The 57,336-nt window shown below is 64.1% G+C and carries 52 protein-coding genes (2 of these 52 only partly in view); 34 read left to right on the top strand and 18 right to left on the bottom strand.

Features of this window, described 5'->3' with window-relative positions; genetic code table 11:
• The 6 genes from FJ867_RS17095 to FJ867_RS17070 all read left to right on the top strand — a co-directional run.
• Positions 1–308: the 3' end of a sugar phosphate isomerase/epimerase family protein gene (locus FJ867_RS17095; RefSeq protein ID WP_140499312.1), read on the top strand. The gene continues 520 nt to the left of window position 1, outside the view; the window shows 308 of its 828 coding nt (coding positions 521–828); its start codon lies off the left edge, out of view; its stop codon occupies positions 306–308.
• A 40-nt stretch (positions 309–348) separates the two neighbouring features.
• Positions 349–1,470, top strand: coding sequence for a substrate-binding domain-containing protein (locus FJ867_RS17090; protein ID WP_140499310.1), 1,122 nt, complete (start codon positions 349–351; stop codon positions 1,468–1,470).
• Between the two features lie 64 nt (positions 1,471–1,534).
• Positions 1,535–2,704 (top strand): Gfo/Idh/MocA family oxidoreductase, encoded by a 1,170-nt coding sequence (locus tag FJ867_RS17085; RefSeq protein ID WP_140499308.1) that lies wholly within the window; start codon positions 1,535–1,537, stop codon positions 2,702–2,704.
• Positions 2,701–4,287 carry a sugar ABC transporter ATP-binding protein gene (locus FJ867_RS17080; protein WP_246675070.1) on the top strand — a complete coding sequence of 529 codons (1,587 nt, stop codon included), beginning with the start codon at positions 2,701–2,703 and terminating at the stop codon, positions 4,285–4,287. Before FJ867_RS17085 ends, FJ867_RS17080 begins: the two co-directional genes overlap by 4 nt.
• The gene (locus tag FJ867_RS17075; RefSeq protein WP_140499306.1) at positions 4,277–5,251 is read left to right on the top strand and encodes an ABC transporter permease; all 975 of its coding nucleotides are present in this window, start codon (positions 4,277–4,279) and stop codon (positions 5,249–5,251) included. The genes FJ867_RS17080 and FJ867_RS17075 overlap by 11 nt, the downstream gene beginning before the upstream one ends.
• Position 5,252: 1 nt before the next feature.
• Positions 5,253–5,621 (top strand): putative quinol monooxygenase, encoded by a 369-nt coding sequence (locus tag FJ867_RS17070; RefSeq protein ID WP_140499304.1) that lies wholly within the window; start codon positions 5,253–5,255, stop codon positions 5,619–5,621.
• A gap of 59 nt (positions 5,622–5,680) precedes the next feature.
• Here FJ867_RS17070 and FJ867_RS17065 read toward each other — a convergent pair whose 3' ends face one another.
• From FJ867_RS17065 to FJ867_RS17055, 3 genes are read right to left on the bottom strand one after another with little or no spacing between them, the layout of a single operon-like run.
• Positions 5,681–6,496, bottom strand: coding sequence for an alpha/beta hydrolase (locus tag FJ867_RS17065; protein ID WP_140499302.1), 816 nt, complete (start codon positions 6,494–6,496; stop codon positions 5,681–5,683).
• Between the two features lie 11 nt (positions 6,497–6,507).
• On the bottom strand, positions 6,508–7,995 hold the full coding sequence (locus tag FJ867_RS17060) for an NAD-dependent succinate-semialdehyde dehydrogenase (RefSeq protein WP_140817994.1): 1,488 nt from the start codon (positions 7,993–7,995) through the stop codon (positions 6,508–6,510).
• Between the two features lie 14 nt (positions 7,996–8,009).
• A complete protein-coding gene (locus FJ867_RS17055; RefSeq protein ID WP_140499298.1) occupies positions 8,010–9,233 on the bottom strand; it encodes an iron-containing alcohol dehydrogenase in 1,224 nt (407 codons plus the stop codon).
• A 209-nt stretch (positions 9,234–9,442) separates the two neighbouring features.
• Here FJ867_RS17055 and FJ867_RS17050 point away from each other — a divergent pair, with 209 nt between their 5' ends.
• From FJ867_RS17050 to FJ867_RS17030, 5 genes are all read left to right on the top strand, one after another.
• On the top strand, positions 9,443–10,141 hold the full coding sequence (locus FJ867_RS17050) for a GntR family transcriptional regulator (protein ID WP_140499296.1): 699 nt from the start codon (positions 9,443–9,445) through the stop codon (positions 10,139–10,141).
• A 6-nt stretch (positions 10,142–10,147) separates the two neighbouring features.
• Positions 10,148–11,725, top strand: coding sequence for a sugar ABC transporter ATP-binding protein (locus FJ867_RS17045; RefSeq protein WP_140817993.1), 1,578 nt, complete (start codon positions 10,148–10,150; stop codon positions 11,723–11,725).
• A gap of 17 nt (positions 11,726–11,742) precedes the next feature.
• The gene (locus tag FJ867_RS17040) at positions 11,743–12,714 is read left to right on the top strand and encodes an ABC transporter permease (RefSeq protein WP_140818023.1); all 972 of its coding nucleotides are present in this window, start codon (positions 11,743–11,745) and stop codon (positions 12,712–12,714) included.
• Between the two features lie 57 nt (positions 12,715–12,771).
• Complete coding sequence (locus FJ867_RS17035) at positions 12,772–13,722, top strand: substrate-binding domain-containing protein (protein ID WP_140499292.1); 951 nt, start codon at positions 12,772–12,774, stop codon at positions 13,720–13,722.
• A gap of 67 nt (positions 13,723–13,789) precedes the next feature.
• Positions 13,790–14,383 (top strand): DJ-1/PfpI family protein, encoded by a 594-nt coding sequence (locus tag FJ867_RS17030; RefSeq protein ID WP_140499290.1) that lies wholly within the window; start codon positions 13,790–13,792, stop codon positions 14,381–14,383.
• Positions 14,384–14,600: 217 nt separating this feature from the next.
• On the opposite strand, the gene FJ867_RS17025 is transcribed toward FJ867_RS17030, so the two are convergent.
• The 5 genes from FJ867_RS17025 to FJ867_RS17005 are packed head-to-tail and all read right to left on the bottom strand — an operon-like array spanning position 14,601 to position 20,738.
• The gene (locus FJ867_RS17025; protein ID WP_246675069.1) at positions 14,601–15,107 is read right to left on the bottom strand and encodes a sarcosine oxidase subunit gamma family protein; all 507 of its coding nucleotides are present in this window, start codon (positions 15,105–15,107) and stop codon (positions 14,601–14,603) included.
• Entirely contained in the window at positions 15,100–18,048 is a 2,949-nt protein-coding gene (locus FJ867_RS17020; protein ID WP_348641392.1) for a sarcosine oxidase subunit alpha family protein, read from the bottom strand. Before FJ867_RS17020 ends, FJ867_RS17025 begins: the two co-directional genes overlap by 8 nt.
• Positions 18,045–18,311, bottom strand: coding sequence for a sarcosine oxidase subunit delta (locus tag FJ867_RS17015; RefSeq protein ID WP_140565575.1), 267 nt, complete (start codon positions 18,309–18,311; stop codon positions 18,045–18,047). The genes FJ867_RS17020 and FJ867_RS17015 overlap by 4 nt, the downstream gene beginning before the upstream one ends.
• Positions 18,312–18,323: 12 nt before the next feature.
• Positions 18,324–19,580, bottom strand: a complete 1,257-nt coding sequence (locus FJ867_RS17010; protein WP_140565572.1) for a sarcosine oxidase subunit beta family protein — start codon at positions 19,578–19,580, stop codon at positions 18,324–18,326.
• A gap of 9 nt (positions 19,581–19,589) precedes the next feature.
• Positions 19,590–20,738: a Xaa-Pro peptidase family protein gene (locus FJ867_RS17005; RefSeq protein ID WP_140565569.1), complete on the bottom strand. Its 1,149-nt coding sequence runs from the start codon at positions 20,736–20,738 to the stop codon at positions 19,590–19,592.
• 454 nt (positions 20,739–21,192) lie between these two features.
• Between FJ867_RS17005 and ehuB (FJ867_RS17000) the strand changes: the two genes are divergently transcribed.
• Genes ehuB (FJ867_RS17000) through FJ867_RS16980 form a run of 5 tightly spaced genes read left to right on the top strand, consistent with a single transcriptional unit; the run spans position 21,193 to position 25,002 of the window.
• On the top strand, positions 21,193–22,062 hold the full coding sequence (gene ehuB, locus FJ867_RS17000; protein ID WP_140499283.1) for an ectoine/hydroxyectoine ABC transporter substrate-binding protein EhuB: 870 nt from the start codon (positions 21,193–21,195) through the stop codon (positions 22,060–22,062).
• Between the two features lie 57 nt (positions 22,063–22,119).
• Positions 22,120–22,848, top strand: coding sequence for an ectoine/hydroxyectoine ABC transporter permease subunit EhuC (ehuC, locus tag FJ867_RS16995; protein ID WP_140499282.1), 729 nt, complete (start codon positions 22,120–22,122; stop codon positions 22,846–22,848).
• Complete coding sequence (gene ehuD / locus FJ867_RS16990; RefSeq protein WP_140817992.1) at positions 22,845–23,504, top strand: ectoine/hydroxyectoine ABC transporter permease subunit EhuD; 660 nt, start codon at positions 22,845–22,847, stop codon at positions 23,502–23,504. Before ehuC (FJ867_RS16995) ends, ehuD (FJ867_RS16990) begins: the two co-directional genes overlap by 4 nt.
• Positions 23,501–24,280: an ectoine/hydroxyectoine ABC transporter ATP-binding protein EhuA gene (gene ehuA, locus FJ867_RS16985; protein WP_140499280.1), complete on the top strand. Its 780-nt coding sequence runs from the start codon at positions 23,501–23,503 to the stop codon at positions 24,278–24,280. Before ehuD (FJ867_RS16990) ends, ehuA (FJ867_RS16985) begins: the two co-directional genes overlap by 4 nt.
• On the top strand, positions 24,277–25,002 hold the full coding sequence (locus tag FJ867_RS16980) for a GntR family transcriptional regulator (protein ID WP_140499279.1): 726 nt from the start codon (positions 24,277–24,279) through the stop codon (positions 25,000–25,002). Before ehuA (FJ867_RS16985) ends, FJ867_RS16980 begins: the two co-directional genes overlap by 4 nt.
• Positions 25,003–25,064: 62 nt before the next feature.
• On the opposite strand, the gene FJ867_RS16975 is transcribed toward FJ867_RS16980, so the two are convergent.
• From FJ867_RS16975 to FJ867_RS16960, 4 genes are all read right to left on the bottom strand, one after another.
• Positions 25,065–26,171 carry an alcohol dehydrogenase family protein gene (locus FJ867_RS16975; RefSeq protein ID WP_246675068.1) on the bottom strand — a complete coding sequence of 369 codons (1,107 nt, stop codon included), beginning with the start codon at positions 26,169–26,171 and terminating at the stop codon, positions 25,065–25,067.
• A gap of 113 nt (positions 26,172–26,284) precedes the next feature.
• Positions 26,285–27,664 carry an aspartate aminotransferase family protein gene (locus tag FJ867_RS16970; protein ID WP_140817990.1) on the bottom strand — a complete coding sequence of 460 codons (1,380 nt, stop codon included), beginning with the start codon at positions 27,662–27,664 and terminating at the stop codon, positions 26,285–26,287.
• 32 nt (positions 27,665–27,696) lie between these two features.
• Positions 27,697–29,190, bottom strand: a complete 1,494-nt coding sequence (locus FJ867_RS16965) for an NAD-dependent succinate-semialdehyde dehydrogenase (RefSeq protein ID WP_140521583.1) — start codon at positions 29,188–29,190, stop codon at positions 27,697–27,699.
• Positions 29,191–29,389: 199 nt separating this feature from the next.
• On the bottom strand, positions 29,390–29,881 hold the full coding sequence (locus FJ867_RS16960; RefSeq protein ID WP_140517347.1) for an Lrp/AsnC family transcriptional regulator: 492 nt from the start codon (positions 29,879–29,881) through the stop codon (positions 29,390–29,392).
• A gap of 84 nt (positions 29,882–29,965) precedes the next feature.
• Here FJ867_RS16960 and FJ867_RS16955 point away from each other — a divergent pair, with 84 nt between their 5' ends.
• From FJ867_RS16955 to FJ867_RS16885, 15 genes are all read left to right on the top strand, one after another.
• A complete protein-coding gene (locus tag FJ867_RS16955; RefSeq protein WP_140499275.1) occupies positions 29,966–31,351 on the top strand; it encodes a PLP-dependent aminotransferase family protein in 1,386 nt (461 codons plus the stop codon).
• A gap of 221 nt (positions 31,352–31,572) precedes the next feature.
• Positions 31,573–32,364 (top strand): ectoine/hydroxyectoine ABC transporter ATP-binding protein EhuA, encoded by a 792-nt coding sequence (gene ehuA / locus FJ867_RS16950; RefSeq protein WP_140499274.1) that lies wholly within the window; start codon positions 31,573–31,575, stop codon positions 32,362–32,364.
• A gap of 93 nt (positions 32,365–32,457) precedes the next feature.
• Positions 32,458–33,309, top strand: coding sequence for an ectoine/hydroxyectoine ABC transporter substrate-binding protein EhuB (gene ehuB, locus FJ867_RS16945; RefSeq protein ID WP_140521356.1), 852 nt, complete (start codon positions 32,458–32,460; stop codon positions 33,307–33,309).
• 208 nt (positions 33,310–33,517) lie between these two features.
• Positions 33,518–34,177 carry an ectoine/hydroxyectoine ABC transporter permease subunit EhuC gene (gene ehuC / locus FJ867_RS16940; RefSeq protein ID WP_140499272.1) on the top strand — a complete coding sequence of 220 codons (660 nt, stop codon included), beginning with the start codon at positions 33,518–33,520 and terminating at the stop codon, positions 34,175–34,177.
• A 16-nt stretch (positions 34,178–34,193) separates the two neighbouring features.
• Positions 34,194–34,853 (top strand): ectoine/hydroxyectoine ABC transporter permease subunit EhuD, encoded by a 660-nt coding sequence (gene ehuD, locus FJ867_RS16935; RefSeq protein WP_140565560.1) that lies wholly within the window; start codon positions 34,194–34,196, stop codon positions 34,851–34,853.
• 5 nt (positions 34,854–34,858) lie between these two features.
• Positions 34,859–35,635 (top strand): ectoine utilization protein EutA, encoded by a 777-nt coding sequence (eutA, locus tag FJ867_RS16930; protein ID WP_140817989.1) that lies wholly within the window; start codon positions 34,859–34,861, stop codon positions 35,633–35,635.
• 28 nt (positions 35,636–35,663) lie between these two features.
• Entirely contained in the window at positions 35,664–36,650 is a 987-nt protein-coding gene (gene eutB, locus FJ867_RS16925; protein WP_140521359.1) for a hydroxyectoine utilization dehydratase EutB, read from the top strand.
• Entirely contained in the window at positions 36,650–37,642 is a 993-nt protein-coding gene (gene eutC, locus FJ867_RS16920) for an ectoine utilization protein EutC (RefSeq protein ID WP_140521360.1), read from the top strand. The genes eutB and eutC overlap by 1 nt, the downstream gene beginning before the upstream one ends.
• A 138-nt stretch (positions 37,643–37,780) precedes the next feature.
• Positions 37,781–38,959, top strand: a complete 1,179-nt coding sequence (gene doeA, locus FJ867_RS16915) for an ectoine hydrolase DoeA (protein WP_140499261.1) — start codon at positions 37,781–37,783, stop codon at positions 38,957–38,959.
• A gap of 5 nt (positions 38,960–38,964) precedes the next feature.
• A complete protein-coding gene (doeB, locus tag FJ867_RS16910) occupies positions 38,965–39,966 on the top strand; it encodes a N(2)-acetyl-L-2,4-diaminobutanoate deacetylase DoeB (RefSeq protein WP_140817988.1) in 1,002 nt (333 codons plus the stop codon).
• 263 nt (positions 39,967–40,229) lie between these two features.
• Entirely contained in the window at positions 40,230–44,039 is a 3,810-nt protein-coding gene (locus FJ867_RS16905) for a hydantoinase B/oxoprolinase family protein (RefSeq protein WP_140817987.1), read from the top strand.
• Positions 44,040–44,111: 72 nt separating this feature from the next.
• On the top strand, positions 44,112–45,107 hold the full coding sequence (locus FJ867_RS16900) for a sugar kinase (protein ID WP_140817985.1): 996 nt from the start codon (positions 44,112–44,114) through the stop codon (positions 45,105–45,107).
• Complete coding sequence (locus FJ867_RS16895; protein ID WP_140559886.1) at positions 45,104–46,366, top strand: D-tagatose-bisphosphate aldolase, class II, non-catalytic subunit; 1,263 nt, start codon at positions 45,104–45,106, stop codon at positions 46,364–46,366. Before FJ867_RS16900 ends, FJ867_RS16895 begins: the two co-directional genes overlap by 4 nt.
• Before the next feature lie 113 nt (positions 46,367–46,479).
• A complete protein-coding gene (locus tag FJ867_RS16890; RefSeq protein ID WP_140559885.1) occupies positions 46,480–47,976 on the top strand; it encodes an aldehyde dehydrogenase family protein in 1,497 nt (498 codons plus the stop codon).
• Positions 47,977–48,140: 164 nt separating this feature from the next.
• Complete coding sequence (locus FJ867_RS16885; protein WP_140559884.1) at positions 48,141–48,416, top strand: hypothetical protein; 276 nt, start codon at positions 48,141–48,143, stop codon at positions 48,414–48,416.
• A 25-nt stretch (positions 48,417–48,441) separates the two neighbouring features.
• Here FJ867_RS16885 and FJ867_RS16880 read toward each other — a convergent pair whose 3' ends face one another.
• Positions 48,442–49,668 (bottom strand): FAD-dependent oxidoreductase, encoded by a 1,227-nt coding sequence (locus tag FJ867_RS16880; RefSeq protein ID WP_140559883.1) that lies wholly within the window; start codon positions 49,666–49,668, stop codon positions 48,442–48,444.
• Positions 49,669–49,831: 163 nt separating this feature from the next.
• Positions 49,832–50,929: a CaiB/BaiF CoA-transferase family protein gene (locus FJ867_RS16875; RefSeq protein WP_140582659.1), complete on the bottom strand. Its 1,098-nt coding sequence runs from the start codon at positions 50,927–50,929 to the stop codon at positions 49,832–49,834.
• 122 nt (positions 50,930–51,051) lie between these two features.
• On the opposite strand from FJ867_RS16875, the gene FJ867_RS16870 reads away from it, so the two are divergent.
• Both FJ867_RS16870 and FJ867_RS16865 read left to right on the top strand, forming a co-directional pair.
• Positions 51,052–52,074, top strand: coding sequence for an LLM class flavin-dependent oxidoreductase (locus FJ867_RS16870; RefSeq protein WP_140582656.1), 1,023 nt, complete (start codon positions 51,052–51,054; stop codon positions 52,072–52,074).
• 52 nt (positions 52,075–52,126) lie between these two features.
• Positions 52,127–52,774: a ThuA domain-containing protein gene (locus FJ867_RS16865; RefSeq protein ID WP_140499244.1), complete on the top strand. Its 648-nt coding sequence runs from the start codon at positions 52,127–52,129 to the stop codon at positions 52,772–52,774.
• Positions 52,775–52,797: 23 nt separating this feature from the next.
• On the opposite strand, the gene FJ867_RS16860 is transcribed toward FJ867_RS16865, so the two are convergent.
• Together FJ867_RS16860 and FJ867_RS16855 are read right to left on the bottom strand one after the other, a co-directional pair.
• A complete protein-coding gene (locus tag FJ867_RS16860; RefSeq protein WP_140499242.1) occupies positions 52,798–53,217 on the bottom strand; it encodes a VOC family protein in 420 nt (139 codons plus the stop codon).
• Between the two features lie 67 nt (positions 53,218–53,284).
• A complete protein-coding gene (locus tag FJ867_RS16855; RefSeq protein WP_140817984.1) occupies positions 53,285–55,312 on the bottom strand; it encodes an amidase in 2,028 nt (675 codons plus the stop codon).
• A 370-nt stretch (positions 55,313–55,682) separates the two neighbouring features.
• On the opposite strand from FJ867_RS16855, the gene FJ867_RS16850 reads away from it, so the two are divergent.
• Entirely contained in the window at positions 55,683–55,883 is a 201-nt protein-coding gene (locus tag FJ867_RS16850; RefSeq protein WP_140521369.1) for a hypothetical protein, read from the top strand.
• A gap of 66 nt (positions 55,884–55,949) precedes the next feature.
• Here FJ867_RS16850 and FJ867_RS16845 read toward each other — a convergent pair whose 3' ends face one another.
• The gene (locus tag FJ867_RS16845) at positions 55,950–57,098 is read right to left on the bottom strand and encodes an amidohydrolase (protein WP_140817982.1); all 1,149 of its coding nucleotides are present in this window, start codon (positions 57,096–57,098) and stop codon (positions 55,950–55,952) included.
• Between the two features lie 98 nt (positions 57,099–57,196).
• A protein-coding gene (locus FJ867_RS16840) for an SRPBCC family protein (RefSeq protein ID WP_140674402.1) crosses the window boundary here: on the bottom strand, positions 57,197–57,336 show its final stretch. Its footprint extends 304 nt past the window's final position; the window shows 140 of its 444 coding nt (coding positions 305–444); its start codon lies beyond the right edge, outside the window; its stop codon occupies positions 57,197–57,199.

Here is a 57,336-nt window from a genome sequence, read left to right as displayed (position 1 = left end):
TCAAACATACCGCGATCGATTTCTGTCCGGACACCGCGCATCTGGCAGCCGCTGGCGGTGATCCGGCCGCGCAGATTCGCGAATTCAGCAAGCGCATCAGCTATGTGCATTTGAAGGGCTGGCAGCGCGATCCCTTCGCCTTCACGCCGCTCGACCGCGGCGACCTTGATATGGAGCCGATCATCCAGGCGCTCGAGGACACCGGATTTTCCGGCTGGATCGCAACCGAGCTGGATGCCTGGCCAGACCCCAAGCAAGGGGCGGAACTCAGCATGAAATATCTGAAGAGCGCTTTGAAGCAGAGTTGAACCGACAGGTACCAAGCCTGTCATCAGGGAGGAGACCCAAATGACACGTTTCAACACAATAGCCGGGACGTTCACGGCGGCATTGCTGGCCGCCAGCCTCTATACCGCAGCTCCCGCTTTCGCCGACCCCGATTCAGCACTCGCCGAACTGCAGAAGACAGTGCTCTCCAAGGGGCCGAACGGCGAAGCTCCAGCGTCGGCGGCGTCCGTCAATCTGACGCAGGAGGAACTGGCCAAGATCAAGGACATGAAGGCGACGGCGGCGATCGTCATGCACTATGGCGGCAATGACTGGTCACGCGCGCAGATCGCCGGCCTCAAAGACCAGTTTGGCAAGATGGGCATCGAGGTGATCGCCACGACCGATGCCGGATTCAAGCCGGAAAAGCAGGTCGCCGACCTCGAAACTGTGATGGCCCAGAACCCCAAGATCATCGTTTCGATCCCCACCGACCCGTCGGCGACGGCGTCCGCGTACAGGGCAGTTGCCGATAAGGGCGTGAAGCTGGTGTTCATGGACAACGTGCCGGCCGGCTTCGTCGCGGGCAAGGATTACGTCTCCGTAGTCTCGGCCGACAATTATGGCAACGGCGTCGCCGCAGCGCATCTGATGGCCAAGGCGCTGGGGGGCAAGGGCGACATTGGTCTGGTCTTCCACGCCGCCGACTTCTTTGTCACCAAACAGCGTTATGATGGCTTTAAGAAGACGATCGCCGACAACTACCCCGATATCAAGATTGTCGCCGAACAAGGCATTGGCGGCCCGGACTTCACCGGCGACGCCGAAAAGGCGGCATCGGCCATCCTCACTTCCAACCCTGCCATCAACGGCATCTGGGCGGTGTGGGACGTGCCGGCCGAAGGCGTCATCTCGGCGGCCCGCACCGCTGGTCGCGACGACCTTGTCATCACCACCTGCGACCTCGGCGAGAACGTCGCAATCAATATGGCGGGCGGGGGCTTCGTGAAGGGCCTGGGCGCCCAGCGTCCGTTTGACCAGGGCGTCACCGAAGCCCTGCTCGCAGGCTACGGTCTGCTCGGCAAGGAGGCTCCGGCCTTCGTCGCCTTGCCGGCGCTGCCCGTCACCAAGGACACGCTGCTCGAGGGTTGGAAAGCCGTCTATCACGCCGAGGCGACCGACAAGATCAAGGGCAGCATGTAGCGCGCCCTGCGGCCGGCGCACTCCCAGCCGGCCGCACCTCTTCTCAATTCGACAGGAGACCATCATGACCAAGACGCTCAACGTGGCGATGATCGGCGGCGGCTTTATGGGTAAAGCCCATGCGCTCGCTTATGCGACGATGCCGATGTTCTTCTGGCCCGCCCCCGCCATCCCCGTGCGCAAGGTGGTGGTCGACATCACCGAGACACTGGCCGACGAAGGCCGCCGTCGCTACGGATTCGAGGAATCATCCGCTGACTGGCGTTCGGTGGTGACGCGATCCGACATCGACGTCATTGACATCGTCACCCCGAACGACAGCCATGCCGCGATCGCGATCGCGGCCGCTGAAGCCGGCAAGCACATCATCTGCGAAAAGCCGCTGGCGCGCGGCGGCGACGAGGCAAAGACCATGCTCGACGCGGTGAACAAAGCCGGCGTCATCCACATGGTTGCCTTCAACTATCGTCGCACGCCGGCAGTGGCGCTTGCCCGCCAGTACATAGAGGAAGGCCGCATCGGTAAGATTCTCAACTTCCGCGGCACCTATCTGCAGGACTGGTCGGCCGATCCGGATTCGCCTCTGTCCTGGCGCTTTCAGAAGAAGATCGCCGGGTCCGGCTCGATCGGCGACATCGGCACCCATGTCGTCGACCTTGCCCGTTATCTGGTCGGCGAGATCGCCGAGGTCAGCGCGTTGGTGCGCACCTACAACAAAACGCGACCGATCCAACGCGGCAATCTCGACAGGCTCGGCGCGGCAGAGAGGAATACCGATACCGAGCGGGCTGAGGTCGACGTCGACGACGAGGTGATGACGCTGCTGAAATTCGCCGACGGCGCGATCGGTTCGCTGGAGGCGACCCGCAACGCCTATGGCCGCAACAATTTCATCACTTTCGAGATCCACGGCACCAAAGGCTCCATTGCTTTCAACTACGAACGGCGCGACGAATTGCAGGTGATGTTTGCCGATGATCCTGCGGATGCACGCGGCTTCAGGTCCGTCTATTCCGGTCCGGCGCACCCCTATGGGTCGGGTCTGTGGCCAATCCCGGCGCTCGGCATCGGCTATTCCGAAACCAAGATCGTGGAGTGTTTCGATTTCTTCTCGGCTATTGTTTCGGGCAAGCAGCCCTTGCCCAATTTCGAGGATGGCTACAAGACCGAGCGGGTGGCCGACGCGCTGATCGAATCCGGCCAATCCGGCCAGTGGACCAAGGTCCGACCATGACAATCGCGGCGCCTGTTCATGCGGTGGAAATGAAAGGCGTCACCAAATCCTTCGGCGGCGTCAAGGCGCTGGTCGATGTCGACCTGCGGGTAGAGAAAGGCGAAATCCACGCATTGCTCGGTGGCAATGGTGCCGGTAAGTCGACCATCCTGAAAGTGTTGAGCGGCGTTCATGTGCCGGACACCGGTACCATTCTAGTCGATGGCAAGCCACTCGCCGAAATCTCGCCCGAAGCTTCAAGGCGGGCGGGCATCGCCATGATCTTCCAGGAAATGAGCCTCATCCCCACGCTGACCGTGGCGCAGAATGTTTTCCTGACCCGCGAAGCCAAGGTCGCGTTCGGCCTGATCGACGATCGCACCGCCGAAAAGCGCGCCAAGGACCTGTTCGACATGCTGCAGGTCGAGGTCGATCCGAAAGCGACGGTCGGCAATCTCGGCGCCGGCCAACGGCAGTTGACGGAGATCGTCAAGGCGATCTCGCAGAATGCGAAAGTGCTGGTCCTGGATGAACCGTCGACGGCGCTGGCGGTATCCGATGTCGAGCGGCTGTTTGCCTTCCTGCGCAAACTGAGATCGGAAGGCGTCGCCATCATCTATGTCTCGCACCGCATGGACGAGATAGCCCGCATCGCCGACCGCGCCACGATCTTGCGCGATGGCCGCAACGTCATCACCGCGCCGATGTCGGAACTGCCGATCGAAACGATGATTGAGCATATTGTCGGCAAACGCTCGCGTGGTCTGTCCGACGTGGTACGCGGCGAATCGAATGTCGGGGCGCCGCTGCTTGAGCTCGACGGTGTTTCAGGGGTGGAGAAACCGAAGAACGTCAGCTTCGTCGTCCACAGCGGCGAAGTGGTCGGCCTAGCCGGGCTGCTGGGCTCCGGGCGGTCGGCGATCGCGCGCGTCATCGCCGGCATAGATCCGATCGTCGAAGGCGAGATCCGCATTGCCGGCGAGCCGGTGGCGATCGCCAGACCAAGTGACGCCATCGAGGCCGGTGTGGCGCTGGTGCCGGAGGATCGGCTACGGCAGGGCGTCATCGCGGAGCATTCGGTCGCCTCCAACATGACGCTCGCCGTGCTCGACCAGTTGAGCAGCAAGGCCTTTGTGTCGACGAAAAAGATGCGCGAGCTGACTGATCGCCAGATCGCCCAGCTGCGGATCAAGACTGCATCGCGCGACAGCCCGGTGCGCACACTTTCGGGCGGCAACCAGCAGAAGGTCGTCATCGGCAAATGGCTTTCGAGGAATCCGGAGATCCTGGTCCTCGACGAGCCGACCTCCGGCATCGATATCGGTTCGAAGTCGGAAATCATCCTGCTGGTTCGCCAGCTCGCCAACGCCGGCAAGGCAATCATCATGATCTCGTCGGAGCTGTCCGAGATGCTGTCGGCCTGCGACCGTATCATCGTCGTCTCCGAGGGGCGCGTCGTGAACGATGTCAGCCGCGCCGATCTCGACGATCCCTCGGCGCCAAAGAACGATCCGGTTGCGCGACTCCAGGCGGCCGAGCGCAAGCTGCAGATCGTCATCCAGAAAGCGCTGAGCAAGAGCCAGGGAGGAATACATGTCCACTAGTCAGGCTGCCGCGTCCCAGTCCTCGCTGGCAGCGAGGCTTGGGCTCACCAACTGGCGGCAGAACATCATCTACATCGGTTTCGTCGTCATCTTCATCATTTTCGCGATAACGTTGTTCGACAAGGGCTTCCTCAACCTCAACAACCTGCTCAACATCGTGCGGCAGACGGCGATGATCGCGGTGATGGCGATCGCCATGACCTATGTTCTGTCGGCAGGCGAGATCGACCTGTCCGTTGGTGCCGTCGCGGGTCTCGCCTCGGTGACGACGGCGATGGCGATCGACGCCGGCGGACCGATCACCGGTGTGATGGCGGGGCTCGCCACAGGCGCCGTCGTCGGCACCTTCAACGGCCTGTTGACGACGCGGGTCGGAATTCCATCCTTCCTTACCACGTTGGCTATGATGGGCATCGCTACCGGCACCGCAATGTGGATCAGCGATACGGCTGCGGTGCCGATCATCTCGAAGAGCTACTCCTGGATCTTCGGCGGCGGCAATGTCGGGCCGGTGCCGGTGCTGCTGATCTGGATGCTGGTGCTGGGAGCCGTCGGCCACGTCGTTTTGAGGCGAACGAGCTTTGGCCGCCGCGTGCTGGCCACCGGCGGCGGCGAGATCGCGGCGCGTTATTCCGGCATCGACACCAAGTCGGTCAAGTTCCGCGTGCTTACCATCTCGGCCATGGCGGCGGCGCTGGCCGGAATGCTTTACGCCGGCCGGCTGCAATCGGGGCGCTTCCAACTCGGCCAAGGCGACGAACTGTCGGTGATAGCCGCGGCGGTGCTTGGCGGCACCAGCCTGTTCGGCGGCTCCGGCACGGTGATCGGGACAATTGTCGGCGCGCTGATGATCGGCCTCATCAATAACGGCCTGATTCTGATGGGGTTGGAGTTCAGCCAGCAGCTAATCGCGCGCGGCGCCATCATCATCCTTGCCGTTGCACTCAGCCAGGGGAGGAAATGAGATGACGGTTCCCTATACGGTCATCGGCACCGTGGTTGCCAAACCCGAAACCCGCGATGAACTGCAAAGAATCCTGTCGGGCCTCGTCGAACCGACACGTGCCGAGGAGGGCTGCATCAACTACGACTTCCATGTCGACCCGGCTGACCCCTGCGTATTCATGTTTTACGAGAACTGGCGTTCGAAGGACGATCTCGACAGGCACCTCTCCATGCCACATCTGATGCCGCTGTTCGGGAAGCTCGACGACCTCGTTGCGCGGCCGGTGGATGTCCGTCAATTCGTCATGCTCAGCCAGCTGGCGCTGGCATCGCATGAGCGATCGTTTCCAACCCCGCGCGGTGAGAGCAGATCCGATGGAGACAGGTAAAGCGCTCGGGACGCGGGTGACAGCTGAAAGTGCCAGCTTTTGACGGAACGCCAATGGCCTCAGCCGGAAACCAGGTTTGTCAGCATGGTTGCCGCCTCGGTGCCGGCCAAGCCGAGGTCGAGAACGCTGCTCATGTGATTGGCTCCAGGAAGGGCGGTCTGCGAGACCTGTAGTCCCTGCTCCTTCAGATGCCGCGTAAACGCCTCGGCCTGGCTGTGGAATGGCGGCGTTTCATCGGTGCCGACAGCGATCTCGACCGACACCGACGGATCGAAACGGCGGGTGAGCGGCGAGAACCTGGCTGCGTCCTCGTCCGTTATCGCGATCTCGGCGGCAAGGAAAGAGGTCTGAAGGGGCTTCAGGTCGTAGAGACCGCCAAGCAGCAACGCGCCTTTGATTGTCGAAGTCCGGCCGTCGTCATTGAAAAGCATCGTCGCAAGTTGGGCGCCGGCTGAATGTCCGCTCACGGTCAGGCGCTCGGTATCGCCGCCGTGATCGCCGATATGGTCGAGCACCCAGCTTTTGGCGCGCCGCACCTGGTCGACGATCGTGGCCATCCTCACAGCCGGCATCAGCGCATAATCGACGATGACCGCGATTGCGCCGGCGCGCGTCACCGTCTCGGCGACATAGGAATAGTCGCGCTTGGAGAACATGCGCCAGTAGCCGCCATGGATGAACACATGGACCGGCAGGCGGTCGCGTTTGCCCTCCGGAAAGAACAGGTCGATGGTCTCGGTGGCATCCGCTCCATAGGCGATGTCGGCAACCATCGGTATTGTTGCGCGCACCTCCGTGCTGCGACGAACGATCTCGGCGACGATGTCGTCGAACTCGGCGACGTGGTCGCGGATGCGGAAAGGATCATTCTGCATGGGGTGCCCGTTCACATGGTCACGGCGATGTACTTCGCCTCCATGAACTCGGCAATGCCGTGCTTCTGTCCGCCTTCGCGGCCAAGGCCGCTCTGCTTGACGCCGCCGAAAGGTGCCGCCGGATCCGACATCAGGCCGCGATTGAGCGCGACCATGCCCGTTTCGATCTTCGATGCCACGTGCATGCCCCTGGCCAGATCACGCGTGTAGATGTAGGCGGCAAGGCCGTATTCCGTGTCGTTGGCGCGCGCGATGACTTCGTCCTCGTTCTCGAAGCGGCTGATCGGGGCCACCGGACCGAATATCTCCTCCTGCGCCATCTCGGCATTGGCGGGCACGTCCCGAAGGACGGTCGGCGGATAGAAATAGCCCTTGTCGTCGGCGACCGCGCCGCCGCACAGGATCCTGGCCCCACGGGCGACCGCGTCCTTGACCAGCCGATCGATCTTGTCGACGGCCTTCCTGGTAATCATCGGACCGCATTCGGTGTCCGGGTCGGTGCCTGAACCGAGCTTGAGCGCGGCCATGCGTTGGCGCAGACCTTCGGCAAAAGCGTCATGGATGCCGGCCTGCGCGTAGATGCGGTTGGCTGCCGTGCAGGCCTCGCCGGCGTTTCGCATCTTGGCGACCATCGCGCCGTCGAGGGCCGCGTCCAGATCGGCGTCATCGAAGACGATGAACGGGGCGTTGCCGCCGAGTTCCATCGAGCATGAGATGACGTGCTTGGCGGCTTCGGCCAGCAGAACACGACCCACGCCGGTCGAACCGGTGAAGGATAGCTTCCGGACGCGCGGGTCGGCGAGCATGGCGGAGGTCACTGGTCCGGGGTTCGAAGTGGTGAGCACATTGACGACGCCGGGAGGCACACCCGCCTCCTCGTACAGCGCGGCGAGCGCGTAGGCGGTCAGGGGCGTCTCGCTGGCGGGCTTCAGAATGACGGTGCAGCCGGCGGCCAGCGCCGGCGCGATCTTGCGTGTCGCCATGGCGGCGGGGAAATTCCAGGGCGTTATGAGCACGCAGATGCCGATCGGATGATAATCAACGACGATCCGGTTGGCGCCTGACGGCGCCAGGCCGAACTCGCCGCTGATGCGCACCGCTTCCTCGGCATTCCAGCGGAAGAATTCAGCCGCATAGGCGACCTCGCCGCGCGCGTCCCGCAGCGCCTTGCCGTTCTCCAGCGAGATCAGCGCCGCCAGCGTATCGGACCGTTCGACCATCAATTCGAAACAACGCCGCAGTATTTCCGAACGCTTGCGCGGCGCGGTTGCGCGCCAGCCTGCCGCCGCCTTCGCAGCCGCCTCGACGGCAGCGGCGGCATCGGTAATCGTGGCGTCCGGGACAGCCGCAATCACGGCCTCCGTGGAAGGATCGATCACCTCAATGAGACGACCGTCGCAAGACGGTCGCCAGTGTCCGTCGATATAGAGGCCGTGCGAGAATGTGGTGTAGTCGAACATGTCCGGATCTTCGTTGAGTTGCCCTTGGGGTACGTTCATCTCATCACCTCTGGTCAGACTGAGCTTGCGGCCATGTCGCCGTCATAGGCGGCCCTCACCAGCCGCCGCATCGCGGCGATGTCGAAAGGACGAGGGTTGTTCTTGATCAGCCGATCGATGCCGAGCGCCTGCTCGGCGGTCCAGTCGATCTTGTCGTGTGGAAGACCCAGATCGGCCAGCGTGCGGGTGATGCCGATCGCCGCGAACAGCCGGGCCACCTCATCGATGGTGGCGCGCGCGGTCGCCTCGGCGCTCTTTGTCTCCGTCACCCCCAGAGCGGCGCCGACCGCCGCTATTTCGTCGGTCGCGGCGGGCAGATTGTAGCTCATCACGTAGGGAAGCATCGTCGCCACGCCCAATCCGTGCGGCGTGTGGGTAAGCGCGCCGACGGGATATTGCACGGCGTGGGCAGCCGCCGTTCCGGCCGTGCCGAAAGCGCAGCCGGCCGCCAGCGCTCCCATCATGACATCGGCGCGTGCGTCTTCGTCCGAGCCGTCCCTGTACGCCTTTTCGAGACTGCGGCCCAGGAGCTGGATGGCCAGCAGCGCGAAATGATCGGTAAGGGCGCTCTTGCCGACGAAGACATGCCGCTGCGGCAAGTGCGGATCGGCGCCGCGTTTGGCGGACGTAAAGGCTTCGATCGCGTGGGTGAGCGCGTCGGCTCCGGCAATTGCCGTGAGGGAGGGCGGGCATGTCGAGGTGAGTTCCGGATCGCAGAGCGCGACCGCGGCAATGAGATGGGGACTGGAAATGCCGACCTTAAGCGTCCGCTCCGGATCGGAGATCACCGCCACCGGCGTCACTTCCGAACCGGTGCCGGCGGTGGTCGGGACCGCGATTACCGGAAGCGTGGGGCCGGGCACCTTGAACTCCCCGTAGTAGTCCTGAAGCGACCCGCCGTGACTGATCAGCAGCGCGGCGCTTTTGGCCATGTCCAGGCAGCTGCCGCCACCGATCCCGATCACCATGTCCGGCTTGAAGTCCTTCGCATGGGCGGCACAGACGGCAACGCTGTCACGAGGGACATCCGGGAGGATGCGATCGTACACGAGCGTTTCGATCGAGCCTGCTCTCAGTGCCGCGCTGATCTGCGCGAACATTGGCGTCCCGGCGAAACGCTCATCCGTGCAGATGAATGCGCGCCGGCCATATCTGGCGGCAATATCAGGCAGCGCGTGGCGCTGGCCTTTGCCGAAAAGAATCTCATGCGGCAACCGGGCTGCTGCAAATAGCGTCATGAAGTGTGTCCTTCGAATATGGATTGGGGAGCGGGGGATCGGAGATCACCGCTTGCCCAGCGTGCGTGGCGTGGTTCGGGCAAGGCACGGGCCAGAGCCGTCGTCGAGTTTTCCTGCCTCACGAAATATCCTCTATAAAATCGTATAGGATATAGGATTGAATTGCGCGGAGCATCGTGTTAGAGGTCGCCCCTGTCAAGAGGCAAAACATGCAGAATCCAGACCTTACCGTCGACAATGACGCTCGGTTGACAGGCCGCATCCAGCGCGCCAACAGCCTGTCGGGCGACGTCTACGAGGCGATCTTCCAGCAGCTGATGTCGCTGAAGATAGCTCCGGGATCGCGGATCACCGTCGATAACCTCGTCAAGGAGTTCAACGTCTCGCATACGCCCATCCGCGAAGCTCTTGGGCGGCTGGAAGGCGAGGGCCTGGTGGTGAAAACCCATCTTATCGGGTACCGGGCCGCGCCCCAGATCACACGGCGCCGTTTCGACGAACTCTATGAACTGCGCCTGCTGCTCGAACCCGCAGCCGCCGCCAAGGCAGCCGCTGCGCTCGATGAAGCCCGGCTGATGATTTTGCAGGAGGCGGCTGGCGTGATGGCCAGGCGGGTGGGCAAGGACGAACGCCTGCGTTATTCGAACTTCGCCCGCCAGGATGCTATCTTCCACGACAAGGTCATGGAGTTCGCGCAGAACGAGCTCATCCGCGAAACGCTGAACCACCAGCACACCCACTTCCACATTTTCCGCCTGATGTATCACTCGCGGGTCACCGAGGAGGCGCTCGACGAGCACGAAGCCATCCTCGCCGCTTTCGCGGCCAGCGATCCGGTTGCCGCCGAAAAGGCGATGCGCGTGCACATAGAGAATTCGCGGGACAGGCTCCTGCCTGCATTCGAGTAGGCCGCGATGTCAGTTGCCACTCGCATCGACGGAAGCGTCACCGCTTTGCCGCCGGAGCCCACACAGGCTGTGGCTCCGGTGCTACGCGCGGAAGGGCTTTGCAAACAATACGGCCCGGTGACCGTGTTGTCGGACATCACGCTGGATATTTTCCCTGGCGAGATCCATGCCGTCATCGGCGAGAATGGCGCCGGCAAGTCGACGTTCATGCGCTTGCTTTCCGGTTACATCGAGCCAACCGCCGGCAGCCTGTCCATGGCCGGTGACCGCGTGAGTTTCAGGACACCTCACCAGGCGCAGGCGGCAGGCATCGCGCTGGTGCATCAGGAAATCCTCCTGGCCGAAGCGCTCACGGTGACTGACAATCTCTTTCTCGGCCGCGAGCTCTCCAGGCGCGGAATCGTCGATGATGGCGCCATGCGCCGCATAGCGGCCGCGAAACTGGCCGAGATCGGTTGCGAGGTGTCGCCGACCGCGCTGGTCCGAGACATTTCGCTGGCGGATCGCCAGCTCGTGCAAATCGCCCGCGCGTTGCTCGACGACCACAGGGTCGTCATCTTCGACGAGCCAACAGCGGTGCTGACCGGTGGGGAGGTCGAGCGTTTGCTCGCCATCATCTTCGGGCTCAGGGCGCGGGGCATCGCGGTTCTCTACATCAGCCATCGCCTCGACGAGGTGCAGCGGCTGGCGGACAAGGTCACGGTCCTGCGCGACGGCAAGATGATCGGCACCTATCCCGGCCATGCGTTGAGCCAGGCCGACATGGCGCAGCTTATGGTCGGGCGCGAACTCGCCGCGCTTTATCCTCACAAGCGCGAGGTCCAGACGAGCCGGCCCATGCTGACCGTCAGAAACGCGACTGTTCCAGGTTATGCACGGGACGTGTCCTTTACCGTTCACAAAGGCGAGATTCTTGGCTTCGCCGGCATGATCGGGGCGGGGCGAACCGAGTTGTTCGAAGGCATTGTGGGGCTTAGGCCGGCGACGGCTACGATCGAGCTCAACGGTTCGCCGATACAGATACGTTCACAGCGCGAGGCCATAGAGGCGGGCATCGGCTATCTGACGGAAGATCGCAAGGGCAAGGGCCTGCTTTTGCAGGAGCGGCTGGCGCCGAACCTGACCCTCTCGTCGCTTGGCCTTCTGCATCCGGGACTTCTGGTTCTGCGCGGCCGCGAATCCGAGGCGCTCGCGCGGGCCGTCTCCAGCTACGACATCCGGGTGAAGAGCCACAACGCCAGGGCAGGGCAGCTTTCGGGCGGAAACCAGCAGAAACTTCTGCTGGCCAAGGTGCTTCTGACCAATCCTTCCGTCGTGATCATCGATGAGCCGACGCGCGGAATCGACATCGCCAACAAGGCGCAGATCTACGCCTTCATCCAGGAGCTCGTGGGCCAAGGCAAAGCCTGCATCGTCATCTCCTCGGAGATGCAGGAACTGGTCGGCATCTGCGACCGCATCCTGGTCATGCGCGAAGGCAGGATCAGCGGCGAGGTCTCGGGCGAAACGATGGTCGAAAGCAACATCGCGCTGCTGGCGACCAGCGACAAAGGCCATGACACGGCCCAAGGAGGAAGACAGTGACGGCGCTTACCCATTCCATGTCTGCCCGAAGCAACGGGCAGCACCATTTCTCGTGGACGGATGCCGGCCCTTTCCTCGCATTGTTCGCACTGCTGGTGGCGGGATTCCTCATCAATCCGGATTTTCTTTCCGCGACAAACCTGGGCAACGTGATCACGCGCAGCGCTTATGTCGCCATCATAGCCGTCGGCGCCACATTCGTGATCTCATCGGGCGGGCTCGACCTTTCGGTCGGCTCGATGGTCGCCTTCATCGCCGGCGTCACGATCATGTTCATGAACATGATGGCCCCCAGCCTCGGCCTTTGGGCCATTCCGGCGGGGATGGTGATAGCGGTCATCGCGGGGCTTCTATGCGGTCTCGCGAACGGTCTGATCGTCACGGTCGGAAGGATCGAGCCGTTCATCGCCACGCTCGGCACTATGGGTATCTTCCGCGCACTGATCACCTATATGACCGATGGGGGCACGATCCCGATCGATCGCTCGCTGCGGGAGGCGTACCGGCCGGTCTATTTCGGCGCCGTCGCGGGCATTCCGGTGCCGATCCTTCTGTCGGCGCTCGTTGCGGTGGTCGGCGCATTTGTCCTCTACAAGACCAAATATGGCCGCAAATGCGCGGCGGTGGGCGCCAACGAGGACGTCGCCCGCTATTCGGGCATCTCCGTCGTCAAGACGCGCACCATTGCCTATGTGATCCAGGGTGCATGCGTGGCGGTCGCCGCCATCTGTTATGTGCCTCGTCTGGGAGCCGCCACCCCGACCACCGGACAGTTTTGGGAGCTGCAGGTGATAACGGCCGTTGTCATTGGGGGAACGGCGCTGCGGGGCGGCAAGGGCCGCATCTGGGGCACCATAGCCGGTGCGGTGATCCTGGAGCTGATCGCCAACCTGATGGTGTTGTCGGATTTCGTTTCCGAATACCTCGTCGCCGCGGTGCAGGGCGTCATCATCATCATCGCCATGCTCGTGCAAAGATTTTCGAAATAGCTCGTCTTCGGACCGGACGGGCGCCTGTTGTGTGGTCCATATCTCTGGGAGGTATTTATGTTTAGCAGGAAATGGGTTGCCGTTGCGGCAGTCGGCGCACTGATGGTGGCCGGCCAGGCGCTTGCAGCCGACAAGAAGGTGGTCGCGGTGTCGATCCCGGCGGCGGATCATGGCTGGACGGCCGGCATCGTCTATCACGCGCAGGCCGCCGCAAAGGAAATCAACGCGGCCTTCCCGGATGTCGAAGTCGTCGTGAAGACGTCGCCCTCGGCGGCCGACCAGGTAAGCGCGCTGGAGGATCTGTCGGCCAGCCGCAAGCTGGATGCGCTGGTGATACTGCCCTACACCTCCGAGGAACTGACCCAGCCGGTGAAAGCCATCAAGGAGATGGGTACGTTCATCACCGTCGTCGACAGGGGATTGACCGACCCTTCCATTCAGGACCTGTATCTTGCCGGCGACAACATCGCGGTTGGCACCAATACGGCGAAGTTCATGATCGACAAACTGGGCGGCAAAGGTGACGTCGTCGTGCTGCGCGGCATTCCCACCGTCATCGACGACGAGCGCATCAAGGGCTTCGAGGATACCATCAAGGGCACCGGCCTGAAGGTGCTCGACATGCAGTATGCCCACTGGAACAGCGACGAGGCCTTCAAGCTCATGCAGGATTACCTGGCCAAGCACCCGCACATCGATGCGGTCTGGGCCAATGACGACGACATGCTTCTCGGTGTGCTCGAGGCCGTCAAGCAGTCCGGCCGAACCGATATCAAGCTAGCGCTCGGCGGCAACGGCATGAAGGACATCGTGAAGAAGGTGATAGACGGGGATGCGATGACACCGGTCGAGACGCCGTATCCGCCGGCGATGATCAAGACCGCTATCTACATGACCGTGGCCAACTTGATCGGTCAGGCTCCGGTTCGCGGTGCCGTCAAACTCGACGCCCCGCTCATAACCCAGGCCAACGCCAAGGAATATTACTTCCCCGACTCCCCGTTCTGAGGCCCGCAATCCGAATGAGGCAAGGCGCGTGATGCGCCTTGCATGCCAACAACAGAGAGGAAGAGCTATGCCAGGCAAGAAGATATTGATGCTGACCGGTGAGTTCACCGAGGAATACGAGATTTTCGTTTACCAGCAAGCGATGGAAGCCGTTGGTCACACGGTCCATGTCGTCTGCCCCGACAAGAATGCGGGCGACCTGATCAAGACCTCGCTGCACGATTTCGAAGGGGACCAGACCTACACCGAAAAGCTCGGGCACTACGCGCTGATCAACAAGACGTTCTCGGATGCGGAAAAGCAGCTCGACCAGTACCACGCGGTTTACTGCGCGGGCGGACGCGGACCGGAATACATCCGCACCGACAAGCGGGTGCAGACGATCGTTCGACACTTTCACGAGACCAAGAAGCCGATCTTCACGATCTGCCATGGCGTGCAGATCCTGATCGCGGTCGACGGTGTCGTGCGCGGCAAGAAGGTTGGTGCGCTGGGCGCTTGCGAGCCGGAAGTCACTCTCGCGGGCGGAACTTATATCGACCTCTCGCCGACGGAAGCCTATGTCGATGGCACGATGGTGTCGGCCAAGGGATGGACGGCGCTGGCCGCCTTTATCCGCGAGTGCCTGAAGGTGCTCGGCACGGAAATCCGCCACAACTGAGCCTCGAACCAGGTGGAGGCCGGCGCGCTGCCGTGGCGTGTCGGCCTCCACAGTGATACCGAGGCCTTCGCCGATGCGGACGACTATATCGACCGTCGTGCAAAAGGTATGCGCGCGGTGCGTCCTGCCGGTTTAGCGGCCGCTGCGCCGGACAGGTCCAGCTTTTTCCTTACGCAATCGCGAGCGGAAAACGTTACGCACTTTTCCCGGGATTGCTTTAACGCGCGGCGGCAATCCAGTCGGCAAGGCTGATGGCGAAGCTTCGCGGCACGATCAGGTCGCAGCTGCTCTCGCCCGTTCGCAGATAGAGCGCCGGCACGTGATGGATGGACGTCTGTACAGCACGGCCAGGGGCCGAAGCGGCGGACGACCAGTCGACCGGCATGCAGGCAGAGAGAATGTCCTGAAGACGCGCACCCTCCATCCTGAACCGCACCCGGCCTTCACCAAGCAGAACCGAGCAGCCCAATTCCGGATCGATCGCAATGGCGGGCGGTTCCGCGCCTGTCTCGACGATCAGCCAAAGACGGCAGGGCGCGATCCTGACGATGAGGGCGCCAGCGTGCCGAACCGTCTCGCCGACGCTGGCAGGGAGCGTCGCGCCCAAGGCCTGCGAGACGCTCGTTTCGAATCTTGCCAGTGTTCCGTCCCAGCCCTCGATCTGAATGATCGGGCAATCGGAGGCCCACAGGTTGAAGTCCTTCGACAGCACAGGTTCAACCATGCATGCGCTCTCCCTTGGGGTCTAGGAAGACAGAAGGCACGACGCGGGCGCGAACCGTCTCTGTCCGCATCGGGTAGACCGCGATGATCTCGTCTCCTTCGGCCGCGGCATTGCCCGCGAACAGCGCCAGTCCGACATAGTGGCCGAGTTCCGGGCTGAAGGTAACCGAGGTGATCCGACCGCGCCCGTGGCCGGTGACGGCATCGCCAGGCAGGAACAATATGGCGCCTCCGCGCAGCCGCTTGCCGTCCTCGATGCATTCCAGCCCGATGAGGCGCTGGCGGTCGGGTGCCTGAAAGGCCGGACGACGACGCAGGACGTCGCCGACGAATCCGCCGCGTTTGCCGGCCATGCGCCCGAGGCCGAGATCGTCGAGCGTGGTGCGGCCATCGATCTCGGGCCCGGCGACGTGGCCCTTTTCGACGCGCAGCGCACCAAGCGCCTCGACGCCATAAGGTTTGAGGCCGACCGGCGCGCCTGCTTCGATGAGACGGCTCCAGGCCTGTTCGCCGGCGCTGGCGCCGACATAGATCTCGTAGGCGCGCTCGCCGGAATAGCTGAGGCGGATAACGCGCAGGGCCCGTCCGTCGAACTCGGCTTCGATGACGCCCATATGCGGCAGCGTCTCGTTGGAGACATCGAGCGCGGGAAAGGCGGCGGCAAGGACATCGCGGCTTCGTGGCCCGGCGATCGACATCGCCGCCCACTCGTCGCTTACCGAAGAGACCGCGACACGCAAATCCGGCCAGGCGGTGTCGAGCAGGAATTCCAGCCGCGACAGGACATCGGCGGCCCTGGCGGTAGAGGTGGTCGTGAAGAAGCGATTTTGCGACAAGCGCGTGGTGGTGCCGTCGTCGAAGACGACGCCGTCGTCGCGCAGCATGACGCCGTAGCGCGCGCGGCCAACGGGAAGCTTGGCGAAACCGTTGGCGTAGACACGGTCGAGGAATATGGCCGCGTCCGGCCCCTGCACGTCGATCTTGCCGAGGGTGGAAATGTCCATCAGCCCGGCGCCGCCGCGCACGATCCGCATCTCCGCGACATAGGCTTCATTCACGTCGCGTCCGGCATCGCGATAGAAATACGGACGCATCCAGAGACCGACCTCGAGCATCTCGGCACCGTTTGCCAGGTGCCAGTCGTGCATCGGCGTGCGACGGACCGGCTTGAAGTGATGACCGACGGTGCGACCGGCCAGCGCGCCGATCGCGACCGCCGCGTAGGGTGGGCGAAAGGTCGTGGTTCCGGTTTGCGCAATCGTTGCCCGGCGCAGCGCCGCCATGGCCGAAAGTGCTGCGAAATTGCTGGTTTTGCCCTGGTCGGTCCCCATGCCGAGCGTGGTGTAGCGCTTCAGGTGTTCGACGGATTCATAGCCCTCGCGATGGGCGAGCTCGATGTCCTTGGTGGTCACATCCATCTGTAGATCGACGAAGGCCTTGCCGCGCCCCGCGGAAGAGATCGCACGAAAGGGAGCGGCCGGGGCCCCTTCGAGATCGAGTTCATCCGGCGCCGGCATGGCCGCCGGTTTTCCACAGAAGCATGCCGCTTCGACGCCGGCGCGGTGGCCGTCCTCGATCGCGTCGGCGGTCGAGAAGCGCCCCATCATCGCGCCGGCGCCGAACTGGCCTGCCGGAAAGCCGCCCGGAACGAAGCCGTCGATGTCGTCGCGATAGACGGGCCTGACGCCAAGATGCGAGGTGAGATGCACGGTCGGCGACCAGCCGCCGGAGACGCAGACGAAATCGCAGGCGATTTCCGATTTGGCGCTCGGGCCGGCAAGCCGTACGGCCTTCACCGCATGGCTGCCGCGCAGATCGGCGATCCGGGTTCCGGAGCGGATCTCTACGTTCAGGCGTCCGGCTTCCGCCGCCAGACCGGCGGGCGGAGCGCCGCGCTGGTCCGCGACCGTCACTCGCGCGCCGGCGGCGGCGAGGTCGAAAGCAGCGCGATAGGCACCGTCGTTCATCGTGGCCACGAGGATATTCTTCCCCGGCAGCACGGCGAAGCGGTTGAGATAGGTCCGGGCGGCGGACGCCAGCATGATGCCTGGCCGGTCGTTGTTGGAGAACACCAGCGGCCGTTCGATAGCACCGGCCGCAAAGATGATCGAGCCGGCGCGAAGCACGGTGAAAACCTGCCGCGCAGCGCCTTGCGCGACCTGGCCGTCATGCCGCTCGATCAGCCCCAGCGTGTTGCCGTCATAGGTGCCGAAGGCCATCGTCTTGCGCATCAGGGTGACGTTGGGCTGGCCTGCAAGCTCCGCCTCGATCTTTGTCAGCCAGGCTGCCGCCTTGCCATCGGTGCGCTCGGCAAGAAGTTGGCCACCGAGCAGAAAGTCCTGTTCGACGAGGACGACCCTGGCGCCGCTGGCTGCCGCGGCGCGCGCCGCCGACAGGCCGGCAGGGCCGCCGCCGACGACTGCAACATCGGCAAATGCATGCCGGGTCTCGTAACGGTCGGGATCGGGTTCGGTGCCGGCCCGGCCCAATCCCGCGGCTTTACGGATGAAATGCTCGTAGAACATCCAGGCGCGGCGGGTCGGACCCATGAAGGTCTTGTAGTAGAAGCCGGCAGAAAGAAGGGGCGCAAACAGGCCGTTGACGCTCTGCACGTCGAAGGCAAGGGACGGCCAGCGATTCTGGCTTTCGGCAGTCATACCTTCAGCCAGTTCCAGTGTCGTGGCCGGAAGGTTCGGTTCGCGCCGTCCACCGCTTCCGAGCGTAACCAGCGCGTTGGGTTCTTCCGGGCCGGCCGAGAAGATGCCGCGCGGCCGATGGTATTTGAAGCTGCGGCCTGTCAGCATGAGCCGATTGGCAAGCAGCGCGGAAGCAAGCGTATCGCCTCGATAGCCGCCCAGCTCGCGGCCGTCGAATGTGAAGCGGAGCGGCTGCGTGCGGTCGATGCGGCCGCCGGCGGCCAGACGATTTCCAATCATTTTCATGCTGGCATTTTCCTGGCGAAGCCGACCGATGCGATAGCGTGGTTCCTCGTGTCGCGCTCGATGACCAGCCATTGCCGGCAGCCGGTCACGTGCTGCCAGAATTCACGGTGCGGTCCCGCCGGGTTCTTGCGCACATAGACATAGCGGTACCACGCCTCCGGATCGGGATCGTCATGCGCCGGGCGCACCGCGGAAGCGTCGCCGCCATAGCGGAACTCGTCATGGTCGCGCGGGCCGCAGCATGGGCAGTCGATGCGAAGCATTTCTCTCGCTCTCTATTGCAGCCAGGCCGAGGGTCCGGCGCCGGCCTCGTCGAGCGTGTGGCCGGTCCGGAAACGGTCGAGCGCGTAGGCGGCGGTCAGCGGATGCGGCTTGCCGGTGGCCAGCATATGGGCAAAGCACCAGCCGGAGGCCGGCGTCGCCTTGAAGCCGCCATAGCACCAGCCGCCATTGAGATAGAGCCCTTCTATCGGGGTCGGGCAGATGATCGGACTGGCGTCCGGCGTCATGTCCATGACGCCGCCCCAATGGCGCAGCAGCCTGACACGCGAGATGCAGGGCATCAGGGCTATCGCCGCCTCCGCCACTTCGCGCACGACGCCGAGATTGCCGCGCTGGGCGTAGGAATTGTAGCCGTCGAGATTGCCGCCGAAGACCAGCCCGCCCTTGTCCGACTGGCTGACATAGAAATGGTCTGCGCCATAAGCGACGACGTGATCTACCAGCGGCTTGAGCGGCTCGGTGACGAAAGCCTGGAGCACGTGGCTTTCGATCGGCAGTTCCAGGCCGGCCCTGGCGGCAAGGAGCGAAGTATGGCCTGCGACGGCGAGGCCGACCTTGCCGGCGCCGATGCGGCCCTTGCTGGTCTCGACGCCGACGATCCTTTCGCCGTTGCGGACAAAGCCGGTCACCTCGCAATTCTGGATGATGTCGACCCCGTGGCCGTCGGCAGCGCGCGCATAGCCCCAGGCGACGGCGTCATGACGCGCCGTGCCTGCGCGGCCTTGCAAGATCGCACCATGGATCGGAAATCGCGCGGTTTCGGAGAAATCGAGATAGGGTACCAGCCGGCGCACAGCGTCGCGGTCGAGTATGTCGGCGTCGATGCCGTTCAGACGCATGATGTTGGCGCGATGGCTGAATGTGTCGAGTTGATCGGCCGAATGGGCAGTGACGATCTGGCCGCGCTGCGAAAACATCACGTTGAAGTTCAGCGCCCGCGACAAGCCTTCCCACAGCTTGACCGAGAATTCGTAGAACTGGGTGTTGCCGTCAAGCAGGTAGTTGGAGCGGATGACGGTGGTGTTGCGGCCGACATTGCCGCCGCCGACATAGCCCTTTTCCAGAACGGCGACATTGCGGATGCCGTGGTTCTCGGCGAGGTAGAAAGCCGTCGCAAGGCCATGCCCGCCGCCACCGACGACGATCACGTCATAGGCGGGCTTCGGCTCGGCCGCGCGCCAGGCGCGCCGCCAGTTCTTCTGGCCGGAAAGGGCATTGCGGAAAATCGAAAACGCCGAATAGCGCGCCATGTTCATGGTCTAGCGGACGATCGGGCCGGCCGGGGTGCGGGTCAGCACTTCGGCCCCCGCATCGGTCAGCAGCACGGTGTTGGAGATGAAATGGTCGCCGCGGCCGGTGCCCATCAGCCAGGACAGGATGTGGAAGCTCATCCCGGTCTCGATTTCGAGATCGGAATCGTGCCTGAGGCCCGTCACCGAATTGCCGCCGGTCCATGAGGGCGGCTGGCCGATGCCGACGAGATAGCCGCAATGATGGCGGCGATAATGCGACAGGCCGGCCTCGTCGGCGACGCCTTGCCAGGCGGCGTAGACATCGCGCGCCCTGGCGCCTGGCTCGAGCGCCCTGACGACGGCCTCGAATGCCTTGGCCGTGACCTCGGCCATGGCGGCATCTTCGTCCTTGATGTTGCCGATGCGGATCAGCCGGCCAAGCGGCGCGTGATAGCGCGAGACACAGCCCGACAGTTCGACGAAGACCGGCTCGCCGCTGCGATAGATGCCGTCGCCCCAGGTCGTGTGCTCCTCGCCGAGCCGGGCGGCGGGCCGGATGAACGGGCCGAAGCCCGGCGCGTGGCCGCCGGCGCGCACCATCGCCGCCACGCATTGGGCGGCAACCTCCTGCTCGGCGGCGCCGTCGGAGATGGCAGCGATGGCGGCACCTGCCGCAGCATCCGTGACCTTGGCGGCGCGGCGCATCAGCACCTGTTCCTCGGCGCTCTTCACCAACCGCATCTTGTCGACCAGTCCCGAGACGTCGCTCCACTTGGCGTCGGCCTGCGCCTCAAGCTTCAGGGCGAGGCCGTGGCTGAGGCCGGAGGTCCAGTTTTCGATGCCGATCCGTTTGCCGGCCAGGCCGGGTTCGGAAATGACGCGCGCGGCGAGGTCGGCCGCCGTCTCACTGTCGGAGTGACCGCGGAATTCTGCTGCCTTCACCTGATTCTCGATCGTCACCTTCTCCATCGACCGGGTGACCAGGATAGGACGCCGGTCGAGCGCGACGATCAGGAGGTGCGGCGCGAAATAACCCCAATGGTCGAGGCCGGTGAGGTAGAAAACAGTCTCCGGCGAGGCGAAGACGGCGGCGTCGAGCTTGCGCTCTGCCAATGCCGTGCGAACTTTCGACAAGCGGCCGGCGATCTCGGCTTCGGAAAAGGGATTGCGGTCCATTGAGGTGTCCTTGAGTTGCCGGTCCTGGGCTGATGGTCAGTCGATGAAGATGGGATCGCGGGTCACGTCGCAGAGCCGCTCGCCGCCGCCTTCGCTGGCGCTGGGATCCTGGCAGATGATTGAGATCGAAGCCGGCCTTTGCCATGCGTTGCTTCACGTCGGCCAGGCGCCGCGCGTATTCCGCCTTGGTGGGCCCGCCCGACGCGTCCAAAGCCGTTTTCCTTCCTGCCCTCATCCAAAGGCGGTTCGTATCGCATCGAGAAAGCACACCTTAATTGTGCACAACTTGCGCATCACAAAGCCGCACAATCAAGCCCAATGGCGATTTTTCCAGATTCGTACAGTGCGTCTTGCGATATGTCCAGATGAGTTGTATACGTCTTAGTGCGCTTGACGCGATGGTGGAGAAACATCGTTCGAGCCCGATAATTATCGAAGAAGAAAAGGGGAAAGCATGTTCACGTCACAGATATCCCGCCGCGCGCTCGTGAAGGCCGCCGCCTGTCTTGCGCTCGCCGCGACCGCATTCACGTCACTGCCGGCCCATGCCGAAACGACGCTCGAACGCGCCAAGAAGGACGGCTATATCCGCGTCGGCTTCGCCAATGAGGCGCCGTTCGGTTTCGCCACGCCTGACGGCAAATTGACCGGCGAAGCGCCGGAAGTCGCCAAGGCGGTGCTCGCCAAGATGGGCATTGCGCAGGTCGACGGCGTGCTGACCGAATTCGGCTCGCTCATTCCGGGTCTCAAGGCCGGCCGCTTCGACATCATCGCCGCCGGCATGTTCATCAATCCCAAGCGCTGCGCCGAGATCAATTTTTCCGAACCGTCCTATGGCATCGGCCAGGCCATGCTGGTCGCGAAGGGCAATCCGAAAGGCGTGAAGGACTATTCGAGCATCAAGGACAATCCCGATCTCAAGCTCGCCGTGATGGCGGGCGCCGTCGAGGGGGGATATGCGAAGGACGCCGGCGTTGCCCAAGGACAAGTCGTTTCCTTGCCCGACCAATCCAGCCTGGTCGCGGCGGTCCAGTCTGGCCGTGCCGATGCTGCCGCGCTAACCGCGCTCTCGATCGCCGACATGGCCAAGAAGGCCGATGGCGTCGAATCGACCAAGCCCTTCGGTGAAGTTGCCGGCAAGTCGGTGAAGGGCCATGGCGGCTTCGGCTTCCGCAAGGAGGACACCGATCTGCAGGAAGCGTTCAACGCCGAACTGAAGAAGTTCCTCGGTACGCCGGAGCATATCGCGCTGGTCGAGCCGCTCGGCTTCGGCAAGGACTATCTGCCGAACAAGACGACTGCAGAGCTCTGCAAGGGCGAATAAATTCCCAACTGCTGGGCGGCGTGAAAACGCCGCCCTCTTTTTTCCTCGGAGAAGCAGATGGGTATCCGCACGCTCGTTGCCATGCTGGTCGTTTCGCTGGCCGTGATCGCGGTGCTGGCGACGCAGGAAACATACAGGCTGTTCCTACCGGGACTATTGCAGGGTGCCGTCCTGACGATCGAGATCGCCGTCCTCGGCAGCCTGCTGGCGGTCGTGATGGGGGTGCTCGCCGCGCTGGCGCGCATGTATGGTCCAGCGCCCCTCAGATGGCTGGCGACGGTCTATGTCGAAATCTTTCGCGGCACCTCGGCGCTGGTGCAATTGTTCTGGCTGTTTTTCGTGCTGCCGCAATTCGGGGTCACGCTCGACGCGTTTCCCGTCGCGGTGCTGGCGCTTGGCTTGAATGTCGGCGCCTATGGATCCGAATGCGTGCGCGGCGCAATCCAGTCGGTCGCGCGCGGCCAATGGGAGGCGGGAACGGCGCTCAACATGAGCCGCGCGCAAATGCTGCGCCGGATCATCCTGCCCCAAGCCTTCGTAGCCATGATCCCGCCCTGGGGCAATCTGTTCATCGAGCTTTTGAAATCGACGGCGCTGGTTTCGCTGATCACGCTCACGGACCTCGCCTTCAAGGCGCAGCAGATGAACCAGAACACCTTCAAGACCATTCCTATCTTCACGCTGGTGCTGTTGATGTATCTCGCCATGTCGCTCACCGTTTCTATCGGCATGCGGCTTCTCGAAAGGCGGGCCTCGCTCGGTCTGGCGCGGGGGAGGGCGGCGTGATCTGGGATTGGAGTTTTGCCGCCGAGATCCTGCCGGTGCTCGCACGCGCCGCCGTCGTCTCGATCGAGGCGACGCTGCTCGGCTTCGTCATCGCGGCTTTGCTCGGGCTGGTCCTCGCGGTAATCCGTATCGCGGTGCCCTGGACCGGCTGGACGATCTCGGTGCTGGTCGAACTGATCCGCTCGACGCCGCTGCTCATCCAGATCTTCTTCCTCTATTTCGTCTTTCCGAAATTCGGCGTCGTGCTCGACGCATTCACGGCCGGCGTTCTGGCCCTCGGCATTCACTACGCCGCCTATTGCTCGGAAGTCTACCGCGCGGGCTTCGACAACATCCATCGCGGCCAGTGGGAAGCCTCGATCGCACTCAACCTCTCCTCCTGGACGACCTTTCGCGACATCATCATCCCGCAGGCGATACCGCCGATCGTGCCGGCGCTCGGCAACTATCTCGTCGCGCTGTTCAAGGAGACGCCGCTGCTGTCGGCCATCGCCGTGCTGGAACTCATGCAGACGGCCAAGATCATCGGCTCCGAGACTTTCCGCTACACCGAACCGATCACGCTGGTCGGCCTGTTCTTCCTGGCCATGAGCCTGGTTTCGGCCGCGCTCATCCGTGCCCTCGAACGCCTGCTCAACCGAAGGACCGCGCGATGACCGAACAACCGATGGTCCGTTTCGACAATGTCTCGAAGCGTTATGGCGCGCTCACCGTGCTCGACGGGCTGAACCTTGAAATCGCGCGCGGCGAGAAGGTTTCCGTCATCGGACCGTCCGGTTCCGGCAAGACCACGGTCTTGCGCATGCTGATGACGCTGGAGACGATCAATGACGGCGTCATCTGGGTCGAAGGCGAGCCACTGACGCATATGAAGCAAGGCGGAAAGCTGGTGCCCGCCAATCTTGCCCATATCCGCCGCATCCGGGCGAAGATCGGCATGGTGTTCCAGTCTTTCAACCTGTTTCCACACATGACGGCGATGGCCAATTGCATCGAGGCGCCGATGACCGTGCTTGGCATGAAGCGGGCCGATGCCGAGGCACGGGCGGCCGAGCTTCTCGACATGGTCGGGCTGTCGCAGAAGAAGGATCATTATCCTTCCCAGCTTTCCGGCGGCCAGCAACAGCGCGTCGCCATTGCCAGGGCGCTGGCGATGCGGCCCAAGATAATGCTGTTCGACGAGGTGACGTCCGCGCTCGATCCGGAACTTGTCGGCGAAGTGCTGCAAGTGATAAGGCAAATCGGCCGCGAGCATGATCTGACGATGCTCATGGTCACCCACCAGATGGGCTTCGCCAAGGAATTTTCCGATCGCGTCTGCTTCTTCTACCAGGGCAAAATTTGCGAGCAGGGGCCGCCAGCAGAGCTTTTCGGCGCACCCAAGAATGAGCGGACGCGGCAGTTCCTGCACGCTGTCCTGGAGGCTGGATGACGCTTGATACGGATGCCTCGGCCAAGACAGTGCCGCCTTCGCGTCCGCTTTCGGCGCGCGAACGGTTCGAACGCATCTACCTAATCCTGCGCGACCGTATCTGCCTGCTCGATTATCCGCCGGGGAGCCGGCTCTCCGAAGAAGAACTCGCCCAGGAATTCGAGATCAGCCGCACACCGGTCCGACGCGTGCTGGCGCGGCTCGAGGCCGAAGGCCTTGTGCAATCGGTTCACGGCGTCGGTACGATCGTCACCGACGTCGACATCGAGGAGTTGCAGCAGGTCTATCATCTGCGACTGGAACTCGCGCTGCTTGTCGGCAAGCTTTCGCCAATTCCCCGAACGGCGGTCGACCTCGATCGCATCCGAGCGCTCATCGCGCGCTGTGATTCCGATATGCTCAACCCGGATCAGCGTGCCTTCCTGCAGCTGAACATGGACTTCTTCACTGAACTATCCGGCATGACCGGGAACCAGCCCCTGCGCGAAATAAGCGAAAGACTGTATTTTCAGGTTGCGCGCGTAGTCCTCAAGATGATGCCGCAACTCGGCCTTGTGGAGGAGTTCACGGCCTTCCGGCGCGAAATGGAGGAAGTGCTGGCTGCGGCGGAAATCGGGGATTGGGAATCGATCGGGCACATCAGGCGAGCCCATATCTCGATGAGCTTTCGGCGCATGGTGCGCCATGCCGGCCGACATGATGAATTTGACGGCAAGACCTGACGGTCGTCCTTTGTCATGGTGACGTAGCTTGCGGCGCCGAGAAGCGCTGCTGCTCCGTCCTCTTATTTAGGGTGCCGCCGTTCAGCCACGGCATTAGGCACCACCACCAGCTTGCCGACGAAATCCTTGGCGATGAAATCGGCTTGGGCGCGGTGGAAATCGGAAAGCCTGTAGACGCCGCCGACCAGCGGCCGGATCTTGTCTTCCTCGATATAGCGCACGATACGGCGGAAATCCGCACGTGTGCCCTGGCTCGAGCCGTGGAGCTGAAGCTGCTTGAGATACATGGTCCTGAGATCGAGCTGGACGACCGGGCCGGCGATGGCGCCTGCGGTGGTGTAGCGGCCCTCAGGCCTCAGGATGCGCAACAGATCGTTGAAGATCGCGCCGCCGACAAGGTCGGCCACGACGTCGATGGGCTGGCCGCCGGTCGCCTTGGCCACGGCTTGCGGCAGGTCGGCCACGCCACGGGTGATCACGGCTTCGGCGCCGATGTCGAGCACTGCCTGCTCCTTGCCCTTGCCGACGACGGCATAGGGAATGGCTCCGCGCGCCCGCGCCAATTGCACGATGCCGGAGCCGACGCCGCCCGAGGCGCCGGTGACCAGCACGCGTTCGCCGGCCTTGAGCCCTGCACGTTCCAGCATCTGCTCGCCGGTGAGATAGGCGCAGCAGAAGGTGGCGAGTTCGACATCGCTCAAGTCAGTGTCGACGACATGGGCGTTCTCGGCCGGGACAGCCTGGTATTCGGCGTAACCGCCGTCGCGGCCGTGACCCATATAGTCAATGTCGGCGAGCGAATCGTCGTCGCGATTGTAGATCGAGAAATCGACCATCACTCGTTCGCCGATGCGTTCCGGCGAGACCCCTGCGCCAACGGCAGCGACGGTGCCGACCGTGTCGGTGCCCTGGATGCGCGGAAAGGTCAGGGTGTTGCCCTGGCGCCGCCATGTCGACACGGCCCCTGCGTCCTCCTCCGTGCCATAGGCGCCCTGGCGAACCCAGACGTCGGTGTTGTTCATGCCGCAGGCGCTGACCTTGACCAGCACTTCGCCGGCGGCGGGCACAGGCACTTTCACATCGGTGCGGTAGACGAGCTTTTCCGGGCCGCCGTGGCCGGTAAGCTGCACGGCCGCCATGGTGGCGGGGAGGGTGGGATGAGAGGTCATCGCGTTCACTTCCGAATACTTTGTAGGTGGCGCTGCCCCTCACCTTTACCCTCTCTCCGTGAACGACGAGAAGGTGCCGGCAGGCGGATGAGGGGCAGCGCCGATCTCGACAATTAGAGATTGGCGAACACGCTCCTCACGGCATCGGCGGTCTTGGCCACCACGGTGTCAGCCTCCTCGCGCGTCAGGCAAAGCGGTGGGGCGAAGCCCAGAATATCGCCCTGCGGCATGGCGCGGCCGATGACCCCGCTTGCGGCGAGGGCCGTGGCGATCTGCGGTCCGATCTTCTGCGCCGGATCGAAGAACACACGGTCGTCCTTGTCGGCGACGAACTCGACCGCCGCCAGCATGCCGTCACCGCGCACCTCGCCGACGTTTTTGTGGCCGCCGACGGCCTTGGCCAATTCGGCGCGGAAATAGGCGCCGGTCTCGCCGGCATTCCTCACCAGATCCATCTCATCGATCAGTTCGAGATTGGCCACACCCGCGGCGACGCAGATCGGATGCGCCGAATAGGTCCAGCCGTGCCCCAGTGAGCCGAGCTTGTCGGAGCCCTGCACCAGCACCTGCCACATCTTGTCGGCGACGATGACGCCCGACAGCGGCGCATAGGCGGAGGTCAGGCCCTTGGCGATGGTGATCAGGTCCGGCTTGATGCCGTAATGGTCGGAGCCGAACATGGTGCCCAGTCGGCCGAAGCCCGTCACCACTTCGTCGGCGACCAGGAGCACGTCGTACTTCTTCAGCACCGCCTGGATTTTCTCCCAGTAGCCGGCGGGCGGCGGCACGATGCCGCCAGTGCCGAGGATCGGCTCGCCGATGAAGGCGGCGACGGTCTCGGGCCCTTCGGCAAGGATCATCTCCTCCAGCTTGTCGGCGCAATGCTGCGAGAACTGCTCCTCGCTCATCGAGCGGTCGGCGCGGCGGAAATAATAGGGCGCCTCGGTGTGCAGGATCGGCGCGCGCGGCAAGTCGAAGGCGTTGTGGAAAAGATCGAGCCCGGTCAGCGATCCCGTCATGATGCCGGAGCCGTGATAGCCGCGCCAGCGCGAGATGATCTTCTTCTTCTCCGTGCGGCCAAGCACGTTGTTGTAGTACCAGATCAGCTTGATGTTGGTTTCGTTGGCATCCGAACCGGAGAGGCCGAAATAGACCCTCGACATGCCCTTCGGCGCACGGTCGATGATCATCTTCGACAGCGTGATCGAGGCCTCGGTGCCGTGGCCGACATAGGCGTGGTAATAGGCGAGGTTCGTGGCCTGGGCGGCGATGGCGTCAGCGATCTTCTGGCGGCCATAGCCGACATTGACGCAGTAGAGGCCGGCGAAGGCATCGATACTTTTTCTGCCGTTGCTGTCCCAGACGGTGACGCCTTCACCGCCGGCCATGATGCGCGTCGGCGATTCACCGCGCGCGTGGGTGCCCATATGCGTCGAGGGATGGAAGAAGTGATCACGATCCCAGGCGGCGAGTTCGTTGGACTGGTCGAGCATTCTTTTGACTCCTTGAGGAACGTGGACGCGGCTTAAGCGACGTCCAGGCAAAGATATTTGAGATCGGTGAAAGCTTCGAGCCCCTGACGCGAACCCTCGCGGCCAATGCCGGACTGCTTGACGCCGCCGAACGGGATCGGCGCACCGGTGATCTTGACGCGGTTGATGGCGACCATGCCGTAGTCCAGCGCCCTGCCCAGGCGCTGCTGGCGGGCGCCGTTCTCGGTCACGACATAGGCGACCAGACCATATTCGGAGGCGTTGGCGCGCGCGGTCACCTCGTCCTCGCTGTCGAACGGCGTCACGGCTGCGACCGGACCAAACGTTTCTTCGCGCATGATCAGTGCCTCGTCAGATACGTCAGCCAGCAGCGTCGGCTGGTAAAACAACGGGCCGGCCTGGTGCCTTCTGCCGCCGGCGAGGCAGCGGGCGCCATGGGCGAGCGCGTCGGTGACCTGCTCCTCGACCTTCTTGACGGCGCGCTCATGCATCAGCGGGCCGATGTCGCTTTCGTCGGCAAGGCCATTGCCGGTCCGCAGCGCCTCGATGCGCTTGGCGAAGGCGGCGCAGAAACGATCGTAGATCGGCCGCTGGACATAGATGCGGTTGGCCGCGAGGCAGTCCTGGCCGGACGTGGCGAATTTGGCGTCGACGGCGATGCGCACGGCCTTGTCGAGATCGGCGTCGGCAAAGACGATCAGCGGCGCGTGGCCGCCAAGCTCCATAACCAGCCGCTTCATCGTCGGCGCGCTCTGGGCCGCGATCAGCCTGCCGATCTCGGTCGAACCGGTGAAGCTCATGGCGCGCACGCGCGGGTCCTCGCACATTCGCCCGACTATGATCGACGCCTTGCCAGTGACGACGTTGAAGACGCCGGCGGGCAGGCCGGCGCGCTCGCCGAGTTCGGCCAGCGCCAGCGCCGAGAGCGGCGTTTCCGAAGAGGGGTGCGCGACGATGGTGCAACCGGCGGCAAGGGCCGCAGCCGCCTTGCGGGTCAGCATGGCGGACGGGAAGTTCCACGGCGTCACGACGCCGACGACGCCGAGCGGCTCGCGCCGCACCGTCATTTCCGCCTTCGCCAGATGGCTAGTTACGCTTTCGGCGTTGAGGCGCTTTGCTTCCTCGGCATACCATTCGACGAAAGAGGCGGCATAATCGATCTCACCGAGCGATTCCTTCAAGGGCTTGCCCTGTTCCAGCGTCATCAGCAGAGCGAGATCGTCTTTCGCGGCTATGATGAGGTCGAACCATTTGCGCAGGATTTTCGAGCGCTCCTGCGGCAACAGCGCCCGCCAGGCAGGGAAAGCGCGCGCCGCCGCGTCGATCGCACTTGCCGTCTGGCGGCCATCGAGCGCGGCGACAAAGGCCACCGTGGCGCCGGTCGCCGGGTCGGTGACCTCGAAGCTCTCCGCCGCCTCGCTTGCCGTCCAGTGCCCGTCGACATAGGCAAGCTCGCGCAGCAGCCGGCGGTCGGCGAGGCGGTCGAGCGCCTCATGGCGGTGCGAACGGGCAAAGTGCGCGGACATCATCGATTGCTCCCGATTGGGGTGATGCCGCAAGACTAGGGGCGTCGGCGCGAAGGATGAGGCTGTTTAGGTGCAGCTATATAGAGAGATTCTCTCTATTCGGCTGGGGAGCAGGACGATCTGTCTAGCCGCAGGGGTGGGGCGGGTGCTTTCGCGCATTCTCCGAGCGTACGGTGCCAGATGAACGCTGGTTTCGATCTCAGGACTGCACCGGCAACAGATCGGCAAGCGGTAGCACGGTCTCGTCCTTCACCGTCTTGATGACGATGTAGGTGAAGTAGCGATCGATGCCGATTTCGCGTTCGAGCAAGGCATCGACCAGCCGCTGATAGGTATCGATATCGCGCGCCATCACCTTCAGAACGTAGTCGACGCCGCCGCCCACCGACCAGCAGGCTACAATCTCAGGTATGTCGCGGATGACACGCTCGAAGCGGTCGAAATCGGCCTGGCGATGGCTGGCCAGCGTCACCTCCATCAGCACGGTGGCGACGGGTGCGACGACGCGCATAGCAATCGAGGCATGATAGCCGGAGACGATGCCGGCCTTTTCCAGCTTGCGCAGCCGCATCCAGCACGGCGTCGGTGACAGGCCGACCTTGTCGGCCAGCGCCAGCTTGGTGATGCGCCCGTCACGCTGGATCGCGTCGAGGATTCTGAGGTCGATCGGGTCGAGTTTCGCGGCGGCCATCTGTATCCACTTTTTGGTCCCGCCGTACCATGACGGCGCATTATTTCGATTGTCAATTGCACTGATTTCGATCTCTAATAAGTCATGACATTATGGCAACCTGATCCCGCGCTCATCCGGCGGCCCGCCTACCAGTCGCTGGCCGACCAGTTCGCACGCGCCATTCATGATGGGCGGCTCGCCAACGGCGCGCGGCTGCCGACGCATCGCCGGCTGGCCGACGAGTTGAAACTATCGGTGCAGACGGTCAGTCGCGCCTATGAGGAACTGATTCGCCGCGGCCTGATCTCGGGCGAGATCGGCCGCGGCAGCTTCGTCCAGACGCAGCGGCGCGAGCCTGAACCGCCCTATCTGCCGGAGCGGCTGGGCGAAGTGATCGATCTCTCGATCCTGAAGCCGGTCTGCGAGCCGATGCATCTGGAGCGGCTAAAGCAGGCGCTGGGCTGGCTGGCCGACAACCTGCCGTCGAGTTCGGCGCTGTCGTTCCGGCCCAACATGGTGTTTCCCCGTCACCGCGCCGTGGCGGTCGAGTGGCTGAAGCTGTGCGGTCTCGATGCCTCGCCGCAGAATATCAGCCTGACCAATGGCGCTACCGCCGGCATGACGGTGGCGCTGATGAGCGTGGCGCCGCCCGGCTCGACCGTCGCCACCGAGGCGATCGGCCACCATACGCTGGTGCCGCTCGCCCGCTATCTCGGCTTCAACCTCGAAGGCCTGCCGATAGACGGCAATGGCCTTATCCCGGAAGCGCTGGACGAGGCCTGCCGGATCTCCGACATCCGCGCCGTGTTCGTGCAGCCTTCGGTGATCAACCCGACGGCGACGCTGATGGATGCGGCGCGGCGCGAGCAGATTGCGGCGGTTGCGCGCAGGCACGACATAGCCATCATCGAGAACGATGTGCTGGGGCCGCTGGTCGAGGACCGGCCGCCGCCGGTCGCCGCCTTCGCGCCTGAACGCACGCTCTACGTCACGTCCTTCACCAAGATCGTGGTGCCGGGCCTGCGCATCGGCTATCTCGCCGCACCCGACCGCTATGTCGCCGCGGTCGCCAACCGGCATCTGGTTTCCAACTGGATGGCGACGCCGCTGGTGGCGGAAATCGCCACCAAATGGGTGACCGACGGCACCGCGATGGAACTGGTGCGCTGGCAACGCACAGCATTGCGGCGACGCCAGGACATCGTCGCCGAGGTGCTGGCCGGCGTCGACTATCGCACCCGGCGCGACGGACTGCATGTCTGGTTGCAGTTGCCGGCCGACCGTGCCGAGGAGAGCTTCGTCGCCCAGGCGCGCCTGCAAGGCGTGGCGATCGCGCCCGGCGCTTCCTTCCGCATCTCGCAAGCGCCCTGGCAACCGGCGGTGCGCATCTCGCTGGGCTCGACCACCGAAGGGGAACTGCGCGCCGGCCTCGGCGTTGTCACCAAGCTGCTGCTTGGCGACCCCGAGCATCTGCTGCTCGCAATCTAGCGAGATGTGCCGCTATCCAGACGATGCCGACCGCCAAAGGCGTCCCCGGTGCTGTCATTTTCGGGTCGACTTGATTTCGATCTCGGCACATTGCTAGGCACTGAATGCCCAAGAATTGTGCGAGATCAGAATAATTGTCATGATATTATTTTCCCAATTGACATGATTTGGCGGGTTCCGCATCGTTAAGGGCATAGGCTTCTCCAGCACGGGAAATTCGTTTGTCCGCATCCGCGCCTATCATCAAGGTCGATGGCATTTCGAAAAGCTTCGGCACTTTCAAGGTGCTGGACGGCCTGTCCATGCAGGTCATGCCCGGCGAGAAGCTGGCGCTGATCGGCCCGTCCGGCTCGGGCAAGACGACGATCCTGCGCATCCTGATGACGCTGGAGCGCATCGATGGCGGCCACATCCAGATCGACGGCGAGCATCTCTATCACATGGAGCGAAACGGCCAGCTGCTGGCCGCCGACGAGCGGCATCTGGCCAGGATGCGCCAGAAGATCGGCATGGTCTTCCAGCTGTTTAATCTGTTCCCGCACAAATGCGTCATCGACAATGTCACGCTGGCGCCGATGCTGACCAAGGGCACGCCGCGCGCTGCCGCCGAGAAGCGGGCGATGGAATTGCTCGACATGGTCGGCATGGCCGACAAGGCCAAGGCCATGCCGGCACAGCTTTCGGGCGGCCAGAAGCAGCGCGTCGCGATTGCCCGCGCGCTGGCGCTGTCGCCCCGGATCATGCTGTTCGACGAGGTCACCTCGGCGCTCGATCCCGAACTGGTCGAGGAGGTGCTCAACGTGATGCGCAAGCTCGCGGCCGAAACCGACATGACGATGCTGCTCGTCACCCATGAAATGGGCTTTGCCCACGACTTCGCCGACCGGGTGCTGTTCTTCGACCGCGGCCGCATCGTCGAGGAGGGCAAACCCGATGAGATTTTCCGCCATCCCAAACAGGAGCGCACGCAAGGTTTCCTGAAGAAGATCATCGCGGCCGGACATCGCGTCTGACCGCCATGCCAGAGGCGGCGACACCGTCCGCAAGGGCGGCATTGCCGTCCTGAAATGACTGCAACCAAGAACACAAACATGGAGTTGGGAACAATGAAAAAACTTGGCATTCTGGCCGGCGTCGCCGGTCTTGCGCTGACCGCGGTGCTCGCGGCCTCGAACGTCGGATCGGCCGACGACAGCAAGCTCGAGCAGCTGAAGGCGCAAGGCTTCGCCCGCCTCGCCATCGCCAACGAGCCGCCCTACACGGCGGTCGCCGCCGACGGCAAGGTTTCGGGCGCCGCGCCCGACGTGGCACGGGAAATCTTCAAGCGGCTGGGCGTCGCCGACGTTGCCGCGTCGATCTCGGAATATGGTGCCATGATCCCCGGCCTGCAGGCCGGCCGTTTCGATGTCGTCACCGCCGGCCTGTTCATGAAGCCGGAGCGTTGTGCGGCGGTTGCCTATTCCGAGCCGGTGCTGTGCGACGCCGAGGCGATGCTGGTGAAGAAAGGCAATCCGAAGGGCTTCAAGAGCTACGAGGATGTCGCCAAGGACACCTCCGCCACCATCGGCGCGCCCGGCGGCGGCACCGAGGAGAAGCTCGCGCTCAACGCCGGCGTGCCGCGTGACCGCGTCATCGTCGTGCCCGACGGCCAGAGCGGGCTGAAGATGGTGCAGGACGGCCGCATCGACGCCTATTCGCTCCCCGTCCTGTCGATCAACGATTTGATGAAGAAGGCCAATGACCCGAGCCTCGAAGTCATAGCACCCGTGCAGGGCGCGCCCGTCTATTGCGACGGCGCCGCGTTCAAGAAGGGTGACGAGGCGCTGCGCGACGCCTTCGACGTCGAGCTCGCCAAGATGAAGAAGTCGGGCGAGTTCGCCAAGATCATCGAGCCCTACGGCTTCTCGGCGGCGGCGGCGATGTCGACGACGCGCGACAAGCTCTGCGCGGCGAAATAAGCCCTTTTCCCTTCTCTCCGTGGACGGGGAGAAGGTGGCCCGAAGGGCCGGATGAGGGGCAGCGCGCGTTTCTGCGAGCTTGGAGCCGCCTCTCATCGCCTGCCCGTCCTTCGCGGCAGCTGCGCTGCAGCTAAGGAGGGTGAACCTGCATCTTCTCCCCGTGAGAGGGGAGAAGTTGCTAAAACCAAACGTTGGAAGCCTCTGATACATGACCCAGTGGTCCGGCTATCTCGGCCTGATATTGCAGGGAGCGCTTGTCACCATCGAGCTGACGCTGATGGGGTCGGTGCTGGCCCTCGTGATGGCCTTCCTGGCCGGCATGGGGCGGCTGTCGCGCTTCTTCGCGTTGCGGGCGCTCGCCACCGCCTATATCGAATTCTTCCGCGGCACATCGATTTTCGTACAGCTGTTCTGGGCCTATTTCGTGTTGCCCCTGGCGGGCGTCGAACTCACTCCGCTGCAAGCCGGCGTGCTGGCGCTGGGCCTCAATGTCGGTGCCTATGCGGCGGAAGTGGTGCGCGGCGCCATCCAGTCGGTCGGCGCCGAGCAATACGAGGCCTGCACGGCTCTCAATCTCGGCCGCTGGCAAGGCATGCGCCATGTCATCCTGCCGCAGGCGCTTCTGGTGATGCTGCCGACCTTCGGCAACAACGCCATCGAACTGCTCAAGGCGACATCCGTCGTCTCGCTGATTTCGCTCGCCGATCTCACCTTCCAGGCGCAGGTGGTGCGCTCGCAGACCGGCAGCACGCTGATGCCGTTCACCACCATCCTGGTGATCTATTTCGCGCTCGCGCTCGTCATCTCCTGGGGCGTGCGGTCGCTGGAGCGGCGCATGGCGCGCGGCCTCGACGGAGTGCGCGTCTGATGGATTGGGCCCTGTAATGGATTGGGACTGGGATTTCGTCCGGCAGATCCTGCCGACGCTGATCGAGGGGGTGAAGATCACCATCCTGGCGACGGTGCTCGGCTCGGTGCTGGCGGCAATCGTCGGGCTGGGCATCGCACTGGCCCGCCGCTCGCCGAACAAGATCATGTCGCGCACGGTCGGCTGGGCGGCCGAATTCATCCGCGGCACGCCGCTGCTGGTGCAGCTCTACTTCATTTTCTACGTGCTGCCCGATTTCGGCATCCTGCTGCCGCCGCTGGTGGCCGGCGTCATCGGGCTTGGGCTGCACTACGGCACCTATACGGCGGAGGTCTATCGCGCCGGCATCGAGAACGTGCCGCGCGGCCAGTGGGAGGCGGCCAAAGCCTGCAATCTCAGCGCTCGCCAGACCTGGACCCACATCGTCATACCGCAGGCAATCCCGCCGATGATCCCGGCGCTGGCCAATTATTTCATCGCCATGTTCAAGGAGACGCCGCTGCTGTCGGCGATCACCGTGCTGGAGCTGATGAACCAGGCCAAGAGCGTCGCCAACACCTATTACCGCTATGTCGAGCCGATGACGCTGGTCGGCGCCTTCTTCCTGATCATCAGCCTTTTCTCGGTTATGCTGCTGCGCTGGCTGGAACATCGCTACGGCAAGATCGAAAGGTAGTTCCCATGAAGCCGCTTCCCGAAATCAGGCTGATGCCGACAAGGCCCGCACTCGAGGTGCGCCCGTTGGAAAAGCGCGTCGGCCTGATCATCCTGGCCACCGACCACACCAGCGAGCCGGACTTCCGTCGCATGGTGGCGAGTGAGAGGATCGGCATCTATGTCGCCCGCATCCCCTATAAGAATCCGACCACGCCTCAGAATCTGCGCAAGATGCAGCCCGAACTGACGGCTGGCGCGGCGCTGATCCTGCCGGACGAACCGCTCGACGCCATCTGCTACTCCTGCACGTCGGCCTCCGTGGTGATCGGCGATGCCGAGATCGAGGCGGCGATCCAGGCGGCCAAGCCTGGCGTGCCCGTGGTCACGCCGCCGATGGCGGGCGTGCGCGGACTGAGGGCTCTGGGCGCGAAGAGGATCAGTATTCTCACCCCCTACACCGTCGAGACGAGCCGGCCGATGGCGGCCTATTTCGCCGAACGCGGCTTCGAGATCGCCCGCTTCACCTGTCTCGGCTTCGAGGATGACCGCGAGATGGCGCGCATTGCGCCGGCAGCCCTCGTCGATCTGGCGCGCGAGGCGACTGACCCGCAGGCCGAGGCGTTGTTCGTGTCCTGCACGGCGCTGCGCTCGGCGCTGGCGGTTGCCGCGATGGAACAGGCTATCGGCCGCCCGGTCGTCACCAGCAACCAGGCGAGCGCGTGGAATTGCCTGCGACTGTGTGGCGATGATGTGCCGCGTCCGGAGTTCGGGCGGCTGACGACCTTGCCGCTTGGACAGTAAGGTCATGTCCTGCATGCACGAGCGACCCATGACGCACGCCGTCGCCCTTTCAGACATCCGCGCCGCGCGCCAACGCATCACCAGCAAGGTCGAGCCGACACCGGTCGTGCCATCCGAGAGCCTGTCGGAGCGGCTCGGCCTTCCCGTTCACCTCAAGCTGGAGCACCGCCAGATCACGGGCAGCTTTAAGCTGCGTGGCGCCTCGAACGCCATTGCTTCGCTCAATGCCGAGCAGCGGGCACGCGGTGTTGTCGCGGCTTCGACCGGCAATCACGGCCGCGCACTCGCCCATGCCGCCAGGCTCGAAGGCATGCGCGCGGTTGTCTGCATGTCGCGGCTGGTGCCTCGGAACAAGCTCGATGCCATCCGCTGCCTCGGCGCGGAAATCCGCATTGTCGGCGACAGCCAGGACGACGCGCAGCAGGAGGTCGAGCGGCTGGTGGCGCAAGAGGGTCTCGTGATGCTGCCACCCTTCGACCATCCCGACATCATCGCCGGGCAGGGCACGCTCGGGCTGGAGATCATGGAGCAGGTTCCTGACGCCGCTCTGGTGCTGGTGCAGCTCTCCGGCGGCGGGTTGGCCTCCGGGATTGCCGCAGCGGTCAAGGGCGTCAGGCCGAGCACAAAGGTCGTCGGCATCTCGATGGCGCGCGGCGCGGCGATGAAAGCCAGCCTCGATGCGGGGCGCCCGGTGCAGGTGGAGGAGCTGCCGACGCTGGCGGATTCGCTCGGCGGCGGCATTGGCCTCGACAACCGGCTGACCTTTTCCATGTGCCGAGACCTGCTCGACGACGTCGTGCTGCTTTCCGAAGACGAGATCGCCGCCGGCATCCGCCATGCCTATGAACAGGAGCGCGAGATCGTCGAGGGCGCCGGCGCGGTCGGTATCGCTGCGCTGCTTGCCGGCAAGGTGAAGCCAAACGGACCGGTGGTCGTTCTGCTTTCCGGTCGTAATATCGATATGAGCCTGCACAGAAAGATCGTTTGCGGCGAAGTAGTTGCGGAGCGCGCCTGATGAACCGGATGACCATCCTTACCGAGAAAGAACTACGCGAGATCGTAGCTCTCGATCTCGACGCCGTCGCTTGCGTCGAAAACGCCTTCCGGGCGCTCGCTACCCTGCCGGTGGCGATGCCGCCGATCCTGCGGCTCGACATCCCCGAGCATCGCGGCGAGGTCGACGTGAAGACCGCCTATGTGCCTGGCATCGATGGCTTCGCCATCAAGATCAGCCCCGGCTTCTTCGACAATCCCAAGCTCGGCCTGCCCAGCGTCAACGGCATGATGGTGCTGCTGTCGGCAAAAACCGGTCTGGTCGAGGCGTTGCTGCTCGACAATGGCTATCTCACCGACGTCCGCACCGCAGCCGCCGGGGCGGTCGCCGCAAAACACCTGTCGCGGCCGGACTCATCCATTGCCGCCATCTTCGGCGCCGGCGTGCAGGCCGGATTGCAGCTTGAGGCGCTGCGCCTGGTGCGGCCGATCGAAGAAGCCCGCATCTGGGCGCGCGACGCGGCCAAGGCGCAAGCCGCGGCCGGCGCCTTGAGCGAAAAACTGGGCATCGTGGTGCGCGCAGAACCGGATGCGGCCAAGGCGGTCGCCGGCGCCGACATCATCGTCACCACCACGCCCTCGACAGAACCATTGATCAAGGCCGGCTTCGTCTCGGCCGGCCAGCACATCACCGCCATGGGCTCGGACGCCGAGCACAAGAACGAGATCGCACCGGCAATCCTGCGCATGGCCGATCTCTATGTCGCCGACAGCGCAAGGCAGACGCGCCGGCTCGGTGAATTGCACCATGCCATCTCCGCCGGCGTGATGGCGGCGGACACGGAGGTGGCCGAACTCGGTCAGATCATCGCCGGCGAACGGCATGGCCGGCGTGCGGCGGACGACATCACCATCGCCGACCTGACCGGCACCGGCGTGCAGGACACCGCGATCGCCACGCTAGCCCGTGACCGGGCCCGGGTCGCGAAAGCCGGAACCATTTTTGAAAGTTGATGCTGGCCGCAAGAGCATGATCCGGAAAAGTGGGAACCGGTTTTCCGAGGAGATCATGCTCAAACAAAAAATTACCTGGAGCCAGATTCAACGGAAGTTGAAGCGGGTTCCAGGGCCCAACAAACGAGGACCAACAAAATGCAACCGAATTTGAAATTCTCGCGAAGCGAGTATGCGGATCGCCTCGCCAAAACGCGGAAAGCCATGGCGGCGAAAGGCGTCGATCTGCTTATTGTCAGCGACCCCTCCAACATGGCCTGGCTCACCGGCTATGACGGCTGGTCCTTCTACGTGCATCAGGCCGTCATCGTGCCGCCGTCGGGCGAGCCGGTCTGGTATGGCCGCGGTCAGGACGCCAACGGCGCCAAGCGCACCGCCTATCTCGCGCATGACAACATCGTCGGCTATGCCGATCACTATGTGCAGTCGACCGAGCGCCATCCGATGGATTTCCTGTCGAGCGTGCTTGCCGATCGCGGCTGGGGCAAGCTGACCGTCGGCGTCGAGATGGACAATTACTGGTTCTCGGCCGCCGCCTTCGCCTCTTTGCAGAAGCACCTGCCCAATGCCCGTTTCGTCGACGCCACCGCGCTGGTCAACTGGCAGCGCGCTGTGAAGAGCCCGACCGAGATCGACTATATGCGCAAGGCCGCCCGCATCGTCGAGGCGATGCACCAGCGCATCGTCGACAAGATAGAGGTCGGCATGCGCAAATGCGATCTCGTCGCCGAGATCTATGATGCCGGCACGCGTGGCGTCGACGGCATCGGCGGCGACTATCCAGCGATCGTGCCGCTGCTGCCGTCGGGCGCCGACGCCTCGGCGCCGCACCTGACCTGGGACGACAAGCCGATGAAGTCGGGCGAGGGCACGTTCTTCGAAATCGCCGGGTGCTACAACAGGTATCATTGCCCGCTGTCGCGAACAGTGTTCCTCGGCAAGCCAACACAGGAATTCCTCGATGCGGAGAAGGCGACGCTCGAAGGCATGGACGCGGGGCTCGCGGCAGCCAAGCCCGGCAACACGTGCGAAGACATCGCCAACGCCTTCTTCGCGGTGTTGAAGAAATATGGCATCGTCAAGGACAACCGCACCGGCTACCCGATCGGCCTTTCCTATCCGCCGGACTGGGGCGAACGCACGATGAGCCTGCGCCCCGGAGATCGCACCGAGCTGAAGCCCGGCATGACCTTCCATTTCATGACCGGCCTGTGGCTGGAGACGATGGGGCTGGAAATCACCGAATCCATCCTGATCACCGAGACGGGCGTCGAGTGCCTGGCCAATGTGCCGCGCAAGCTGGTGGTGAAGAATTGAAACCGATGTCCGACCTTCGTCCGTCGCCGGTCTCGCCCTCGGTCGATTTCGATCGCGACGGCGCACAGCACGGTTTCCTGCGCCTGCCCTACAGCCGCGACGATTCGGCGTGGGGCTCGGTGATGATCCCGATCTGCGTCCTGCGCAACGGCAAGGGGCCGACGGCCCTGCTGACCGGCGGCAATCATGGCGACGAATATGAAGGGCCGCTGGCGCTCTATGATCTGGCGCGCACGCTCGATCCCGCCCAAGTCAGCGGCACGGTTATCATCGTGCCGGCGATGAACTATCCGGCCTTCCGCGCCGGCACGCGCACCTCGCCGATCGACAAGGGCAACATGAACCGCAGCTTTCCAGGCCGGCCAGACGGTACGGTGACGGAAAAGATCGCCGATTATTTCCAGCGGGAGCTGCTTCCCCGCGCGGATATCGTGTTCGACTTCCATTCCGGCGGCAAGACGCTGGACTTCGTGCCGTTCTGCGCCGCCCATACGCTGCCGAACAAGGCCCTGGAGCAGAGGGCCTTCGCGGCGGTCGAAGCCTTCGCGGCGCCGTTCTCGATGCGCATGATCGAAATCGATGCCGTCGGCATGTACGATACCGCCGCCGAGGACATGGGCAAGGTGTTCGTCACCACCGAGCTCGGCGGTGGAGGCACGTCGAGAGCGGAGACGGTGCGGATCGCCCGGCGCGGCATGCTCAACGTGCTGAGGCATGCCGGCATCGTTGCCGGTGCGGTCGAAAAGACGCCAACCCAATGGCTCGACATGCCGTCCGGCGATTGCTTTGCCTTCGCGGATGAAGACGGCATGGTCGAGACGATGGTCGATCTCGGCGAGCCTGTCGAGAAGGGCGCGGTGCTGGCGCGCATCCATTCCACCGGCCGAACCGGCATCGCCCCCCAGGAGATCCGGGCAAAAATGTCGGGCATGTTGGCGGCGCGGCATTTCCCCGGCCTGGTCAAGGCCGGGGACTGCGTCTCGGTGGTTGCCGCATTGGTCGACTAACGGAAGGGTCGGCCTGCACGGCGGGCAGGATTGGACCTATCTCGCATTCTTCCACCCTGGATCCAGATAGCGGCCGGCGAGCCAGCCCGGCCGCGCTCACGGCTCCGGCCGGCGCGCTGCGGAGGCGCGTGCCTTGCCAGGGCCTCAGACATCCAAAGCCACCGTCATCGAAGAGGCGCCGGCGCGACGACTTGTTCCGGCGCGAACTCGGGTATCAAAGAGTATGACTTTGCTGCCATACTCGCGATAAAGAGGGTGTCGGAATGCAACAAAAATGGGATTTCTGGATCGACCGCGGCGGCACGTTCACCGATGTTATCGGCCGTGATCCCGAGGGCGGCCTGCATCCGCGCAAGCTTCTGTCCGAAAATCCCGAGGCCTATGCCGACGCAGCCATCCAGGGCATTCGCGACCTTCTCGGCCTGCGCCCCGGCGAGCCTATCCCCGCCGGGCTGATAGGCGACGTAAAGATGGGCACCACGGTCGCCACCAACGCGCTGCTGGAGCGCAAGGGCGACCGCGTGCTTTTGCTCATCACCAAGGGATTTCGCGATGCGTTGAGGATCGCCTATCAGGCGCGGCCCGACATCTTCGCCAAGGAGATCATCCTCCCCGAACAGCTCTACGAGCGCGTCATCGAGGTCAGCGAGCGCGTGCTTGCCGACGGCTGTGTCGAACGGCTGCTCGACATCGCTGCCTGTCGCCCGGCGATCGAACAGGCAAAGGCGGACGGCATCGACGCGGTCGCCATTGTCTTCATGCACGCCTGGAAATATCCCGATCACGAAAAGGCAGTCGCAAAGGTCTGCCGCAAGCTCGGTTTCGGCCAGGTTTCGGTCAGCCACGAGGTGTCGCCGCTGATCAAGCTGGTCGGCCGCGGGGACACCACCGTGGTCGACGCCTATCTGTCTCCGATCCTGTCGAGATATGTGCAAAGGGTAGGCCAGGAACTCGGCGTTCTCTCCCCCCTCGAGGGGGAGATGTCAGCGAAGCCGGCAGAGGGGATCGCCGCAGAAGGCACCACCAAGACGTCGAACCCCGTCGATCCGACCCGACCCGGCGGCTTCGCCGCCACCCTCCCCTCGAGGGGAAGGGAAAATCCCCGCCTGATGTTCATGATGTCTTCTGGCGGGCTGACCGCCGCGGACCTGTTCCAGGGCAAGGATGCGCTGCTGTCTGGCCCGGCCGGCGGGGTCGTCGGCATGGTCGAGACGGCAAAGATCGCCGGCTTCGAAAAGGTGATCGGTTTCGACATGGGGGGCACCTCCACCGATGTCGCCCATTATGACGGCGAATATGAGCGCGCCTTCGATACCGAGGTCGCAGGCGTGCGCGTGCGCGCGCCGATGATGCGCATCCACACCGTGGCGGCCGGCGGCGGCTCGGTCCTGCACTACGAAGCAGGCCGCTTTCGCACCGGCCCGGACTCCGCCGGCGCCAATCCAGGCCCCGCCGCCTACAGGCGCGGCGGCCCGCTCGCCGTCACCGACGCCAACGTCATGCTCGGCAAGCTGCAGCCGGATTTTTTCCCGACCATCTTCGGCCCCGGCCAGAACGAGCCGCTCGATGTGGACACCGTTCGCCAGAAATTCACCGCGCTCGCCGCCGAAATCGGCGACGGCCGCTCGGCCGAAGCGGTCGCCGAAGGTTTCGTCACCATCGCGGTCGAAAACATGGCGAACGCCATCAAAAAGATCTCGGTGCAGCGCGGCTACGACGTCACCGAATATCTCCTGAACTGTTTTGGCGGCGCAGGCGGCCAGCACGCCTGCCTGGTCGCCGACGCACTCGGCATGGAGGCGGTGCTGATCCATCCGTTTTCCGGCCTGCTGTCGGCCTACGGCATCGGCCTGTCTTCGGTCTTTGCCTCACGCCAGCAGGCCTTGCTTGCACCGCTGGCGGAAGAATCCAGACGGGCAATCGAAGGCCTGATCGCGGCCTTGCAAACCGCCGTTGTCGCGGAACTCGCCGCACAAGGCATCGCCGAGGACGCGGTGACCGCCAGACCGGCGTTGCAGATCCGTTATGACGGCACCGACACCGCACTTCCGGTGCATTTCGACCATGGCTCGATGTTGCGGGCGAGGGCCGATTTCGAGGCTGCCCACAAGGCGCAATTCGGTTTCGTCTATGAGGACAAGCCGATGATCGTCGAAGCTGTGAGCGTCGAGGGGACGGAGGCGGGCGGCGAGCAGAATACCGAAGCCTATGCGCAGGCGGGGCAGCCATCAAAAGCCAGAGCCGAGGAGGTCCGGCGGATCTATACGGAAGGAAAATGGCACGAAGCCGACGTCTGTCGGCGCGAGGCCTTGCGGCCGTCCGATCGGGTCGCCGGCCCCGCACTGATCATCGAGCCCAACCAGACGATCGTCGTCGAGCCGGGCTGGCAGGCCGAGATCACGGCCAGGAACCACGTGCTGATGCGGCGCACCAGCAAGAAAGGCCGGCAGGCGGCACTTGGCACCGAGGCCGATCCGGTGATGCTGGAAGTGTTCAACAATTTGTTCATGTCGATCGCCGAGCAGATGGGCGTGACGCTGCAGAACACCGCCTATTCCGTCAACATCAAGGAAAGGCTGGATTTCTCCTGCGCCGTTTTCGACCGGAACGGCGCGCTGGTCGCCAACGCGCCGCATATGCCGGTGCATCTGGGCTCGATGGACCGCTCGGTCGAGACCATCATCCGGCTGAACTCCGGCGACATTCATCCCGGCGACGTCTTTGCGCTCAATGCTCCCTATAATGGCGGCACGCATCTGCCCGATATCACGGTGGTCACGCCGGTTTTCGAGGAAGAGCAGCCGATTTCCCGGACAAGAGGGGAGATTGGCCAATCGCCCAAGATCCTCTTCTGGGTGGCCTCGCGCGGCCACCACGCAGATATCGGCGGTACCGCGCCGGGCTCGATGACGCCACTTGCCACCACGGTCGACGAGGAAGGCGTGCTGTTCGACAATTTCCGTATCGTCGATCGCGGAAAGTTCCGCGAGAATGAGCTGCAGACGCTGCTCACCGATCACCGCTATCCGGCCCGCAATCCGCACCAGAATATCGCCGATCTCAAGGCGCAGCTCGCCGCCAACGAAAAGGGCGTGGCGGAGCTGCGCAAGATGGTGGCGCATTTCGGGCTCGATGTCGTGGAGGCCTATATGGGCCATGTGCAGGACAATGCGGCCGAGAGCGTGCGGCGCGTGATCGAGCGGCTGCCGGATACATCGGCCTATGAATATCCCACCGACACCGGCCAGGTGATCAAGGTGAAGATATCGGTCGACCGGCAAAAGCGCGAGGCGACGGTCGACTTCACCGGCACGTCGCCGGTGATGAAGAACAATTTCAACGCGCCAGAGCCTGTCGCCCGGGCGGCGGTGCTCTATGCCTTCCGCGTCATGGTCGAGGACATGATCCCGATGAATGCCGGTTGCCTGAGGCCGATCAACATCATCATCCCGGACGGCTCGATGCTGAAACCCGCCTATCCCGCCGCCGTCGTCGCGGGCAACGTCGAGACCTCGCAGCACGTCACCAACGCGCTGTTCGGCGCCATGGGCGCTATGGCCAATGCGCAAGGCACCATGAACAATCTGACCTTCGGCAACAGCAAGTACCAGTATTACGAGACGATCTGTTCCGGTTCGCCCGCCGGCGAGATGAATTCCGGCCGCGGCTTTGCCGGCACGTCGGGCGTTCACACCCATATGACCAATTCGCGCCTTACCGATCCGGAAATACTGGAGCTGCGGTTTCCGGTGATGCTGGAGGATTTCCACATCCGCGAAGGCTCCGGCGGCAAGGGCAGGTGGAATGCCGGCGACGGCACGAAGCGCACCATCCGCTTCCTGGAGAAGATGGAATGCGCCATCCTGTCCTCGCATCGCAACCGGCCGCCCCAAGGGCTGGGCGGCGGTGGCGATGGCGAGGTCGGCTCGACCAAGGTGCGCCGCAAGGACGGCACGGTCGAGGTGCTGAAAGCCTGCGACCAGACGGTGCTTCAGGCCGGCGACGCCGTCATCGTGACGACGCCGACGCCCGGGGCGTTCGGAAGGCCGGAGCCAGGGCCGTCCAACGTTTGATAGAATCGCGGAACCGCTCTATCCGTTTTTTGGAATCCGCATTTCCCTTGCCTTTCACACGGGGCCTTCGCCATGCCAAGCAAATCCCCATTGAAGACACTGGCGCCCGATGGACTCGGGCCGACCGTCACCGTGGGCGAGATCCTGGTGGAGATCATGGCCACCAGCCGTGGCAACGGCTTTCTCGAGCCCATCGCGCTGACCGGACCCTATCCGAGCGGGGCGCCGGCGATCTTCGTCGACCAATGCGCCAGGCTTGGCGGGCGGGCCGGCATCATCGCCTGCGTCGGCGATGATGATTTCGGCAGGATCAATGTCGAGCGCCTGCGCCGGGACGGTGCGGATGTCACGGCCATCGCCGTCAGCCCCGACTATCCGACGGGCAGCGCCTTCGTGCGCTACCGCGAGGACGGTTCGCGCGACTTCGTCTACAATATCGGCAAATCGGCCGCGGCGCGGGTCGGCTTGACCCCTGAGGCCAGGGCGCTGCTGGCGCGTTCGGGCCATTTGCACGTCATGGGCACCGCACTCAGCATTCCCGTCATTTGGGAGGTGCTCGACCATGCCATCGATGTGGTCAAGGGACGTGGCGGAAGCATCTCGCTCGATCCCAATCTTCGCAAGGAACTGCTCGGCCATGGCCAGACGCGCGAGCGCTTCGCACGGCTTCTCGACATTGCGGATCTGATCCTGCCGTCGGGTGAAGAACTCCACACCGCTTCGGGCAACGACAATGAAGCCGACGCGCTCGCCTCGCTGTTTGCCCGCGGCGCCGGCGAGGTCGTCGTCAAGCGGGGCGCGTTGGGCGCGTCCCTGTTCGGCGCCGACGGCAGCCGCGTCGAGTCGCCCGGCTTCCTGGTCGAGGAGATCGATCCGACCGGCGCGGGCGACTGTTTTGGCGGCGCCTACATCGCCTGCCGCAGGCTCGGCATGCCTGCCGTGACCGCCCTCGATTACGCGAATGCGGCAGGCGCGCGCAACGTCACGCGGCAAGGCCCGATGGAAGGAGCCGGCACGCGTGCCGAACTCGATCTGTTCATTGCCAACACGCCAAGGCGACGCCCGTGACCGATCCATTGCTGAAACTTGCAAATTCCCGGCGTCAAGGCGCGGCGGAAGGCATCACCTCCGTCTGCTCGTCCCATCCAGTCGTGATCCGGGCCGCAGTGCGCGACGCCGCGTTGTTCTCCCGGCCGCTGCTGATCGAGGCGACCTGCAACCAGGTCAACCAGTTCGGCGGCTATACCGGCATGCAGCCCGCCGACTTCGTCGCGGCGGTGACCGCTATTGCCGGCTCCGAAGGCCTTGCGCCCGAGCGGGTCATCTTCGGCGGGGATCATCTCGGTCCCAATCCATGGCGAAGGGAAGATGCCGGCGCGGCCATGGCGAAGGCCGAGGACATGGTGTCCGCCTATGTCCGGGCCGGTTTCCGCAAGATCCATCTCGATGCCTCCATGGGATGCGCGGGCGAGCCGGCGGCGCTGGATGACGCTACGATTGCCAGGCGCGCCGCCCGCCTGGCGCGCAAGGCCGAGGACGCCGCCAGCGGGACCGACCGGCCACTCTACGTGATCGGCACCGAGGTTCCGCCGCCGGGCGGAGCGGATCATCTCATCGGCGAAATCAGCCCCACAAGCCTGTCCGCGGTCCAGCACACACTGGCGGTGCATCGGCAGATCTTCCACGAGAACGGCCTCGCAGACGCCTTCTCGCGGGTCATCGCCGTGGTGGTGCAGCCGGGCGTGGAGTTCGGCAACGAGAACGTGGTCTTCTACGATCGCGCCAAGGCGCTGCATCTGCGCGAATTGCTCGACCAGGAAGCGGGCCTGGTCTACGAAGCCCATTCCACCGACTATCAGACGCAAGCGGCCCTACGCGAACTGGTCGAGGACGGCTTTGCCATCCTCAAGGTGGGGCCGCAGCTGACTTTCGAACTGCGCGAAGCGCTCTATGGGCTGGACCTGATCGCCTCCGACCTGTTGCCCGACTACGGCGCGCGCCCGCTTTATCAGACCATGGAAGCGCTGATGACGGCCGATGCCAAGGACTGGCACAGCCACTACCACGGCTCTGCGGCGCAACAGCGCGTGCAGCGGCATTATTCGCTGTCGGACCGCATACGTTACTACTGGAACCATCAGAAGGCGATGGAAGCTGTCCAGCGATTGACAGCCGCCCTGTCGGGGCTGGCCGTGCCGGTGACGCTGTTCCATCAGCATCTGCCCGCGCTTGACCGCTTTGCCGGGCAGCCGCTCGATCCGGAGGCGGTGTTGGTGGCCGCGGTTCAGCAGGCGCTGGAGGGCTACCGCTTCGCCTCCAGCGGTTGAGCGGCCGATAGCCAGGGGACGCAGTTCGGTCATTTCGACGACTTGTCGGCTTACTTGCTTGAGGTGTGCCTGCACCGGAGTAATAGTCGCGACGGAATGGCGAGGAGGAGGATATGACGCTGAACTTCGACCCAAGGGCGAAGGCCGCGACGCTCTACCATGGTGAATTCCGGCCGATGTTCATCGGCGGCAAATGGGTCGCTGCGCAGTCCGGACAGGAGATGCAGGCGCTCAACCCGGCGACGGGGCAGGTGTTGGCGACGGTGCCGCGCGGAGGCGCCGCCGACATCGACGCGGCGGTGGCGGCTGCGCGCACCGCTTTCGAAGGTCCGTGGTCCGGATTTTCGCCTTACGAACGGCAGTGCGTGCTGCTCAGGATCGCCGATCTCTTCGAGAAGAACTGGGAAGAGCTCTGCGTCTCCGACACGCTCGACATGGGGCTGCCGATCACGCGCACGCTCGCCAACCGGCGCCGGGTCATCGGCATGCTGCGCTTCTATGCCGGGATGGCGACCGCGCTGCATGGCGAATCAATCGACAATTCGATCCCGGGCGAGATCGTCAGCTTCACCCGGCGCGAGCCGGTGGGCGTGGTCGGCGCCATCATTCCCTGGAACGCGCCGACCGCCGCGTCGATCTGGAAGATCGCGCCGGCGCTGGCGACTGGCTGCACGATCGTGCTGAAACCTTCCGAGGATGCATCGCTGACGCCGCTTTTGATCGCGCGGCTGATGCAGGAAGCGGGCGTTCCCGACGGCGTCGTCAACATCGTCACCGGAACCGGGGCCGAAGCCGGCGCGCGGCTCGCCGAACATCCCGACGTCAACAAGATCGTCTTCACCGGCTCGACGCTCACCGGCCAGGCGATCGCCCGGGCGGGTGTTGCCAATCTAAAGCGCGTTTCATTAGAACTCGGCGGCAAGTCGCCGCTCATCGTGTGCCGCGACGCCGATATCGACAAGGCCGTTCCGATCGCGGCGATGGCTGTCTTCGTGCATTCGGGCCAGGTCTGCATCGCCGGTTCGCGGCTGTTCGTGGCGCGCGAAATCCATGACGAGTTCGTGCGCCGGCTCGCTGACTTCGCCGGTAGGCTGCGCATCGGCCACGGCATCGAAGCCGAAACCGAAATGGGGCCGCTCATCAATGCGAGGCAGGCCGGCAAGGTTGAGGGTTACATCAAGGCGGGCAGCGAGGAGGGCGCGGAACTGGTCGCCGGCGGATCGCGCCTGACCGGCGGTCTCTATGACGGCGGCAATTTCATCGCCCCAACCGTCTTCGGCGCAGTGTCCGACACGATGACCATAGCGCGCGAAGAGATCTTCGGGCCGGTTATCTCGGCAATGCCCTTCGATACGCTTGACGAAGCCGTCGCCCGCGCCAATACGACGCCCTATGGGCTGGCCGCCGGCATCTTCACCACCCATCTCGGCACGGCGCACAAGCTCGCTCGCCGGGTCAAGGCGGGTTCCGTCTGGGTCAACATGTACCACGCCATCGACCCCGCCGTGCCGTTCGGCGGCATGAAAATGTCGGGCTACGGCCGCGAGGGCGGCATCGAACATCTGCACGAGTATCTGGAGACCAAGTCGGTATGGATCCAGACCGACTAAGGCCTTTGTCGGTTGTCAGGCGAGCCGGCCTGCGCCGCCGGTTCCCAGGCTGCCGCTCATGCACGCCGGCTGCAAATCAACCGGCGCCCGTTCTCAGGAACTTTTCTTTATCCGGCGATTTTTGGATATAAGATGAAATCCGGTTGGCCAGGAAGGTATTGTCGATGACGACGAAACGCTTCGCGATCTGCGCTCTCGCCCTTGTGATGGGCTGCGGCATCGCCTCTTCGGCGTCCGCCGGGGCCAGGCACCGCCACCACCAGGGCGAACCCGAACGCTATGTTCCCGCTGACGGCGATATTATCGACATACTGTTCGGCGGCCCGCGCTACTATGACCGGCAGCTTGTCACGACGGCCGCCGGCGCCTGTTCCTACCACCGGGTGGGGCCGGATGCGAATGCGCTGAACAAGATCAACGATCACCATTGCGGAAAATAGCGGGCCGACCGCTCCGCAAGCAGGCTCATGACGCTTCCCATCCGGGAAAGCGGTCCGGCCGCAGCCATGTCTGGGCTGGGCTGCCATTGCCGGAAAACACGGCGTCAACCAGCCAGCGCGCGGTGGCGGGGGCGGCATGCATGCCGATGGAACCCATGCCGCCATGCACGAACAGGCCCTCGACGGCCGTCCTGCCAGCGACCGGCAAGCCATCGGACAGCATCGGGCGGTTGCCGGGATAGACGTTCCTGACCTGCGGCGCGCCGAGGCCCGGCAGCATGCGCAGCGTGCGGCTGGCGATCCGGCTCGCCATGTCGGTGTTGCGGACGAGATCGCGGAAGGCCGGCTGGACGGAGGCGCCAAGCCTGGCATCGCCGCCGCCCATGGGGTTGAGGCAGATGGCTTCCACCGCCGGCTGGTCGTCGCGCTGCGCGGCGACATCGGCAAGGCCGTCGAGCCTCATGCGCCGGCCGAGCTCTTCCTGATCCGGCCAGGTCAATTCCTCGACGATCCAGGGCAGCTCGAAGTCGAGTTTTCCCAACTGGATCAACCAGCCGCGGCCGGCGGTGAAGGGCAGGCCGGGCAGCGGTCCGTCGCCGACGGTGCGGCGCAGAAGGTCCGACATCCACAATCCGTTGGCGATGAAGACGAGATCGGCGGGAACGATCCCCTGGTCGGTCAAGATACCCTGGACCTTGCCGCCCCTGGAGAAGATCTGGGCGACGCGCAGGCCAGTACGGATCGTCGCGCCGGCCTCACGGGCGGCGTGGGCGAAGGCATGTGTCGCGCCCATGGGTTCCAGCGTCCATGCACGGCCGACGGAATAGGCGCCTGCCACGTTGAAGCCGACACGCGGGTGGTCGCGCGCCAGTTCCTTGCCCGTGATCTTTTCCATCGCCACGCCGGCTTCCCTGTAGCGGTCGGCCACGGCGGCAGTCGCCTCGAAACTCGCCTCGTCTTCGGAAATCAGCAGATGTGCGATGGCGGCGAATTCGAAGGGAACGGGTCCGTCGGCAAGCTCGGCATAGATCGCGACGCTGGCGTCCAGCAGTTCGACGACCTCTTTCTGCGGGCCGGTGAGCAAGGTGCCGGTGTTTCGTCCTGAGGACTCGGCGGCGATCATGCTCTGCTCGAGGATCGTCGTCTTGAGACCGTGGCGGGCCAGTTCATAGGCGAGCGTGCAGCCGGCGATGCCGCCGCCGATGACCACGGCATCCATTGGTGTCTGGACGCGAGTCGAGTTGAAGGACATGGAGCGCAGCCTCCTCCCAATGAAAGCATCTCGTATACTCGTATACGAGATGCTTTTCAAGTATGCCGCCCACGACTGCCGCAAGTGCCGCCACGATATCGTCTTCGGTCCGAGCCGGGCGCAGGCCAGTCGGCGATTTCCTCAGCAAAGGCGGGTAGCCTATTCAACGACTTGCGGCTGAATCCGCAAGTTCGGCACGAATCTCCGCACCATGTTCGTCGCGTGCCGGACTTTTCGCCGGTGCCTTTGCCGTCCGTTTGGAAAAACGGGGGGCGGAGGCAGCTTGGAGGGCGCCATTCTCGACCAACCAGGAGCCGCGTGCGGCCATGTGCGGATGCAGCGCCGCCTCATGCGGGCTGAGCACAGGCCCGACGCAGGCATCCGTTCCTTCGAACAATTTCATCCACTCGTCTCGGGATTTTTCGGCAAAGATCGCTTCCAGCCGGCTGCCGAGCTCAGGCCAGAGGCCGCGGTCGAACTGAGCGGCGAACTGCGGATCGCCGCCCAGACCAAGCCTGTCGAGGAACAGCGCATAGAATTTCGGCTCGACGCACTGGACGCTGATGAAGCCGCCATCAGACGTGCGGTAGACGCGGCACCAATGCGGTCCGTCCAGAAGGCTCCGGCCACGCTCGGCGGCAAGCCCGCCGGATGGTGCGAGCGACATCAACAGGTTCATCATATGGGCCGAGCCGTCGACGATCGCCGCGTCGACGACCGTGCCTTCACCACCGGCGCGGGCGTTCATGATGGCGGCCAGCATGCCGATCACCAGATAGAGCGCGCCGCCGCCTATGTCGCCGACCAGCGTCGGCGGCGCCATTGGCGGCTCGCCCGGCAGGGAAGCATACCAGAGTGCGCCCGACACGCCGGTATAGTTCATGTCGTGGCCGGCGGTGCGGGCGAGCGGGCCTTCCTGCCCCCAGCCGGTCATGCGGCCATAGGCCAGGCGAGGGTTGGCGGCCAGACACACATCTGGACCAAGCCCGAGACGCTCCATCACGCCCGGCCGGAAGCCCTCGATCAGGCCGTCGGCGGTGGCGATCAGGCGCATCAGCACGGCAACGTCCCCGGCATCCCTGAGGTCGAGCGCGATAGAGCGCTTGCCGCGATCGAGCAGCGAGCGCTCGGGAAGGCCCGGCACGGATGCATGCTTGCGGTGGACGACGATCATGTCGGCGCCGAGATCGGCGAGCAGCATGCCGGCAAAGGGCGCCGGCCCCAACGCCTCGATCTCGACGATGCGGATTCCCCTGAGCATCCCACCCTCCACGGCATTCAAACTTTCGGTAAGGCACACTTTTGGTGTCACGCAGGGGCGACGGTGTGTAACCCTGCTCTTTTGGCATTGAAGCACGTGTCGCCGGTATATACGTCAGGGCCATGAAAAAAATCGGTTTCCTGTCATTCGGGCACTGGACGCCCTCGTCGCAATCGCAGGTGCGCTCGGCGTCGGACGCGCTGTTGCAATCCATTGATCTCGCCGTCGCGGCCGAGCAACTCGGCGCTGACGGCGCGTATTTCCGCGTCCACCATTTTGCCCGACAGCTCGCCTCGCCATTTCCGCTGCTGGCGGCGGTCGGCGCCAAGACCAGCCACATCGAGATCGGCACGGCGGTCATCGACATGCGCTACGAGAATCCGCTCTACATGGCGGAGGACGCGGGTGCCGCCGACATCATCGCAGGCGGGCGCCTGCAGCTCGGCATCAGCCGGGGCTCGCCCGAACAGGTGATCGATGGCTGGCGCTATTTCGGCTACGCGCCGCAGGAAGGCAAAAGCGACGCCGACATGGCGCGGCATCACGCCGAGGTCTTCCTCGACACGCTGCGCGGCGAGGGCTTCGCCCAGCCCAATCCGCGGCCGATGTTTCCCAACCCGCCCGGCTTGCTGCGCCTGGAGCCGCATTCTGAAGGCCTGCGCGAGCGCCTCTGGTGGGGTGCCGCCACCAACGCCACTTCGGAGTGGGCGGCGAAGCTGGGCATGAATTTGCAGAGCTCGACCCTCAAATTCGACGAAAGCGGCAAGCCCTTCCATATCCAGCAGGCCGAGCAGATCCGGATCTATCGCGAGGCCTGGAAGGCGGCCGGCCATGAACGCGAACCGCGCGTCTCGGTCAGCCGCAGCATTTTCGCGCTGGTCGACGACCGGGACCGCGCCTATTTCGGGCGCGGCAATGAGGGCCGCGACCAGATCGGCTTCATCGAGGAAAACACGCGGGCGATCTTCGGGCGCAGCTACGCCGCCGAGCCGGACGTGCTGATCAAGGAGTTGGCCGAGGACGAGGCGATCGCCGAGGCCGACACGCTGCTGCTCACCGTGCCCAACCAACTCGGCGTCGACTACAACGCCCATGCCATCGAGGCGATCCTGACCCATGTCGCGCCGGCGCTGGGTTGGCGCTGACAGCCGAGCCGTGTAACCATCGCTGCTGCGGACAGTTCAGGAGGTTCACTGCATGGCAAAGAAGGCCTTGATTGCCTGGGGTGGGTGGGAAGGCCATACGCCCCAGCGCAGCGCCACTGTGGTGCGCGACATGCTGGAGCGCAATGGATACACGGTCACGCTCGGCGAGGGCACGGGGATGTTTGCCGATCCGGAGTTGAACTCATTCGATCTCATCGTGCCCGTCATCACCATGTCGAAGATCGAAAAGTCCGAGCTGCAGAATCTGACGCGCGCGGTTCGACAGGGAACGGGACTCGGCGGTTTCCACGGCACGATGGGCGACAGTTTCCGCAACGAGCCGGACTATCAGTTCATGACCGGCGGCCAATGGGTCGCGCATCCCGGCGACATCATCGACTATCGCGTGGTCATCACCAAACCGGACGATCCGATCACGAGAGGCATTAGCGACTTCGCCTACCGGTCGGAGCAGTACTACATGCATGTCGACCCGAGCAACGAGGTGCTGGCGACGACCACCTTCACCGACGAGCATTTCCCGGGCATCGGCGGCGTCGACATGCCGGTTGTCTGGAAGCGAAGATATGGCGCAGGCAAGGTCTTCTACAGTTCGCTCGGACACACGGCGGATGAGTTCGCGATGCCGGAAATGGCTGTCATCGTCGAGCGTGGTTTGCTCTGGGCCGCGCGGGGGTAGCTGCCCACTGAAACCGCGACAGCCTACCAATCGGCGACGCGATCGCCGCCTGTGAATTGCGCGCTCTTGCCGGTGTATTCGAACAGTTCGATCTTCACGCCGTCGGGGTCGCGCAGCCAAGCCTGATAGGTGTCGTCGCAGGCGAGTTTTTTCGCGGTGACCTCCACGCCCCTGGACGCGATATGCGTGATCGCGGCGTCGATATCCTCCACCTCCAGGCAGAAATGGTTGATCTGGTTCGTCTCGCTGAACCGCGCACCCTCTTTGTGAAAAACCTCGATATGGCTGCGGCCGCCGCAATTAAGGTAGAAACCGAAAATCTTTCCGTCGCGCAGGAAATTGAACTGGATATCAATGCCCAGGACATCCTCGTAGAAGCGCCGTGTCTCGTCCAGATCATTGGCGAAGATGCAGACATGGGCGAGTTGTTTGACCTTGATCATGGCTGGCTCCTCATAATTTCGCAGGTTCACATAGCCCGGCGCGAAATTGGCCCGCGTGGGCTCATCGTCATTCAATCCCGCCGGTGACCACATAGGCGCCCGCGCTGCGTCCATCCCGCAGCCGCATCACCGCCGTGACGATCGAGCCGTAGGGGCCGCGCCAGACGCTGTGGATCCGTTGATGCTCCGCGGCCGGGACAAACGCCCGGCCGGTCAGACGCGCGCCGGCTCGGCGCATCGCGACGGCATCTCCGTTGACGTGCACCTTGATGCTGGCGTGCTCCGTCTCGGTTGCGTCGACGGGGAGGTCGAGCGTGATGACGATCTCGTCCTGATCGCCGCTGTCGCGCGTCTCGGCCGCAAGCTTGATCGCGAGCGTAGGCGCCTTGCCATTGCCGGCTTGATTGGCCCGGCGCGAAAACACATCGTCTGCCAGTTCCGGCGTGCGCGGCGGCTGGGTGCGGCGCTGCGTGGAGCGTTCGAAGTCGCCGGCCATGCGCAACAGCCTTTCATCGTCATAGGCCTTGCCGGCGAAGGTCAGGCCGACCGGCATGCCGATGTCGGCCATGGTGCCCATCGGCACGGTAACGGTCGGGATGCCGAAATGCCGCCACACCAGATTGCCGTTGGCGACCCAGGTGCCGTTGCGCCAGGCAAGCGCCGCGGAGGCCTCAGTGATGTCGGCATCGGCGGGCCCGACATCGGCGACGGCAGGCAGCACGACGGCATCAAGCCTGTTCGCGTCCAGCCAGTCCTCGAAATCGAGCCGCCGCGTCGCTTCCAGCCCTTTCAGCCCGTCCTCCATCGTCGGAATGGCCCGGAACGGCGTGACGCCTGATTTCGCGCGCTCGACATACTGTGCCAAGTCGAAACCGCCTTCATAACGGTCGGGCAGCGTGCCCGGTGGCTGCGGAAAGATTTTCGGGCCGTCGACCGAAACGAGATCGGGAATGTTCAGATCATCGTTCGCGCGCAAAAAATCATCCCAGGCTGAGATGCAGAGGTCCCAGATCTCGCGATCGGCGAAGTCCGGCGGCACCAGAGCGCGGTCGACCATGGTGCGCGCGCCGGGGCGATCGCGCTCGTAGTTGGAGACGACAGGAAAATCGACCTCCATCACCTCGGCTCCAAGCCGTCTCAGGTCCGCCGCCGCTTGCTCCCAGAGATCAAGCACGGAGGCGCGGGTTTCGATCCGCCGGTCGGCGCCGCTGTCGCGGCCGATATACATTCTGGGTACGCCAAGCCGCATGCCTTTCAGCGACCCCGCTAGCGCCAGATCGGTATAGCGCGGCGGTCGGATTTCGGAACTCTTCGGCAGCGCGATCCAGGGCTGCGCGCGCCAGAAATCGCCCCGCGTCTCGGGATCGTCGGCGACGATCACATCCAGCAATTCGAGCATGTCGGGCACGCTGCGCGTGTGCGGCACGACGACATCCATAGTCGGCACCAGGGGCCAGTTGCCGCGCACCGAAATGACACCGCGCGACGGCGTGTAGGCTACCAGCGCGTTATTGGTGGCCGGCGCACGGCCGGACGACCAGGTCTCCTCCCCAAGCCCGAAGGCGCAGAAGCTCGCCGCCGTAGCGGTGCCAGAGCCGTTCGAGGAGCCGGACGCGAAGGCGGCGGTCAGGTAATCGGCATTGTAAGGGCTTTCGGCGCGGCCATAGACGCCGCGCTGCATGCCGCCATTGGCCATGGGCGGCATGTTGGTGAGGCCGATCAGCACCGCGCCGCCGGCGCGCAGCCGGGCGACGGTGAAGGCGTCCTCGTTGGCGATAAGATGCTCGAAGGCCGGAGAGCCGGCGGCAACAGTCAAGCCAGACACCTTGTAGCTGTCCTTGGCGGTGTAGGGAATGCCATCGAGCGGGCCGAGCGTCTTGTCCTGACTGCGGCGCCGGTCCGAAGCCGCGGCTTCCTCGAACATATCAGGATTGAGAACCGGCACCGCATTGAGGCTGATGCCGTGCCGGTCGAAATGCGCGATGCGCCTGAGATAAGCACCGACAAGTTCGACGCTGGTGACAAGGCCCTCCTCAAGCGCGCTCCGCAACTGTTCGATCGTCGCTTCGACGATGTGAAAGCTGGCATCGGTCATCTTCTAGCCCCTGGCGGTCGTTTCCAGGCATGGATGAGCGAGGCCGCCGGCTTCGGCAAGGGCCAATCGCGATTGACGGTGGTCCTGGCGGGTCGGGCGCGGTGCCGCGATTGCATATCCCGGTTGGCAAAAAGCGGCTGACCGATGCAACCTCTAATAGAGACGGCGCGTCAGGTGCCTTCTGGAGCGGCGAGGTCCGGATCCGGCAACGAGGAGTTGCGCCTCTGGTGTCGTCCGTGGGCAACTATTCGCCAAATAGTGAATATCAGTCCCTCAAAACGACTTGCAAGCTTAAGCTGAAGCTCGCAGAAGTTGCGGCAGAAGCATGCATTGAAGAAAACTCATGCCGCCCCAGCATGAAAGGGGGATCATGCCTGACCAGAATGCCCTGATCCGCGCTGCCATTGGGCGGCTGCTCTCCGAAAAAACCGGGGTTGCCGCCATTTCGATGAAGGAAAGCATTGACGAACTGCTGGAGAGAACCGGCGAGACGATGACCGAGGACCGCCTGCAGGACCTGCTGCTCGAGATGGCCGAGGTCCGTGGAATGACGGTTGTTCTCGACGTTTAGCGAAGCCGTTCCGCCACAGCCCGGGCGTGGCGTGCCGGCTCGCCCCGATCGGCCATCCGGCCTGCCTCACCCCAGCAAATTGCGCGCCGTGCGCATGAAGATCCTTGAGCCGATCGGGATCAAATCGTCGGGGAAATCATAGTCGGGATTGTGCAGGGCAGGGTGGCGCTCGCCGGCCCCGAGGAAGAACATCGCCGACGTCGCGCTGTGGCCGAACAGGCCGAAATCCTCCGAGGCGCGCATCGGCAGGGCCTCTTGCGTGTGTGCGACGCCCTCTTCGTCGAGGGCGCGTTGGAGATGCTCCACCGCGTCCGGCGCGTTGACGCTGGCGACGAAGATCTCGTGGTAGTCCCAGCTTGCGGACAGGCGATGCTGGCCGGCGATCTTCGTGACCAGCGCTTCCGCGGCGGCGCACAGATCCGCCATGCGCTCGTCGCGCCTGGTGCGCAGCGTCGCCCAGACCTCGGCGTGGGCGGGCGCGATGCCGAACACGGTCTCGCCCATCTCGGCGTGGGTCACGGTGACCATGCCGAAATCGTCGTCGGCGAACGTTCCGTGCCCGAGCGCGGGCAGGGCAGGCATCAACGCGCTGATCGCCGGCATCGGCGAAATTCCGGTCTCGGGCATGGAGGAATGCGCGGTCTTGCCCTCCAGCACGATGCGCATGCCGCGCGAGGCGCAGTTGACCACGCCGGGCTTGAGCCGCACCTCGCCGAACGGCACGCCGGGCAGATTGTGCAGCGAAAAGGCGAAATCGGGCGCGATCTCGCCGAAGCGGGGATCGGCCACCACCCCGGCGGCGCCATTGCCGGTTTCTTCCGCCGGCTGGAACATCAGCACGACGCGACCGCTTGCAGGCCGCTCGCGCCCGAGCTGGCGTCCGAGCGCCGCCAGGATCGCGGTGTGTCCGTCATGGCCGCACATATGCGACTTGCCCGGCACGCGCGAGGCATGCGGCACGCCGGACAGTTCCTCGATGGGCAGCGCGTCGAGTTCCGAACGAAACAGGACGGTTGGTCCGTTTTTGCCGCTGTCGTAGACGGCCGCGACACCATGTCCGCCCAATCCGGTCAGCATCTTGTCGGGACCCGTATCGGCGAGGAAGTCGACGACGGCTTTCGCCGTCTTTTCCTCCTCGTTCGAGATTTCCGGCTGCTGGTGCAACTTGCGCCGCCATTCGGTCAGCTCGACGATGTCCCGGTTGGTGAGAGTCATGATTTTGGCCTCCGCTGTATCGCTCACGACGCGCCCGATCGACCGGGCGCGTCGGAAGGATAGCTAGCGGCAAATGGCTGAAACCGCCACCGTCTGGCCTATTGATTTATCTCGGGCTCGACGAGCTTTGCCAGGTTCCGCAGCGACTCCTGCCAGCCGAGATAGCAGGCCTCGACCGGGATGACGTCGGGAATGCCGGCCTGGGTGATGTCGATCTCGGTGCCGACAGATACTTTTT

Origin of the sequence: Mesorhizobium sp. B2-5-3 (assembly GCF_006441005.1) — a bacterium.
Taxonomy (GTDB): domain Bacteria; phylum Pseudomonadota; class Alphaproteobacteria; order Rhizobiales; family Rhizobiaceae; genus Mesorhizobium.
Note: the sequence above shows the minus strand (reverse complement) of the source record. Positions and strands in the feature narration are given on the sequence as shown.

Coding starts and splice junctions, on each gene's coding strand:
- doeB (WP_140817988.1), top strand. CDS start 38,965: ATGTCCGACCTTCGTCCGTCGCCGGTCTCGCCCTCGGTCGATTTCGAT.
- FJ867_RS16885 (WP_140559884.1), top strand. CDS start 48,141: ATGACGACGAAACGCTTCGCGATCTGCGCTCTCGCCCTTGTGATGGGC.
- eutA (WP_140817989.1), top strand. CDS start 34,859: ATGAAGCCGCTTCCCGAAATCAGGCTGATGCCGACAAGGCCCGCACTC.
- FJ867_RS16980 (WP_140499279.1), top strand. CDS start 24,277: ATGACGCTTGATACGGATGCCTCGGCCAAGACAGTGCCGCCTTCGCGT.
- FJ867_RS17045 (WP_140817993.1), top strand. CDS start 10,148: ATGTCAGTTGCCACTCGCATCGACGGAAGCGTCACCGCTTTGCCGCCG.
- FJ867_RS17040 (WP_140818023.1), top strand. CDS start 11,743: ATGTCTGCCCGAAGCAACGGGCAGCACCATTTCTCGTGGACGGATGCC.
- FJ867_RS17060 (WP_140817994.1), bottom strand. CDS start 7,995: ATGAACGTACCCCAAGGGCAACTCAACGAAGATCCGGACATGTTCGAC.
- FJ867_RS17005 (WP_140565569.1), bottom strand. CDS start 20,738: ATGGACCGCAATCCCTTTTCCGAAGCCGAGATCGCCGGCCGCTTGTCG.
- FJ867_RS17080 (WP_246675070.1), top strand. CDS start 2,701: ATGACAATCGCGGCGCCTGTTCATGCGGTGGAAATGAAAGGCGTCACC.
- FJ867_RS16855 (WP_140817984.1), bottom strand. CDS start 55,312: ATGACCGATGCCAGCTTTCACATCGTCGAAGCGACGATCGAACAGTTG.
- FJ867_RS16875 (WP_140582659.1), bottom strand. CDS start 50,929: ATGCTCAGGGGAATCCGCATCGTCGAGATCGAGGCGTTGGGGCCGGCG.
- FJ867_RS16870 (WP_140582656.1), top strand. CDS start 51,052: ATGAAAAAAATCGGTTTCCTGTCATTCGGGCACTGGACGCCCTCGTCG.
- FJ867_RS16890 (WP_140559885.1), top strand. CDS start 46,480: ATGACGCTGAACTTCGACCCAAGGGCGAAGGCCGCGACGCTCTACCAT.
- FJ867_RS16900 (WP_140817985.1), top strand. CDS start 44,112: ATGCCAAGCAAATCCCCATTGAAGACACTGGCGCCCGATGGACTCGGG.
- FJ867_RS16955 (WP_140499275.1), top strand. CDS start 29,966: ATGACATTATGGCAACCTGATCCCGCGCTCATCCGGCGGCCCGCCTAC.
- doeA (WP_140499261.1), top strand. CDS start 37,781: ATGCAACCGAATTTGAAATTCTCGCGAAGCGAGTATGCGGATCGCCTC.
- FJ867_RS17055 (WP_140499298.1), bottom strand. CDS start 9,233: ATGACGCTATTTGCAGCAGCCCGGTTGCCGCATGAGATTCTTTTCGGC.
- ehuC (WP_140499282.1), top strand. CDS start 22,120: ATGGGTATCCGCACGCTCGTTGCCATGCTGGTCGTTTCGCTGGCCGTG.
- FJ867_RS16845 (WP_140817982.1), bottom strand. CDS start 57,098: ATGACTCTCACCAACCGGGACATCGTCGAGCTGACCGAATGGCGGCGC.
- FJ867_RS16960 (WP_140517347.1), bottom strand. CDS start 29,881: ATGGCCGCCGCGAAACTCGACCCGATCGACCTCAGAATCCTCGACGCG.
- ehuB (WP_140499283.1), top strand. CDS start 21,193: ATGTTCACGTCACAGATATCCCGCCGCGCGCTCGTGAAGGCCGCCGCC.
- FJ867_RS16865 (WP_140499244.1), top strand. CDS start 52,127: ATGGCAAAGAAGGCCTTGATTGCCTGGGGTGGGTGGGAAGGCCATACG.
- FJ867_RS16850 (WP_140521369.1), top strand. CDS start 55,683: ATGCCTGACCAGAATGCCCTGATCCGCGCTGCCATTGGGCGGCTGCTC.
- FJ867_RS16905 (WP_140817987.1), top strand. CDS start 40,230: ATGCAACAAAAATGGGATTTCTGGATCGACCGCGGCGGCACGTTCACC.
- ehuD (WP_140565560.1), top strand. CDS start 34,194: ATGGATTGGGACTGGGATTTCGTCCGGCAGATCCTGCCGACGCTGATC.
- FJ867_RS17035 (WP_140499292.1), top strand. CDS start 12,772: ATGTTTAGCAGGAAATGGGTTGCCGTTGCGGCAGTCGGCGCACTGATG.
- ehuA (WP_140499280.1), top strand. CDS start 23,501: ATGACCGAACAACCGATGGTCCGTTTCGACAATGTCTCGAAGCGTTAT.
- FJ867_RS16965 (WP_140521583.1), bottom strand. CDS start 29,190: ATGTCCGCGCACTTTGCCCGTTCGCACCGCCATGAGGCGCTCGACCGC.
- eutC (WP_140521360.1), top strand. CDS start 36,650: ATGAACCGGATGACCATCCTTACCGAGAAAGAACTACGCGAGATCGTA.
- FJ867_RS17010 (WP_140565572.1), bottom strand. CDS start 19,580: ATGGCGCGCTATTCGGCGTTTTCGATTTTCCGCAATGCCCTTTCCGGC.
- FJ867_RS16880 (WP_140559883.1), bottom strand. CDS start 49,668: ATGTCCTTCAACTCGACTCGCGTCCAGACACCAATGGATGCCGTGGTC.
- ehuB (WP_140521356.1), top strand. CDS start 32,458: ATGAAAAAACTTGGCATTCTGGCCGGCGTCGCCGGTCTTGCGCTGACC.
- eutB (WP_140521359.1), top strand. CDS start 35,664: ATGACGCACGCCGTCGCCCTTTCAGACATCCGCGCCGCGCGCCAACGC.
- FJ867_RS17090 (WP_140499310.1), top strand. CDS start 349: ATGACACGTTTCAACACAATAGCCGGGACGTTCACGGCGGCATTGCTG.
- FJ867_RS17020 (WP_348641392.1), bottom strand. CDS start 18,048: ATGAAAATGATTGGAAATCGTCTGGCCGCCGGCGGCCGCATCGACCGC.
- FJ867_RS17025 (WP_246675069.1), bottom strand. CDS start 15,107: ATGGTTGAACCTGTGCTGTCGAAGGACTTCAACCTGTGGGCCTCCGAT.
- ehuC (WP_140499272.1), top strand. CDS start 33,518: ATGACCCAGTGGTCCGGCTATCTCGGCCTGATATTGCAGGGAGCGCTT.
- FJ867_RS17015 (WP_140565575.1), bottom strand. CDS start 18,311: ATGCTTCGCATCGACTGCCCATGCTGCGGCCCGCGCGACCATGACGAG.
- FJ867_RS17085 (WP_140499308.1), top strand. CDS start 1,535: ATGACCAAGACGCTCAACGTGGCGATGATCGGCGGCGGCTTTATGGGT.
- FJ867_RS17070 (WP_140499304.1), top strand. CDS start 5,253: ATGACGGTTCCCTATACGGTCATCGGCACCGTGGTTGCCAAACCCGAA.
- FJ867_RS17075 (WP_140499306.1), top strand. CDS start 4,277: ATGTCCACTAGTCAGGCTGCCGCGTCCCAGTCCTCGCTGGCAGCGAGG.
- FJ867_RS16970 (WP_140817990.1), bottom strand. CDS start 27,664: ATGCTCGACCAGTCCAACGAACTCGCCGCCTGGGATCGTGATCACTTC.
- FJ867_RS17065 (WP_140499302.1), bottom strand. CDS start 6,496: ATGCAGAATGATCCTTTCCGCATCCGCGACCACGTCGCCGAGTTCGAC.
- FJ867_RS16975 (WP_246675068.1), bottom strand. CDS start 26,171: ATGACCTCTCATCCCACCCTCCCCGCCACCATGGCGGCCGTGCAGCTT.
- FJ867_RS17030 (WP_140499290.1), top strand. CDS start 13,790: ATGCCAGGCAAGAAGATATTGATGCTGACCGGTGAGTTCACCGAGGAA.
- FJ867_RS16860 (WP_140499242.1), bottom strand. CDS start 53,217: ATGATCAAGGTCAAACAACTCGCCCATGTCTGCATCTTCGCCAATGAT.
- FJ867_RS17050 (WP_140499296.1), top strand. CDS start 9,443: ATGCAGAATCCAGACCTTACCGTCGACAATGACGCTCGGTTGACAGGC.